We start from the raw sequence: 42,383 nt of genomic DNA on the forward strand, positions 1-42,383 counted from the left end.
GGCCACGCTGAGTATGCAAGGGGCTTCTCAACAGCCTGCTAGTCCTTGGGTTGCATTGACAGCGCATCAGCGCTGACAAATTGTAGCCCCAATAGTTCGCGTTCTATTCGCGTCTTGTGAGCCGCCTTGGGAAATACCCGGCATAAGGAGGTGCAAGATGCGACAGTTTCTATTGGTTCTGAAAACTCTCTGGCGACTTACATTGGCGACGGCAATGGTTGTTGCTCTCCCTGTCATTACTGAAGCAAAAGGTCCGCCGGCAGGCAAGGGCGGCGGTGGTGGCAGTACCACCACAACCTATAGTGGTGAAGCCACGGCGGTGGATATCACGCTCAATACTTTTCTGCTTGGTGAAACGAAGGTGGTGCTTAGCGATACCGGCCAGTTGAATGCGTCGGGCGGTATGATCGAAAAGGGTTTGAGTGAGACGGTGCAGACCGGGCTGGTGGATTTGGGCGTCAGCGTGCTATCCACTTCGGTTACCGGTAGCGGTGATCTTACCCATGCTAACGCCACAGTGGTGGGGTTGGAGCTATCAGTACTGGATGTGCTGACTATCTCCGCCTCGGTGTTGCAGGCCGATGCCTCCAGTCAGTGTCTCTCCGGAGATGCGGATACACAGGGTTCATCGCATATTGCCGAGCTGGCAATCAATGGTCAGGCGATCACTGTGTCGGGCCAGCCAAATCAGACGGTCAGTATTCCGGGCGTTGCCAGCATTGTTATCAATGAGCAGATCTTTTCCGGTAACAGCGTTGAAACCAATGCCCTGCATGTGACCTTGCTCGGTGATGATGATCCCTTGCTGGGTTTGATTGATCTTGGTCTGGACAGACTGCTGTCTGCGGATGTCATCATCAGTCACACCAAGGCGGGTATTACCTGTGGCGATACCTATGTCTGTCCGGTGAAGGATTTTGTGACCGGTGGAGGCCAGTTGGAAGTGGCGGGTGGAAAGCTGTCCTTTGGCATGGTGGGAGGCCTTAAACCCAATGGGCTCAGTGGTCACCTGAACCTGGTAGATCATCGCAGCGCAGGCCCCCACATCAAGGGTAGTAGCGTTTCCGAATACACGGTGCTGGATGAGGTGACCCGGAAACTGGTGTATGGCTGTTCGGGCACAGGTAACAGTACTTGCACAGTGACAGTCGCTGATCGCGGCGAGCCGGGAGTGAATGACAGCTTGTCGATCCTGTCAGGTGGCTATGCCGAAGCAGGGACCATTGCCCGTGGCAATATCCAGCTACACAAGCCCGGCCAGTGTGATGCTGGCAGTACAGATGGTGGCGACGGAGGAGGTAAGGGCAAAGGCAATGGCAAGAAAAAATAGGATAAAGTGAGGTGAGTACGCCCTGTCAGCACTGGCCTGACAGGGCGTACATTATTTCAGGCGGAGCGGGAAAGCTGCTGTCGAACCGCCTTGATCAGTTCAGCAAAATCCGGTTTGGCGATGATCGCGAGTACCAGGGTATAGATTCCGTTCAAGACCGCCAGTTGCATGTCGGCTTGCATCAGGCTCAATGCGACGACAATCATGGACACTGCATCCAGAATGCCAAGCAGCAGAAACATGCTGGCCTGCACTTTCCCTGCAGCATTGGCGTTTTCATCTTCGTTGGGAGAGAGCCCTTGTACCGGTCGAGCGGCGATCGCAGCGGGGGAAAGAAGCCAATTGCGCAAAGGACGTGCGCACAACAACATCAACGCCATGGCTCCCAGTGAGCCCATCCGCAGCTGATCTTCAGGGATTAATATCGCCGGAGCGGTATAGCCGCCCACGATCACCATTAGAACAACAGCAATGCCTATCAGCATGGGGGTACTAAGCACCACAAACCAGAGCAGGGTCATGCGCTTGTGGGCCGAGGTGATGTCAGACGTCATCCCTTTATCCTTTTTTGTTTACGGGCGGAAGGAAACTAGCAGACCCAGAGTGGATAAAAAAGTGCATTCTGTTTCTGTCATACAAGGACATTTTGCGTTTCGTTTTCTTGTCATTCTTCTCTTGCAGCGACATGTTATCTCCATCAGAACTTACCCGCTTTTGTCGGAATGCCGGCAAGGAGAGAGAGATGACTGCCATGCTGCAGAAATTACCGCTGGATCCGGCCAGTCTGAATCGTGTGGGTGATCCCGCGCGGCCAGGAATGAATAAAGTACGCGCTCTATTCAAGTGGATGCTGGATTCTGACCCGCAGCCGACTGAAGGGCAGATGAAAGTTATACGCGAATCTATGCTCTCTGGGGATCCGCTGGCCGATGCGGTTGTCGCCATGTATGGACAGCTGCCAGCGGGGAAGGGAAGGAAGCTGGTCGATCAGGCGTTAGAACAAGGGATTGATTCTTTACATAACCCACCGCAAGCGCTGCTCGCGTTATTCCGGCAGATAGATCATGAGCCGATTTGGCTGGACCGGGAGCTGTTGCGATTGGGCTGCGAAGTCTCTTATCGAGTGGGGATGTCTGGCGAGCTGGTGTTGCGAAATATGTCCCTCATGGGTGGCTATCTGGCTGGCGCAGCGGCCAAGCCGCTGGTCTTCACCGGGCAGCTGGATCGCATGGCGAACCGCCGTTTGATAGAAACCGGTAAATTCTGGATGGACGTGACAACGCCCGGTGGATTGGAGCGGGGTGAAGAGGGCTTCAAGAGTGCTGTGCGGGTGCGGCTGATGCATGCGCAAGTGCGTAGCATGTTACTGAAGTCTGATAGCTGGGATATGCGTTGGGGTTATCCGTTGAATCAGTGGGATTCCATGGGCACCATCCTGGAATTTTCTGTCATTTTTCTTACCGGGTTGCGTTCACTGGGTTACCTTTTCAGTCGCCGTGAGCGAGAAGCGGTAGTGCATCTTTGGCGCTACGTGGGTTACCTGATGGGCGTAGATGAACGCATCCTGCCTGCTAATGAAAAGGACAGTATGCGTGCGCTGTATCAAGTGATGGCGACCATCGGCGAGAGTGATGATGACACCCGCCGTTTGGGCGAGGCATTGGCCAATGCCTCATTGCAGAATCGTGATGGCGGGGTGCAGCAATATCTGGGCAGGTTAGAGTACACCCTGCGAGCAGGCTACAGTCGTTATATTCTGGGTGATGAAGCGGCTGACAAACTGGGCTTGCCCCGCACACTGACCAAATACTTCTGGCCTGCGCAGGCTCCGGTTCGTGTCGGGCTGGAGCTGGCGCGTATCGCTACCCCTGGTGCTAACAAGGCTCTTATGTGGTTAGGTGAAAAAGCGCGCAAGGGACAGTTCCCCAGGCAAGTGAAAAAGCTGAAAGCGGATACGACGTTTACACCGGTGAAAAAGCTGTTTCGGTAAAAATAAGCTACGAGAAGCGAGAAGCGAGTTTCGAAAATCAAAAAGATAACCTTTCCATTGTCGAAGGGTTTTGATCTTCGCTTTTCGAAACTCGAAACTCGAAACTCGAAACTCGAAACTCTGAAATTCGCACCTCAAGCGGTGCTCCTACAAAAACCGTAAGCCACAACGCAAGAGGCCGCGCCCGAATTCCGGGCGCGGCCTCTTGCGTTTCAGTGTCTACAGCGCTTCACTCGCGTTGTAGCTTGTAGCTGATGTTAGTCCCTGAAGTTATTGAACTGCAGAGGAATCTCCAGCTTGGAGGCTTTCAACAGCGCAATGGCTTCCTGAAGATCGTCACGTTTCTTGCCGTTGACGCGCACCTGTTCACCTTGGATGGAGGCCTGAACTTTCAGTTTGGCATCCTTGATCATTTTCACGATCTGCTTGGCGGTAGGCTGATCAAGACCTTGCTTGAAGGTCAGGGTTAGAGAGAAGGTTTTGCCGCTGTGCTCCGGCTTCTCCGGGCGGTCTGCGCCGGCGGCACTGATGCCTTGCTTGACGGCGGCTTTGGCGAAAATATCTTCCAGCTGCTGCACCTGAAAGTCGGACACCGTTTTCAGCGTCACGGTCAGACCTTTTTGCTCGATGCTGGCTTCCACGCCGCGAAAGTCAAAACGATTGCTCAGATCACGGTTGGCATTTTCCACCGCATGACGCAGGGCCACTTCATCAATCTCGGAAACAATATCAAAGGACGGCATGGTGTCGGCTCCCCTCGCAGGGTCAAAGGTTGCCAAGTATACCTGTTGAGGAGGGAGGAGGGCAGGCTGCAACGGATGTCACATTCCTGAAAATTGGTACTTTTGAAGCATATTAGTGAATCGTCCTCGGGTTTATGTTGCCTGTGCTGCACAGGAGTGTGAGCACTAACAACAAGCCAGGAGGCAATATCATGTCACTCAAGGAACGGCTGTCACCGGACAGTCTGTTGGAATCCCTGCCTGTTTCCCGCGATCTGTTGACCCGTCTGGGTCTGCTCGGTGCCCAGGTGTCCCGCAAGATCGCCATCGATCAGGTCAGCGTTGATAGCGGCACCCTCAATAATCTCAAAGTGGAAAGGGTCAATCTGGGTAGTGCCAGCATTGGCAGCCTGACGGTGCAGAACGGTTCGGCCAGCGTCAACAATGCCAATGCGGTGCTGAATCAGGTACGCAGCATTGTGGAGCTGGAATTCCATCTGGACTGGGAAATCGATTTGGGCTGGATTGGCAGCTGGGATGGCAGTGAGAACATGGGTAGTCTCGATATCCCGGTGGACCTGGGCACGATTACGGTCCCGGATCTGGGCGATATCGACTTGCAGATTCCCAGTATTGATATCCCCGGCCTGGTGGCCGAGATGAAGCCCATTGACCAGTTGGATCTGGGCAATCTGGATATCAGCGGTGTGCGGCTGGACAAGCTGAGTCTGCCCAGTGCCGGACTATCCATCACCGGAATGGGGGTGGGTGATCTGACGCTCAGTTCCGTCACTGTGCCATCGGCAGACGGTGAGGCCATGCGTGTCAATCGTGCAGCGCCTACCCAGCACCTCAACCTGCCCGGTGCCAGCCTGGAGAATGTGGCGATCCCGGCGGTGAATATGCCGTCTGCCACCAGCGGTTCCTTTACCGCTGACGCCACGGCTTCGGACAAATCAGTGGGCGTTGATATCGGTATCCTCAAGGTCAGTGTCCGGGTGACCCCCACTGTACATCTCAACGTGGGCAGCATGACGCTTAGTGATGCGCAGCTGGCGGCGGATCTGGGCAAGGTATCCATCAACGACATCAGTCTGCCGGTGTCCCTGGAAGGGATTACCGGTGGTGAGCTGGGGTTGAACAGTATCAGCGTTAACAAGCTGACATTCTGAACAAGGAGAGAGAGATGTCACTAAATCACAAGGATTTTGAAAAGCGCTGGGAACAGGCGCACCGCAAGCAACGCCCGCAGATGAAAAAGGCTTCCATTGCGCCGGTGGTACACCTGTCGGTGATCTCCGTACTGGATAACTACATGACCCAGCTGCACAAGGCGGTAGAGGGTCATGCACTGAGCAAGGAAGAATGCGATGAGGTTTGCAAAAAAATCGCAGAATTGAAACCGTTGGCGAAAAAGGCAGACAGCAAGGCCGCCAAGTACCTGCGGGTGTAACGCTTTCCCGTAGGGTGAGCGCAGCGAATAATCTGCCTGCAGGCGATCCGGGCTTAAGCGAGGAAACAAAAACAGTTTCGAGTTACGAGAAGCGAGTTTCGAAAGGCAGAACCTGAAGCATGGAAAGAAGCTTGGGTTTTGATCTTCGGAACTCGGTACTCGAGACGCGCTTCTGGAATCCTTGCCTCGCCTGGGCTTGGATCGCTCAGGCGAGGTGGGCTCCTGCTCGGGGTATAGCGGATGTGGTACTGATGAAAAAAGCCCGCCCGGTAACGGGCGGGCTTTTTTGCATCGGGCGTCCGGCACGTAAAGCGTGCTGCGTCTCTTAAAACGCCAACACCATGTCCGTGGTAAAGGCCCAGCCGTTGCCTCCCAACTGGAAGGGCACGCTGCTGTAGCCCACCGGCGAATCCTTCAGATACAACCCTTGCACATTGAAACGGAACTCCTTGCGCTTGAACGGGAACCAGTTGAAGCCGACGCTAAGGTCATGAGGCGTACCGTATTCGCCCTGAATTTCTGAATAGGCAACGTAGGGTTGCAGCACTTTCGGGATGGCCATCATGGAAGCTTGTACCTGGTAGCCTTTGTCATCCAGTTCGTCCACCGGCAACGGGCCTGTGGCATCAAACTTGTCCACCCAACGATGGTAGAACTCAGCTTCCAGGAACCAGCCGCGGTACTTCAGGCCGGCATTGGCGGCAGCCATCTGGTAAGTGGCCTGGTCGATGGTGGAGCCATTGGCAAACGGGTCTTGTTGGAAGATCAAGGTGCCGTCTGAGAGGCGAATCTGGGAGTTCTCGAACGAGTTGGTGCCTGGCTGTGCCTGAGCATCCTCCCGGCTGTGGGTGAAGTGAATGCCAAAGCGGGTGGCCAGTTGTTCGTGGAACTCGTAATCACCAAATCCTTCACCGGGGCCGAATTCACCGGTGGTGGGCATCCACCACAATGAACCGGACACAGTATTGAGACCGTCATCCAGCTGATTGCCGCTGACGCCCAGCTGACTGAGGTTGTTACCGAGCATGGCGCGGTACATCAGCCCCTCGGCGATTTGACCTTCTGCCCAGATGCCAGTGGTGTAGGAACCCCGGAAGAATTCATCGGCGATGGTGCGGTGGTCGTTCTTCAGCCAGTTCGGGAAGGTGTAGTTGGTGGAACGGGTAGAGGGCAGTGCACCGATACCGGCATACAGTTTGAATGCGGGATTGAAGTGATAGCCTAGGTTCCCGGCCACTACCACCTGGGCCGGGTCGCCCTGGCTGGTGTTGGAGGTCCAGGTGTAGAACAGGTATTTCAACTTGGGATCAAAGATCCAGCCCTTGAAACTGATATTCACCTTCTGGAACTGGAAATCGTTACGCGGATCGATGCTGATGGTGTTGCCAAAACTGTCTGTATAGGTGCGATCAAAATCTTTCTGGTTCAGGTAGCGGGTATAGCTGAATACGCCGAAATTCACCTCGCCCATGTCCGAGCTGAACAGGTTGAAGCCCCGGCCAGGCCGATAACCCAGACTGGTGCCGGGCTGGGGAGCATTGCTCGGTGCCGCTGTGCTTTCTCCATAAAGTTCGGTTTCCAGCTTCTGGATCCGTTGATCAAATTGCTGGCTTTGTTGTTCCAGATTTTGCCTCAGGGTTTTTAACTCCTGAAGTTGCTGTTCCACCGCTTTTGAGTCGGTTTCTGCAACAGCGTTTGGTGCAAGCATGGCAGCGCAAAGCGCCGCCGAAAGAGTGGTTGATTTACGCATTCCCGAGTCCCTTCTTCTTGATTAACTATTGGTGTCTGCAGAGCAAACGTTGGGGGCGTGGTAATCCAGATTCATCAAGCGGAAGTAGTTGGCACCCAGGGCAATGTTCCGGAAAGCCTCGTCATCCAGCGCACGCAGTACCCGGCTGGTCACTTCCAGCTCCTTGCCATACTGGTCGTCTGCCTTGTAGCCGGCGGCAACAAAGTCGGTGCCGGGAAGAATGCGGGTGGAGTATTCATTCAGGAATGGCACATAAATGTCACCCCATTGATGGTATTCGTTGTAAAGCACGTCCCAGGAGACATCCAGCATCAGGTGAGGGTAGGTATCGAGCAGGCCACTGAGAATGTCCACATGACGTGCCGGATCCATATTGCCCAGCTCTTTGGAAAGTCCCATGTGTGCCCAGACGATTTTGTTATCCGGATAGGTTTCCAGGATGTGTTTCATCAAGGGAAGAAACTCAGTGGGATTGGCGTCGTTACCCAGATCGGAATGGAAGGTCACCGGAATGCCACGTTCACGCAGCACTGCCATGAAAGGCCCCCACTGGTTGATAGATTCGATCGTAGCCGGCTCATGGTTGTTTTTCAGGAGCGCCTGTTTCATCACATTCAGTTCGCCACTCCAGCTGAACATGCCGGGGAATTCGCGATCGTAGAGTTCGATCATATCGGCAATGTCGTCAGGGTGAGCCAGATCCATGAAGGTCATGGAAAGCGTGATGTGCAGATTGTCACTGGGGTAATGCACGGTTTCCAGACCGTTGGCAAAATCATTCTTGATGCTGGGCACGGCAGTCACACCCGGGCAATCCAGGTAATAGCTACAACCGGAGTCCAGTTCCAGAATCTGGCCGATGCCAAAGTAGTTCACGAATCGGACGCCCTGGGCTTCCAGCATGGCATGCAGTTTTTCTGCCTTGATGGGTGGGCCGCCAAAGGGACGGGGATGAAAGTGAGCGTCCACTAGCGGGGTGTAAGGTTCCTTCTCCCGGTCATAACAGGCCTGTTGATTACTGGGCTCGCTTAATGATGCCAGGGTGCGAGGGTTGTCTTTGCGGGTGTCGGTGCTGCTGAAGGAGTCCAGTGTGGCACAACCGCTGATAATGGCGGCCATCGGAACGGCCAGGAGCGGTGTACGGAGTCGGCGGGCGAAGCCGGTAAACGAGAGAAAGTCCATATCCTGTCATCCATGTGCTGCCGTTTGAAAGTGCGCTGGCGGGTAAACAACCGGCCAGAGTCTGTTTGATAGTAAGTGAATTGAAATCATTCGGCCATGGGGCCTAGCTGCCAGGATACAGAAGTGTGCGCTGCTTACGTTGCCGGTTGATGAGGGTGCTGAAAATGACACAGGAATATACATAGTGACATGCACTGTTTCTTTCTGATGGCTCTCATCAAGATCATGGTGTTTTTGGTCAGTTGCGAGAAACAAATCTCATGGTGTCGTTTCGACGCCCATGAAACACTCAGTCTCCAATCGCAGTGGTTGCAGGCATATCAAGGAGGCAAATCATGGGTGCGGTACTCGACGACAATAATATCAATCAGTCCCAGGACTGGGCAGCCGAGGCGGTTGCCAAGCAGCGCCGTTATTTCGAATCCGGAGCCACCCGGAGCTATGCATTCCGTATCCAGCAGCTAAAGAAGCTCAAGGCCGCTCTGGTGAAATACCAGACCGAAATTCAGGAAGCCCTGAAAGCGGACATTGGACGTCCGGAGTTCGAAGCCTATGTCGAAATCAGCACCGCCTACGAAGATCTGAAACACACTATCAAGCATCTGAAACACTGGATGAAACCCAAGCGAGTGGGCACTACTCTGTGGGCACAGCCGGGTCGTAGCCGCATCGAGTCTGTTCCTCAGGGCGTGACTTTCCTGATGGGGCCTTATAACTATCCCTTCCTGCTGTTGGTTCAGCCTTTGATTGGTGCTATCGCTGCTGGTAACACCGCTGTACTGAAGCCCTCCTCACTGAATCCCACTGTGGCCAATGTGGTGGAGAAAATGATGAAAGAGTGTTTCAGCGACGAATTGGTGACGACCTTTAAAGGCAGCACCGAAGTGACCAATGTGCTGCTGGAGCAGCGTTTTGATCACATCTTCTTTACCGGCAGCCCGCGTGTGGGCCGCATCGTGATGGCTGCAGCTGCCAAGCATCTGACCAAGGTCACTCTGGAACTTGGCGGCAAGAGCCCGACCATCATCCACAAGGATGCCAACCTGAAAGTGGCGGTGCGGCGTACCCTGGCAGGAAAGATGATGAATGCGGGCCAGACCTGTGTGGCGCCGGATCACATCCATGTCCATGCAGATATCAAGGACGCCTTTGAAAAGGAAATGGTTGCCACCCTCAAGGAGTGGTACGGCGATAACCCGGCTCAGAGCCCTGACCTGGGGCGCATGATCAATGATCGTCACTTCGAGCGTGTGGCAGGCCTGATCGACAAGAGCAAACTGCTGGCGGGTGGTCAGACGGATGCCGGCCAGCGCTTTATCGCCCCGACCTTGCTCAAGGATGTGAGCATGGATGACGCGGTGATGCAGGAAGAAATCTTTGGCCCGGTGCTGCCCATGCTGACCTACTCCACTCTGGAAGAGCTGATCGCCAATCTGAAGAAGCTGCCGGAGCATCCGCTGGCGCTGTACCTGTTCACCGAGAGCAAAGATGTGGAGCAGCATGTGCTGGCCAACACCCAGTTCGGTGGTGGTTGCATCAACAACACGGTAATGCATGTGGCCAACCCGAACCTGCCGTTTGGTGGTGTGGGCGAGAGTGGCATGGGGGCCTACCATGGGCAGAACTCATTTGATGCGTTCTCCCACAAGCGAGGCATCCTCAAGGCTACGACCCTGTTTGATATCAAGCTGCGTTATGCGCCATATCTGGACAAGGTGAACATGATCAAGAAGATGATCAAGTAACGCGTCTTCCTCCATAAAAAAGCCCGGCAAAACGCCGGGCTTTTTTATGGTTCATCGCAGGTTGGCGGGAGGGCAGGTTCCTCCGTTGCGCTACGTTCCTGCAGCGGCTTCGTAGTGAGGTCGGAACTAGCTTGCTGGTCGCCATCAGACAAAGCAAAATCCTGAAAACTCGAAACTCGAAACTCGAAACTCGAAACTCGAAACTCGAAACTCGAAACTCGAAACTCGAAACTCGAAACTCGAAACTCGAAACTCGAAACTCGAAACTCGAAACTCGAAACTCGAAACTCGAAACTCGAAACTCGAAACTCGAAACTCGAAACTCGAAACTCGAAACTCGAAACTCGAAACTCGAAACTCGAAACTCGAAACTCGAAACTCGAAACTCGAAACTCGAAACTCGAAACTCGAAACTCGAAACTCGAAACTCGAAACTCGAAACTCGAAACTCGAAACTCGAAACTCGAAACTCGAAACTCGAAACTCGAAACTCGAAACTCGAAACTCGAAACTCGAAACTCGAAACTCGTCTAGTCCTGATTCCGGCTGCGGGGCAGTCGCATGTTGTACTGCCCCGCCGCGTTCACTTCAGTAATTTTTGCTTCAGGGTTTCCCGGGTGCTCTGCACGATGGCATAGAACGCCGGAATCATCGGGGTGCCGATCAACAATGCTGCCAGCATGCCCCACATCACTGTGTGCCCCAATGACAGCTGGCTGAACATGCCGGCGCCACTGGCAAAGGCCAGTGGCAGGATGCCCAGCACGAAGGACAGAGCGGTCATGCACACGGCGCGGAAGCGCAGGCGACCGGCTTCGGCAGCGGCCTCAAGAATCGACAGGCCTTCCTGCTCGCGCCGTTCGCGGGCGAATTCCACGATCAGAATGGCGTTCTTGGCGGCGAGTCCGATCAGCAGCACCAGCCCGACCTGGGCGAACAGATCCAGCGCTCCCAATTGCGGGATACCGATCTGGCCTACCATCAGCAATCCACCGATAGCCCCCGCCACAGCGATGGGTACCACCAGGATGATGGCGGCTGGCACCGACCAGCTTTCATACTGGGCCACCAGAAACAGGTAAATGAACACCATGGCCAGGATAAAGGCGACGCCAATCTGGTTGCCGGCTTTCTTTTCCTGATAACTCTGGCCGGTCCATTCCACCTGGTAGCCCTGTGGCAGCACCCTGTCGGCAATGCCTTCGAGCGCCTGCATGGCATCGCCGCTGGAGACGCCGGTGACTGGTGAGGCTCGCAGGATGGCGGAACGGTAGAGGTTATAGCGGTTGCTGATGTCTGCGCCGAGCACCGGGCTCACAGTGAGCAGGGTGGACAGTGGCACCATGTCGCCCTTGCTGCTGCGGGCATACAGTTGCTCAATGTCTTTCAGGTCGGAGCGGTAGTCCGGGTCGGCCTGCATCATCACCCGGAAGGTGCGGCCGAACAGGGAGAAGTCATTGATGTAGCTGGAGCCCAGCTGGCTTTGCAATACGGTGAACACATTGGTCAGCGGTACCTGCAAGGTCTTGGCCTTGTTGCGATCAATGTCGATTCGGTACATGGGGACATTGGCACGGAAGCTGGAATAGGCACTGCTGAACAGCGGTGACTCATTAGCGGCGGCTACCAGTAATTGCATGGCACCCGCCAGTTCCGCATGGCTGCGGCCAAGGGTGTCTTCCAGTACCAGTTCCAGGCCGCCAACGGCACCCATGCCGGGTACGGACGGCGGTGGGAAAGACTGGATCTGGGCTTCCGGAATGGTCTTGTAGGCTTGCTGGGTAAGACGCGCAGACACGGCCAGCGAGATGTCCTTGAAGTCCGGGCGATCATCCCAGTGTTTAAGCACCACGAAGCCGGTGCCGCCGTTGCTCTGCACGCCGCCGGTGAGCATGGAGAAACCGGCGATCATGGTGGCGGATTCCACGGCCGGGTCGGCAGTCAGCATTTTCTGTACTTCCTCCACCACCGCTTCGGTGCGGTTAATGGAGGCGGCATCCGGTAGCTGCACGTTCACCAGCAACAGGCCCTTGTCTTCCATGGGAACAAAGCCGGTGGGTACCGCGCGGGCGCCGAAGAACAGACCGATCATGATCAGCGCGTACAGCACCAGCGTCAGCCCACGACGGCCCAGCAGGCCGCCGACAATATGGGAGTAGCCGCCGGTGACTTTGGCAAAGCCCTTGTTGAACAGCTTGTACCAGCCGGCCTCCTCCTTGCCATGGCGCAGCACCAAGCTGGCCACGGCAGGGCTCAGGCTCAGTGCGCATACCGATGACAGCACCACTGCCACACAGATGGTGACGGCAAACTGGTTGTACATGATGCCGGTGATGCCGGGCATCAGTGCCACGGGCACAAACACGGCCAGCAATACCAGAGTGGTGGCAATGATCGGACCGGTCACTTCTTCCATGGTGCGGGTTACCGCATCGCGGGTAGAAATGTTGGGATCTTCGCTGAGATGGCGGTCGGTGTTTTCCACCACCAGGATGGCGTCGTCCACCACAATCCCGATGGCGAGAATCAGACCAAACAGGGTAATGGTATTGATGGTCATGCCGGCCACCAGCATCACTGCCAGGGTGCCGATCAGCGAGACCGGAATCACCACAGTAGGAACCAGGGTAGGTCGCCAGTCGCCCAGGAAGATAAAGGTGATCAGAATCACCAGCCCCACCGCCATCAGCAGGGAGCTGGTGACCTGGCGAATGGCCACTTCCACATAGCGGGTGGTGTCATAGCCGATGGCGTAATCGAGGCCATCCGGGAACGTCTGGCTGAGGTCTTCCAGTGCCTGCTTGAGGGCATCCCCGGTGGCCAGCGCATTGGCGCCGGGCGACAGGTAAGCGGCCATCACCGTGGTGGGATGATTCTGATAATTGGCGGCGATGCTGTAGGAGAGCTGGCCCAGTTCGATGCGGGTCACATCACCCAGACGCACCATGCCGCCGTTTTCATCTGCACGCAGAATGATGTTTTCGAATTCTTTCACATCCTTGAGGCGACCCTCCATTTGCAGGGCGTATTCGGTGCTGAGCTTGCCGTCAAACGGCGGTGCGCCGATCTTGCCCGCCGGGGTCTGCACGTTCTGTTCGCGCAGGGCGTTGCCAATATCGTCCGGGGTAATGCCCAGCGCGGTCATCTTTGGCGGGTCCATCCACAGGCGCATGGAATAGTCCGCGGCGCTGAACACGCTCACGTCGGCAATGCCGTCCACCCGCTTGAGCGGGTTCTGCACATTGAGCAGGCTGTAGTTGGCAATGAACAGCTCGTCCAGGGAGCCGTCCGGGGAATACAGGTTGATGGTAAAGAGGATGTCCGGCGAGCGCTTGTCGATGGTCAGGCCCTGGGCACGGACTTCCGCAGGCAGGGAAGGCTCGGCCAGCTTGACCCGGTTCTGCACCCGTACCAGAGCCATGTCCGGGTCTTCGCCCACTTCGAAGGTAATGGCGAGACTGTAGCTACCGTTGTTGGAAGAGCTGGATGACATGTAGTCCATGCCTTCCACCCCGTTGACCACATCCTCGATCACTTGCCCAACGGACTCTTCCATGATGGCGGCAGAGGCGCCGGGCCAGCTGGCGCTTACCGAAATCTGCGGTGGTGCCACTTCCGGGTATTCGGAAATGGGCAGCAGTTTCATGGCCAGCAAACCGGTGAAGGTAATCACCAGGCCGACCACCATGGCCAGCTTGGGTCGCTGAATAAAAACGCCACTGATCACGGGGCATCACTCCCGTGGCTGGTCTCGGTGACTTCCTCGTTTTCCGGTTCGGCCGGCGGCATTTCAGGCTCGCTGCCTGCGTGGGCCTGGGTGGCCGGTTTGTAGTCCGACACCACCACTTCACTGCCAGGGCGCACTTTCTGGATGCCTTGCAGAATGACTTTGGCTCCTGCCTGCATGCCTTCGGTGACCAATACGTTTTCTCCGAAGCGCTCACCGGTTTGCAGGTTGGTGCGCAGCACCCGGTTGTTCTCATTTACGGTGAATACATAGGTGCCTTGCTGATCCACCTGCAGTGCCGCCTGCGGAATCATCAAGCCACTCAAACTTTCCTTGAGGCGAACCTGAGCCTGTACATACATGCCGGGGCGTAGCAGGTCTCTCGGGTCGGGCATGGCAGCGCGCACTTCCACGGTGCCGGTGTTGGTGTTCACCCGGTTGGAGACATAGACAATGTTGCCGGTGTAGGGGTACTCACTGCCGTTGGGCATGATCAGGCCGACTTCGATGTCTGACGGTTTGGGCTGGTTTTCACTCATGGCCGCGTCGGTGAGCAGCCGCTCCGGGATCTGGAATACCGCCTGCATGTCGTTGCCGCCCACCAGAGTGGTGAGCGTGCCATAACCAGGGCTGACCACATCGCCCACGGAGGCGATCGAGCGGCCGACGCGGCCAGCCTGCGGTGCGGAAATATGCGTGTAGGAGAGATCTACCTGGGCGCTTTCCAGTGCGGCGCGGGCAGATTGTTTTGCCGCTTCCGCTTCCAGCTTGCGGGTCTTGAGGGTGTCGTACTCGGAGTCCGAGATGTAGCCCTTTTCGATCAGCTTGTGGGCGCGATTCAGGTTGTTTTTGGCATCGGCCAAGGTGGCGCGCGCGCGTTCCTGCTCTGCGCGGGCACGATCCAGGGCCGCCTGGTACGGGGCAGGATCGATATCAAATAGCGGCGCACCGGCTTCCACATTATCCCCTTCGCGGAAGTGCACGGCGGTGAGCTTGCCGGTGACCTGGGCAGTGATGTTCACGTCGCTGCGTGAATCGATGCGGGCGGTAAAGGTGCGCTCGGGTTGGTAGGACTGCTCGCTGGCGGTGACCACAAAGACTTCCGGTGGCGGTGCTGCCGGTGGCGGTGCGTCGTCGCAGGCGCCAAGTAAAAGGGTGGTCAGCGGCAGGCCCAGTTTGATCCAGCGCATGGCAGATTCTCTCCGTGTTTTCGTCGGTGTGGATCACCGAATCCTTTATTTCAGGCTCACTCTAGCATGAAGCCTGTGACAGGGAAGGGAGAGGAGGGTAATTACAGGGAGACACGACGGCGTGCCACTTTGGCACGCCGACGCGAAATGGTTTTCAGATCAATCCGTGTTCAGTGCCGACATGGCCTCATGAAGCTGGTTTGCCCAGCTATCAATTTCACGGGACAGGGCACTGGTCATGCCTTCATGAATCGCCTGATGAAAGCGTTGTGCCGGTTCGCTGGCCAGGAAGTCCTGGTAGCGATCCAGACTTTCCGCATCCAGATTGCGGTAGGCATACAGGAAGGCGAGATCGACCCGTTTTTCGATTTGCGCACGCAGGACGGTCGGGTCCGGGGCGGCCGGTTTTGCACCAGCGTCATTGCCGGGTATGGCTTTGGCAACGGCGGTTGCTGAGTACGTGTGCAAGGCAAGGGCATTGTCGGTAGTGCCAGTGAGTTCATCCAGCTGCCGCATGCGGGCGACTTTATCCGTGTCCGCCTGCAGCTGTTTTGCCTGTTGCTGCATTTCCAGCAACCCGTGTTTGGTGGCGGCCTGCACTTCTTCCTGGGTAATACGTTTACCCAGCGCAGATTGATACCACTGGGAGATGGCTTCCAGATCCGCAGCGGACAAGGTTTTTTCCATGTGTTCCTGAACACTGGTTTGTAGTTCAGAGACCAGCGTATCGCTGTCAGCACGCGTCAGGATCAGATCCAGATTGTCGTCGGTGATTTCTCCATGCTGGCGAATCTCTGCACGAACCATGTCTGGCCAGCTCTGCACCTGTTCGGTGAAACCGGATTGGTCTAGCAGGTTTTTAACCTTGGCCGTATCGGCGGCGAACAGCAACGAAGGAGTGAGTAGCAGCACCAGCAGGGTGCGTGCTGTCAAAGACAGCCAGGCAAGCAGGGAGAGTGACATCGGTGCTCCGTGGAGATCGCTATTGTTGTTTTGATGGCTTACAGATTGTGCATTCTAGCAAGAAAATCCGCCGCGGCGATTATTGCCAGGGATGGCTGTCTGAGTCGATCCGTTTTCGTCCCAGAAGCCGCAGCAACCCATGACGCAGTGTTCTCATCAGCGGGTAAAGAGATCGTGCTATGCGTCGTGAACGGAACAGACGTGCACTCAGTCTGTTGCGAAGGCCCACGCCATTACTGAGTCGGGCAATCTGCTGCAGGGCCGCTACGCCATGGTAATAGTGCCCCTGGTAGATCAATACCATCCCTTCATCCAATGGCATCTCGCGCTGCCGCAAATATTGCACCCAATCGGGTGCTTCCCTGGCGTTGATCAGCCTCAGGGTCCCCGCCGCATCACGCAATCTCACAAAACTCGCATAGTGGCGGCAGGCCGGACAGTCGCCGTCGTAAATCAGACAGGTGTCAGTGGTAGCGGGTTTCATGGTGCCTCGCAGACAAGTGTGGCGAATGCCATTCGAATGACACCTTGTGGCAGGGGGTTAAAAACCTATCCCAAAGTATTAATCGAGACCGAGGGGAGACCAAAAAAGTGAACGATCAGTAACTTTATGTCAACGCTTGGTGAATCATTGGTACTTTATGCGGATTTTCTCTCATTCCTGGATCGAGTGAAATTGCGCCGCACTTATTTGCACTCAATTTGGGGGATATATGAACGGACGCGCGCTAGTCCCTTTCCTTTCGTGTTGTTGTCTTTTTAGCAGCATCCCGGCCTATGCCGGGAGCAGCAGTGAATCACCGGGCACCCGGCAATATGTCAGCCCCATGGCCAGCTATCTGGAACTGGATGAAGACCGAAATCTGGGTAGTAAAGGCCTGGGTGGTGCCCTGGCCTATGGCCGTGAGTTGTCAGACCACTGGTGGTGGGAATCCGAGTTTGCCGCCTATGGGTTGGATACCGGAGAAGAGTTCTCCACGGACTTTTACCAGGGATCGCTCACCACCGGGTTGCTATACGCCTTTGGTGACCGGATGTCCTTCACCCCGTTTGTGGTAGCCGCCGTGGGCGTCATCCGCAACGACGTGGTGCCGGATGAGGATGATGACTACAACTTCCACGCCAATGTGGGCCTTGGGGCGGTGTCCAATCCGCTGCTCGACAACGGCCTCAAGTTACGCGTGGAAGGCCGGTACCTGTACGACGATTTCGAGGGCACCAGTCACAACGGCACCCTCGGTGAGGGTGGCTTCAACGACTGGCGATTCTCTATTGGCCTGGAATTCCCGTTGGGCTTCAGCCGGGTGGAAGAAAAGGTGGTCGAGAAAGTCGTCTACGAAACCCGGGAAGTCGAGGTCATGGTGAAAGAGCCCGATAGCGACGGAGATGGCATACCGGACAGCCGTGATGAGTGTCCGAATACGCTCAAAGGGGGCGAGGTCGATGGTAAGGGCTGTCTGCTGACCAACCAGACCATCACCTTCCACAACATCGGTTTTGAATTGAACTCCGACCAGGTCACGGCTTCCACCCGGCCAGTGTTGGAGCGGGTCGCCCAGGCCCTGAATGCCCAGACCAATTTCAGTATCGAAATCAGTGGCCACACCGACAGCGTGGGCTCGGCGGAATACAACGAGCAGTTGTCGCTGGGAAGGGCGGAATCAGTTCGGCGTTTGTTGATTGAAAACGGTGTGGCAGCGGAACGGTTGACCGCCCGTGGCTATGGAGAGCTGGACCCGGTGGCCAGCAATGAAACCGCATCCGGCAGGGCCATGAACCGCCGTGTCGAATTCAGGGTGATGGAGGTGAAAAAATGAGAGCCAGTCAAATCAAGGTAATGTTGTTGGCGACGTTGGCGGTCATGTTGCTGGCGGGCTGTGAAGCCGACGGCAGCAGCGACAGTGGCCGCAAGAAAGCGGCAGCTCCGCAAACGCGCAGCGTGGATCAGGATGGCGATGGTGTCTCTGACGTTCTGGATAATTGTCCGGACATGGCCAACGCCATGCAGGAAGATGCCGACGCTGACGGTGTGGGCGATGTGTGTGACGAGGATCGTGACGGCGATGGCGTGGACAACGGCGAGGATAACTGCCCTCTGATTGCCAACACGGACCAGGCTGATGGCGACAGCGATGGCCTCGGTGATGTCTGCGATATGGATGCCGATACTGACAATGATGGTGTTGATGATGGCATAGACAACTGTCCCTTCCTGTTCAACCCGGATCAGGGGGATGTGGACGGCGACGGTGTTGGCGATCTCTGCGATGGCGACGCCGATAACGATGGCGTTGATAACATCAATGACAACTGCCAGTTCACCGCCAATGTGGACCAGGCGGATGAAGACCTGAACGGCGTAGGTGATGCCTGTGAAGGAGACCGTGATGGTGACGGCGTGGACGACAGCCAGGATAACTGCCTGACGCTACCCAATCCGAACCAGGATGACGCAGATCTGGATGGTCTGGGGGATGTCTGCGATGCGGATCTGGATGGTGATGCCCATGATAATGATCAGGATAACTGTCCGCTGATTGCCAATGGCGATCAGCAGGATTCCGATGGTGATGGCATTGGTGATCTGTGTGATGGTGGTAGCGGCTCCATGGAAGACACCGATAACGATGGTGAGCCGGATGTGTCCGATAACTGTCCGCTGGTGCCCAACGGTAATCAGACAGACAGCGATGGTGATGGCTTGGGTGATGTCTGCGACGACGATGGTTTTACCTGCGCCAATCATGCGACCTATAGCCCGCTGACCAGCGCAACCCATAACGCCAAGGGCGGTAGCCTGGGCGGGTTGGGCGAGCCGGGCATCTGTCTTGGCTGCAGCGTGGATAATCCGGAGCGCATGATCGATAACAACGTGGATACCTTTGCGCAGATGAACATCGGTACCGCGCTGGTCTATGGCGGTGCCTATGTGCGAGCCAATGCCAAGGACAACAGCCAGAATGTGGCCGCCAGCCATGTCGGCTTTGTGGTCACGGACACTACCTCACCGCTGCTGAACATTGAGGTGCTGGGTAACTTCATCACCATTCGTTTCTATGACAACGGCAACAAGGTGGCGGAGCGGGTGGTTGATGGCAGTCTGCTGGATATTGATCTGCTGGGTATTGGGGCCAACACCAATCAGCGTTTCCTGGTAACCAAGGCGCCGGGCAGCTTTGATTCGGTGAGCCTGTCCTATGCGGGGGCCTTCAATGTGAACAAGGCCTTCCGTGTGCACGATGTGTGCTACCAGCCGAAGCCCTGATCAAGCAGTAACGGGGTAATAAAAAACGGGCCTCCCTGAGGCCCGTTTTTTGTCTGGCTGCGGGTCGTGTAGAAAGCGGATCTTTTTGGGATATCCAGCTTGCTGAACGAACGCCGTGCCTAGGTTGGGGGCATGGCCTGGCCGGCCAGCTGACCCGGCCCCCGCGTTGTAGCGTGTTGCTATTGCGCAGAAACAAAAAAGGCGCCACAAGGGCGCCTTTTTCACTGGAACAGTTGCTTACAGAGCAACGATGTTCTCAGCCTGCGGGCCTTTCGGGCCCTGAGTCACGGTGAACTCAACAGCCTGACCTTCGGCCAGAGTTTTGAAGCCAGAGCCTTGAATGGCGCTGAAGTGAGCGAAAACGTCAGGGCCGTTTTCCTGCTCCAGGAAACCAAAACCTTTTGCTTCGTTGAACCACTTAACGGTGCCTTTAACAGTAGACATAACACTATCCTGAAAAAAATGAAGTTTTGCCCCAGGGGGCGGGTGTAGCTGAAAAACGGGAACTTGGACTTCAGAACTGCAGGACGAGTTATACAACACCGAAATGGAGTACGTGATTCAAGCGCGATCTTTTAGCTAACGCGCAAGGTATAGGTAATTCACCAGTCTGTCCATCGAAATTCGCATTATCGGATCGTCGGTCGATGCGGGCGGGGGGATGGATGGGGGAATAACCGCTATTGCGGCCCGTCTTTCCTTGGTTATCCTCAGAGGATAGCCCTCAATTTGGAATAGCTATGTCTGACGAGAAAGACCCCCGGGTCCTGTTCGCGGCCGAGCGGACATTGCTGGCCTGGAACCGCACCAGCATTGCGCTGATTGCCTTTGGCTTTGTGATAGAACGCTCCGGGATGCTGATCCGGCTGCTTTCCAGCGAGCCCACCGAGAAGAGCGCCCATCTGGTGACAGTGATTATCGGGTTGATGTTTATCCTGATCGGTGCGGGTGTAGCGGTATTTTCGTCCCGGCAATATGCCCGGTTGCTGGCGTCACTGAAGCCCTCTGACTTTCCCGATGGCTATGCAGCCCGCTGGGGCATTGCTGTCAATCTGGGTGTTGCCGTGCTGGGGCTGTTGCTGGCGGCGGCGCTGTTCGTGAGCCATTAACCCATGGTGATGCGTACCTGGCTGAAAAAGGCGCGGCCCCGGAAGTTGCCCTTTCGCCGTCATGTTACCCGTGCTGCCGTGGCATTGATCTATCGTGATGAGCCGGGCAGTGAGGCGCTGTTCTTTATTCAGAGAGCCCGGCGCGATGGCGACCCCTGGTCCGGCGATATGGCTTTCCCGGGTGGGCGTTTGCAGCCAGGAGACCGCTCCAGCCGTGACACCGCCATGCGCGAGACCGGAGAAGAAACCGGTCTGAACCTCTATCGGGAGGGGCTGTATCGCGGGCGCTTGTCGGATCTGCTCACCCGCCATCACAGTCGCTGGCGTCCCATGGTGGTGACCCCGCATGTGTTTCGTTGGCAAGGCGACACCGCATTCCAGCTTAACCATGAGGCGCGTCAGGGCGTCTGGATTCCGCTGGCGTATCTCGCAGACCCTGCCAATCAATCCCGGTTACCTATCAACACCCCGTTGGGCACGCTGACCTTTCCCTGTTGCCGTTATCAGGACTACTGCATTTGGGGGCTGAGTTACAGCATGATGCGGGAGTATCTCGACAAGCACGGTGTTTCATAACAGATCGCTGGCCAGGTGATTCGGCAGCAGTTTCGCTCAATGCGTTACGGTGTCGGTATCGGTACACTGCGCCTTTGTCGCTTATGGGGGAGCTATGGACTCATCACATCACCATTCTGGACGCAGGCCACTGGCACAGATCATTGCTCAGGGGCTGCTGCGCATGACCGGCTGGAAGGCTGGCCCTTTCCCGGATATCGATCGGGCGGTAATCGCCGGCGGGCCTCACACCTCCAACTGGGATGGTGTCATTGCCCTGGTCAGTCGTTCCGCGCTGCAGAAAGACGTGAACATCATGATCAAGCACAGCCTGTTCAAGGGGCCGCTGGGCTGGTTGCTGCACAAGTTGGGCGCGATTCCCATTGAGCGCGGCCGCGCGGGGGGCGTGGTGACCCAGACCGTCGCGCAATTTCAAAAACGCGACAGGCTGTTGATTGCTGTCACCCCGGAAGGCACCCGCAGTAATGCGGAAGAATGGAAGCTGGGTTTCTATCACATTGCCAAGCGTGCCAATGTGCCGATTATCCTCGCCCTGGCGGATTACCAGAAAAAGACCTTTTCCTTTCCTGTGGTGATTCATCCCTCAGACGACATGGAAGCGGATTTGCAGGCAATCTATCAGCACTTCGCTACCGCGACCCCGCGTCACCCGGACAAGCTGTCGGTGCCGGTAAAGGCGTTTTACGGACAATGATCCTGCCAGCAGGATGGTTGCGTTGGGCGACTCGCGATAAGCTGATAGCGGTTATGGCGGGGAACCTGTACATGCCTCATGCGCCTCTCCCTGGTCAGGGCGGTTTGATGCCGTTAGCGGGTGCCGGCCCATGGGACAGGGGTGGATGTAACCCACATGAAAAATCCCTTCTGGATGGTCTCACTCTCGAGCGGGAAATAGGGTATAAGTGGCCCCATGAAAACCCCAAAACGCCTCCAGCCCCTGGTCGATGATGGTCTTGTCGACGAAGTCCTCAGCCGCCTGATGAGCGGCAAGGAGGCGGATGTCTTTGTGGTGCGCTGTGGTGACGAGGTGCGTTGCGCCAAGGTCTACAAAGAAGCCATGCAGCGTAGCTTCAAGAAAGCGGCCCAGTACCAGGAAGGCCGCAAGGTCAGAAACTCCCGCCGCGCCCGGGCCATGGAAAAGGGTTCCAAATTCGGTCGTGAGCAGCAGGAGAAAGTCTGGCAAAGCGCAGAAGTGGATGCCTTGCGTCGCCTGGCCGATGCCGGTGTGCGGGTGCCGCGCACCTACGGCATGCTGGAGGGGGTCCTGCTGATGGAGCTGGTCACCGATGAAGCCGGCGATGTGGCTCCGCGCCTCGGTGAAGTGGTGATGGACGCCGACCAGGCCCGCGAAGATCACCGGCTGATGATTCGCTATATCGTGCGCATGCTTTGTGCCGGTCTGATTCACGGTGACTTGTCAGAGTTCAATGTGCTGGTCGATGAAGACGGCCCCGTCATCATCGACCTGCCTCAAGCTGTCGACGCCGCTGCCAACAACAATGCCCGCGCCATGCTCGAACGTGACGTCAACAACATGCGCCGCTACTACTCCCTGTTTGCTCCCGAGCTGGCCGAGACCAACTACGCCAGGGAAATCTGGGATCTCTATGAAGGTGGGGAGCTGCACCCCCATGTGGAGCTTAGTGGAGATGCCGAAGAAGACACCCACGAAGCGGATGTGGACGAGGTGTTGGCAGAGATCAAGGCGGCCTTTGAAGAAGAAGAGGCCAGAAAGTTGCGCGCCAAAGGCGCGGATTCGCTGGACTGACACCCGAAATAACCGAATCCCCCCTCCGCTACTTCCTTCGTTTACGGCGTTCCCGGCAGACAATCGTCTGGTGTTATCCCGTGACCCACTCTGGGCAGCACAACAGAATGACAAAAACCGGACAAGCGGCCAGTGAGTGGGGCGGTGTTTATCAAGTTGTTGTGTTTACTGACAATCCCGGTGCCTGATAAACGGTTGGTAGTGCATGAAATCCCTGAGGCGAATCCAGATTCCTACATCCTGTAGGAAATGGCGTACAACGAAAAACCGAAAGATTGACTAGGATGTTTTGACGAACAGGAAAGGCAGCAAGGGGGAAATTTCATCCGACGCTGCAGACTGGTCGCAAGGGACTTCAGCATATTCAGGATGAGAGAAAGCACAGGGGGTGCGTATGAACAGGTTAATCGTGGTTGCAGTGGTCGGGGTGATGTCGTTGGGCGGGGCCGCCCATGGTGAGAATGTGGCAATGAAGAAAGCCGTGGATAGCTGTATTGCCGAAACCATGAGTTATCAGCCTGATAGTTTGAACGATAGCGAACGGCAAGTTTTGAGGGTGCGTGTGCAGCAGGAATGCACGCTGATCGTCCAGCGCGAGTGCAGCAATAGGGAGAGTCCGCTCTGTCAGCATTTTTCAGGCAGACAATTGGCAGACCTTGAGCAGGAAGTTTCCCGGAACTCGATCCGGACGGCTTTCGGTCCTTGAGCGGGAGACGCTCGACGCCGGCCTGGTCACCTCTGCCTTCAAAGGGGCTGTAGGAGCGGCGCTTGAGCCGCGAACCGGCGTCGGAGTTTCCTCGCCAAGGCCCGGATTCGCCTCTCAAGCGAGGCTCCCACAGAAGCCCCGATCTTAAGTGAACCGCCTTACTGCCTGGCAGCCCTTTCTGTTTTTGAATTGATCTTTATGCCTCCTGCCGGGAGGCAGATATCGGCGGCTGCTTGGGGGCAGGACTTTCTTCCGGTCGTTGCCATTCCGGTGTCGCCCAAAGATGTTTCAATCGCAGCCACAGCGGCCCCGGCTTGGCCATATCCTTAAACATTGCAATGAACTCATGCAGTGTCAGGGTGATCGGGTTGTAGCTGTGGATCTGGCGGGTAATGCCATACTCCGGCGGCAGGTCGTCGCGCTCTTCGACAAAGGTACCAAACAGACGGTCCCAGATAATGAAAGTGCCGCCGAAGTTACGGTCGATGTATTCCGGGTTGCGACCGTGATGTACACGGTGATGCGACGGCGTATTGAAAATGAACTCGATCGGGCGCGGCAGTTTCTTCACCCACTGGGTGTGAATGAACCACTGGTAAGACAGGTTCAGGGCAAGCGCAAACAGTCCCCAGGCGGGCTCAAAACCCAACAGCACCGGCGGCAGGAAAAACAGGAACAAACCGCTGAACGCATACAGGGTGCTCTGCCGGCCGGCGGTGGTGAAGTTCATGTGCTCGGAAGCGTGGTGCACCACATGGGTGGCCCAGAACCAGCGCACCTTGTGGGCGGTGACGTGGTAGACATAAAACAGGAAATCCACCAGCACAAACAGCAACGCGAAAGTCCATGGCGTAATGGCAATATCCATCAGTCGGAAGCTGTACACCCAGTCCATAAAGGCGAACACGAACAGGGCATTTACGACGACTTCCAATAGCACGTAGCTGGCCCCCAGGGTCATGCTGGCGGCGGAATCCTTGAGGCTGTAGATGTCAGTGCCACGAAAGCGCCAGGCCTCGATCAACGCGCTGAGACCAAACAGCGGCAGCATGCCGACCAGCAGCAGTTGTTTGAAGTCCGCGTTCTGGTAGGCGGTAACCGCAAAATCAATGGGGTTCATGTCATGGCTCCCTGAAATAATGGGGCAAAGCTCTGTCAGCTCTGATGAAGTCATGGTAGAAAAGGGCGGGCTTATCGGATTGACGGATCATGCCAAGCTATTATCTAATCGTGCCATGACGCCAAATTATCCTGATCCCTCTGCCATCCGCGTCAACGGCTCCTATGTACGCGTGTTGTTGGACTGGCTGGACCAGTACCAGTTGAGCGCACCTACCCTGCGGGCCGCAGTATCACGGTTGGCACCGGGGGAGCAGGTGCCGCTGATCCAGTGGCTGGAACTGCTGCGGCGGGCTTATGCGGTCAGCCCCGGTGACGGGCGCGGTCTGGAGATTGGTGCCTGTATCGGCCCGGGTCATGTGGGCGTGCTGGGTTATCTGGTGCAGGCCAGTGATAACCTGGGGCAAGCCTTGTATGCCTACCAGCGCTTCGAGTCCCTTTTCTATGGCATCCGCATGGCGGAAGTGGTGATTCGCGGGGATGAAGCGGAGATCGGCTGGCCTGTGTACGGTGGTTTGAGTCTCGGGTTGTTGGTAGATGAAACCGCCATCTCGGCGCTGATCAGCTTCCTGCGCAAGATCGTCCCCAACGCCCCCAACCCGGCAGAAGTCACCTTCTCCTCGCCGGCTCCGGATAACCCGGCGGTGTATGAAGCCTTCTTTGGTTGCCCGGTGCGCTTTGGCGCGCCCTATGTGGCGGTGCGCTTCCCGGCGGATTACCTCAGCATCCCCCTGCCCACCGCCAACCCGGCCCTGCGCCAGATTCTTGATCGCCAGTCTGTGGCCTTGTCCAACGCCTTGCCGGGCAATGATCCCTTCGCCTTTCAGGTGCAGCAGGTGTTTCTGCGCCTGTTGCCCGATGCGCGGGTATCCCTGAAAGACGTGGCCAACGAAATGGCCATCTCCGTTCGTACCCTGCAACGCCGTCTCACACAAAGCGGCCAGACTTTCCAGGGGTTGCTGGATCGCACCCGCCAGGAACTGGCACAAAGCTACCTGCGCGACCCGTCGCTATCGCTTTTCGAAATCACCATGCTGCTGGGCTTTGCCGAGCAGAGCTCGTTTAACCGGGCGTTTAAACAGTGGGTGGGGGTGTCGCCGGGGGCGTGGCGGGGGGACAATTAAGTGACACAATTAGGTAACTAACCGGACACCGTGAGCCATGGAAAAGGACTGGAAGCTGGATATCGTTTTTTCCGATAGCGTGGCCATCTTTCGGGGGCACGTGGGGCCGAACAATCCGCACAGTCACTGGGCGGCGCAGCTCACCATTGCCCTGGAAGGCGAGCTGGAATTTGAAGCCGGGCAATCCGGTCGGCGCCATGCCCGGGCGATGTTCCTGTCGTCCAAGGTGAAGCACCAGCTATTCTCCGGTTATGTCTGTTCCATTTACTTCGATCCGTTAACCGTTTCCCCGCTCAAGGCGCTGGGTGAGGCCAGCGGTGAGGATTGGGTAGTGCTGGAAGAGGACGACCTGCCTGTGCTGCTACGCGAATTGTCGGCGAGCAGTGATCTGCGTGTCCTGCTGGGCTCGGATCTGCTCACCGGCACGGAGCCGGGCACCGCGATGGATGCCCGTTTTCGGGAGGTGGTCGCGGCCATCACGGCGCAGCTCCGTGCCGGTGACGATCCTGACCGCGATGCCCTTGCGCAACAGGTGAACCTCTCACCCAGCCGATTCTCCCACTGGTTTGTGGAACAGGCGGGCATTCCGCTGCGCAGCTACAAGAAGTGGCTCAAACTGCGGATGGCCATGGATGCACTGCTGGACGGCGTGAACCCCATGGACGCTGCCATGCAGGCCGGTTTCAGTGATTTGCCGCACATGAGCCGGGCCTTCGCGGAATCCTTTGGCCTCACCTACATGGATGCCCTGCACGCCTGGCAGCAGGCTCAGCAATCTTAGAGAACCTCTGAATCACTCCTCGCATGCTCAGCGTGGCCTGAAGCGTGTAGCTGTTTCGTTCAATACGCCTGCCGCCTTCCTCGCTACGCTTGTTCCCTCCCACATGACAAGGATCAGGAGCGCGTATGGAGGTAACAGAACGGTTTGTGGATATCGAAGGCCACCGTCTGGCCTGTCTGGCCGTCAATGAGCACCTGGCGCAGCCCGGTGAGCCCGCGGTGGTGTTCATTCATGGGGTGCTGGCGTCGGTGAATTTCTGGCGCGATGCCCTGCCGGCGGCGTATCGCGACAATCGCCCCTGGTACGCCCTGAGCTTGCCCGCCCATCCTCCTTCCACTGTACCGGCAGACTTTCAGGCGGAGCAGGTGGACGATGCCTGGTTCTACCGGATCATCAACGGGGCCCTGAAGCAGCTGCTAAAGGGGCGCAAGGCCATTGTGGTGGGGCATTCCACCGGTGGCTTCGCGGCCCTGAATCTGGCCGTCCATCATTCGCCCCTGTTGGCCGGGGTGGTGAGCGTCGCCGGGTTCCACAGTGGTCAGTGGGGCGGGGTAGAAGGCCTGTTGGTGAAACTGGCCGGCCTGGGGCGGTGGGGGCGGCCGCTGTTTGCCGCCAATATCGCCATTGCCCGGCGGAGCCGTTTTGTGCAGAAAACCTTTGCCAGCCTGCTGGCCCGGGATCGCCGTGCCTTCCTGCGTCATCCGCTGAGTCAGGCCATGCTCGATAACCTTCGCGCCGATACTGGGGCACAGGATGCCGGGGCGCTGTACTGTCTGTTCAATGGCATCAGCAGGCTGGAAATCGGCCAACAGCTCGACGCAATTCAGGTGCCTTGCCATCTGTTTGTGGGCAGCCACGACCCGGTGGTGCCCACCGCCCAATCGCTATTGCTGGCGGACCGGGTGCCTGACGCGCACACGGAGGTGTTCTGGAATGTGGGCCATATGCCTTTCATGGAAAGCCCGGAGCAATTCGGTCATGCCCTGACACAAGCTCTCAGCAGCATTACCCAACATCACAAGGCGGCGGTCGCCGCTGCCTGACCCGAGGAGAGACAGGATGAATTACCCCGAATACCAGGCTGACCTGCAGCGTATCCATGAATCCGAAGTGTATGGGCTGGCGGTATTTGATACCGCCGCCCGCCTCACCCGCAAGCCGGAGCGCAAGGCAAAATGGCTGGCACTCAAGGCGCTGGAAGCGCAAACCCTGCAGCGCTACCTGGACCACATGGCACAAACCGGCCAGACCGTCATCGAACCCAAAGGTTGGGCCTTGAAAGGTCGGGCGGAAGGGGCGGCGTTGGGTGTCATGCCCTGGCGGCTGGCCATGAAACTGGTCCGTGACGCCACTCAACCCTTCCAGGAAAAATTCCTGCGCCTGAAAGAGCATTCCGACGATGACACGCAGGGATTCTTTGCCTACGTGTACGCCCATGAAAAAGCCATCGAGGCCTTTGCCAACAAAGAACTGGCCCGGGAAGCGGGAAGCCTGAAGGCGGTGGAAAGTCTGCTGGGTGCCTCGGTGACTTGAAGAGAGAAAGCCATCAAGGGGCGCCGTGGGTCACACCTCCCCTGGTCACAGTAATCACACGAAACGGTTGGGCCAGTCCGTTAGCACTTTCTGATAAGGTAAAAGCCACTACCCGGAAGGCATGAATCGCGCCGGTCACAGCGGCAGAAAACCCGGCATCAGGAGGACGCATGGCGAATGGCATCAAGGCACTGTTTCGTATGGCGCCCAAGGACGATGGTGAGGGTGGCTTCACGCCTTCCCCCGTGGCGCTGAAGCTGGCTACCAAAAGCAAGACCGATTACGACCATGCCGAGTACCCGGATGCCCTTCAGGGCGGCACGGCCAAGGTGCTGATGGTCTGTACCGAAGAACGCTACATGACCATGGCAAACGGCGTGAAGTTTTCCACCGGCAATCACCCGGTGGAAATGATGGTGCCACTGCTGCACCTGGAAAAAGCCGGCTTCCAGATCGAGGTCTGCACGCCTACCGGGGCACCGGTGAAGATTGAAAGGTGGGCGGTGCCGGAGAAGGACGACGCGGTTACTGATGCCCTGCAACGCTACCAGCCGCAATTTGAACAGCCTCAATCCCTGAAGGCCCTGGTCGCCTCAGGACTGGAAGATCACGCCGACTACGTGGCGGTGTTTATCCCCGGCGGCCACGGCGCTATGTTGGGCCTGCCGGACAGTGAAGACCTGCAAACCCTGATCCGCTGGGTCAACGCCAACGACAAACACATGCTCACGATCTGCCACGGCCCTGCGGCCTTGCTGGCGGAAAACCGTGGCGGCGATCCCGGGGACTTCGCCTATCACGGTTACAAGATGGCGGTCTTCCCGGACAGCCTCGACAAGCTCACCCCCAAGTTCGGCTACCTGCCCGGCCCCATGCCCTGGTACTTCGGCGACCGGCTTCGCGAGCAGGGCGTGGAAATCATCAACAAGAAAGCCAATGGCAGCTGCTGCGAAGACCGGAAGCTGATCACCGGCGACAGCCCGGATGCGGCCAATGAGTTTGGCAAGCTGGCGGCGAGGGCGTTGCTGGCAGAGGTGAACGGGGCGGGGTAGGCATTAAGGCGGGAATCGACTCCGATTCCCGCCTAGTTTTCTGCTCTTGTTACGGGAATCAGATCAGCGCAAACGCCAGATACAGCATCAGTGCCACCTGTGTCAGGAACAGGCTGGCGCGGATGAAGACCAGCGGGAAGCTGGTGCCGATCAGATGCACCAGGCTTTGGCCGATGCGGGCGGCTACGATGATGCCGGCGACGTCATTCACGGCAACGATCTGGTCAGTGGCCGCACCGATCAGCACCAGGGCGGCGAACAGCGGCAGGTTTTCCAGGCAATTCAGGTGCGCGGCCTTGGCGCGAACCAGAATGGCCGGATCATCAACGGGCTTGCCCCGCTCCCAGTGGTTGGCGGATTTCTTGCCGGTGAGTACAAGCGGCAGCCGGTAGGTGGCGTAGCTGAGCGCCAGAATCAGCGTCCAGACGATATAAATTAGTAGTGCAGTCATGCCGGTCATGGGGTGGCCCTTTTTCGCGTAAACTGCCAGCGTGGTCAGGTGTGGGGCAAGATCACGTGAAGTGGGTGAGAGTCCTCTGTTTACTTTTGATGGATAGACAATGATTAACACCAAGTTATACAAAGCCGTTTACAGCCTGGCTGAGAAGCTGATGGAAGCGGACCGAAAAGGTAACAAGGCGGAATTTGCTGCGCTGTATGGCCAGCTCAAGGGTATCTGCACGGATAACGAAAACACGGATAAAGACCATCCCGAGCAATGGGAAACGCTGGGTGACTTCACTGAGGATTTCGATGCGGCGCTGGCGCTGTATGAAAAAGCCATGGGTAAGGCGCAGGTCATCAATGCCAAGGATCATCTTTCCTCCATCGGTCTGTCCATGGCCAGGCTGCAGGCAGAACTGGGGCAAACCCAGGCGGCGATCAGCAGTCTTGAGGCGGCAAAGGTGAACGCGAACAAGCTGGAAGATAAAGAGCTGAAAGCGGAAATCGATACGTTGCTTGAGCAGTTGGTGGAGAGACCGTAAACAGATCATCGTTTGGGTAAGGTGTCGTCGATGTCCACGGTGCGCCGATCATAGAAAAAGTGCACGTTGGGTTGGCAGCTTTCCGGCAGAGTGTCGTGGTGGTTTTTCCGGTACAGCCATTGCGAAACGATCTTCCAGCCCATGGCATTGGTGTTGTAGAGCACCTCACCACAGTGCTGGCAGAAGGCGCGGGTCATATTGCTGGTGGGGGACTGGAATACGGTGAGTGCGTCACTGCCCTTGCTGACACTGACCTGGTTGCCGTCCCAGGCCAGCACGGAATGGTAGGGCACCTGTAGCAGGTTGCGGCAATCTTCGCAGTGGCAGTGGGCGTGCACTCTGGGGCTGCCGTTGAGGGTGATGACCACCTCACCACAATCACAATGCACCTGATGCTGTTCTGTCATGGTGTGCTCCTTTTCGTTGCGACGATGGCGGGCCTGATGGCCCGCCTGCCGGTATTCGAGTTCAGGGCTTCGCTTCCACAATAATGGCCATCACCGGCTCGCTGCCCGTGTTGGTCACCTAGTGCGTCCAGGCCTCGTGCCACATCACATGGCCATCGGGTACGGTCACGTCCATGGCCTCGCCGCCGGCCAGGCTGATGCGCAGGGAGCCCCCTTGCTGGAAATACACGGTTTCATCGCGGTGGTCATGGAGGCGGTCGGATTCACCCGGCTCCAGCACCATCTCCAGTACCAGCACCTGATCGTTCTCCAGCAGTACCCGGTACTGGTCGGGTGAGGTCACATGGGCAGGGCGGTGATCCTGCTGGTTGGCGGTGGCACAGGCGCTCAGGTTCAGGGCCATGCCCAGTAGCACAATGGCAATCGCAGAGGTCTTCATCAGGGGCACTCCTTCAGGCGGCCGGGAACTGGGTGTCGAGATGCTGCTGGAAACGCACAAAGTCGTTCTCCACCTGGGCATTCTTCATCACGTCGAAGCAGGCGAAGGTGTCCAGGGGTGTCATGCCGAAGAAGCGGAAGTTCATGTGCATGGGGAACAGCAGGTCGTCCACGCCCTTGCCCTGGAACAGGTATTCCTGCGGGTCATCAAAGGCTTCTTCGGGGGCGTTGAAGGTCAGCGAGAGCATGTAGCGCTTGCCGTTCAACGTGCCGCCGGCACCGTAGTTGGCCTTGGGCGCGGCTTCAGTGCGGCCATCGCCATTACACAGCGCCCCGCCCATGCCGGCGGTGTACACCTCGTCCATGTATTTCTTGAACACCCACGGCACCCCCATCCAGTTCACCGGGGTCTGCAACAGGATCACATCGGCCCACTGGTGGTGGGCCAGTTCCTGCTCCACGTCCCAGCCCTTGTCCACCTCCACAATGCGGGTCTGGTGGCCATTGGCCTGGAGCTGTTCGCTGGCCCGTTGCACCAGCGAGGCGTTGAGCCTGCCCTCGGCAAAGGGGTAGGGATGGTGGGCGTTGATAATCAGGATGTTGCTCATCAGGGTCTCCATGAAACAGTAAAGGGCAGCGGCTGCTGGTTACCAATCTATTTCAGGTATACTATTTATACCTAAAGGCGCGGATCAATTAGTATCCTTTTGGAAACCTGGTGAAAACGGCGGTGAGAAAATGAAAAGTCGCATCGAAACAGACGGTTATGGCCGAAAAAAAGTCATCGATGCCTGCATGGAGCCCTGCGCCATCGAGCGGGGGATGCGCATTATCGGCGGCAAGTGGACTGGTTCGCTGATCTACCACCTCAAGGATGGCCCGGTACGCTTCAATGATCTGAACCGCATGCTGGGCGGCGCCACCAAGAAGATGATCGACCAGCGCCTCAAGGAACTGGAAGCCCGTGGCATGGTGCTCCGCACCGTCATCAACGACCGCCCCATCGCCGTGACCTATGAACTCACCGAGCTGGGGCGCAGTGCGCTGGATATTTTGGAGGATCTGCGGTTGTGGTCGGAGAAGTATAATATTCGGTAGGGTGGGATGAGTGCGTGTCCCCCTAATTCACCCCTAATTCATCCGGTTCCCGACCCCTTGGTCTCCTTTCGATCACCGGATACCTTATTTGGGTGATGGTTTCCTTGTAAGTATCAAGGAGAATGGGAGGGGTGCTTTGATAGTGCTTCATGCCCAGAGATAAGACTCCAAAGGGCAGTATGGCACTGCTGTGGGTACGAATGCAGAAAGGTGATCAATGGCTATTTTACTGTGCGGCATGCGCAGCTAAATCACTGATCAATATTGCCCTGTTTGGGGCGACTGACAAATGGAGTTTCCATGATCAATAAAGTGTTGTCTGGGCTTTTGCTCATGGCCGTGATAGCGCCGCCGTCATATGCACAGCCTGCCGAGGATGTAGAGGCATGTGTGGAAAGTAAAAGGGCACAGTATCCAGGCGATACGCTCAATAACATGCGCCAGCGCTGTTTTCCGATTGCAGCGACGTGCTGGGGGTGGGGCGCTGGTGAAAATGCGGTTTATGAATACTGCGGCGCCGATGCCCTTAGAGATCGTGGTGTAGATTCACTGGCCAAGGATCAAGACAGAAAAAGTGACTGGGAATAAGAAAGGCCCCCGGTTTTCTTGTCTTGAGAACGTGTGAGCTGGCGGGTGTCTGGGCACCCGCTTCTTTATCTTCATATTTCCCGGTAAGGAGATGCGTAGGTGTTCGCGTGCTGGCGTGAAGCGTGTGGCATGTCTTCGTTTCTCAATGCGCCTCCTCCCAATTCTCCCCAATCCCCGCATCCACAATCAACGGCACCTTCAACTCCGCCGCTGACTCCATACGCCCCTTCACTTCCTTGACCAAATCCTCCACCTGATCCTCCGCCACTTCAAACACCAGTTCATCGTGCACCTGCATGATCATCTTGGCATCGAAGTCGGTTGTGTCCAGCCAGTCGTGGACCTTGATCATGGCCATCTTGATGATGTCTGCCGCGGTGCCCTGCATGGGGGCGTTGATGGCGGTGCGTTCGGCGGCCTGGCGGCGTTGGCCGTTGCTGCTGCGGATTTCCGGCAGGTAGAGGCGGCGGCCGAACAGGGTTTCCACGTAGCCTTGTTCCGAGGCCTGGGCGCGGGTTTCTTCCATGTAGCGTTTTACGCCCGGGTAGCGTTCGAAGTACAGGTCGATGTAGTCCTGGGCTTCCTTGCGCGGCAGGCCCAGTTGCTTGGCCAGGCCGAAGGAGCTCATGCCGTAGATCAGGCCGAAGTTGATGGCCTTGGCGTTGCGGCGGTCGTTGTCGCTCACTTCGTCGAGGGTTTTGCCCCACACTTCCGCGGCGGTGGCGCGGTGGATATCCAGGCCTTTTTCGAAGGCGTCGGTGAGGCCCTTGTCGCCACTCAGGTGCGCCATGATGCGCAGTTCGATCTGGGAGTAATCGCAGGCGACAATCTTTTTCCCTTTGGGGGCCAGGAACGCCTGACGAATCTTGCGGCCTTCTTCACTGCGCACCGGAATGTTCTGCAGGTTGGGATCACTGGAGGACAGGCGCCCGGTGGCGGCCACCGCCTGGTGGTAGGAGGTGTGCACGCGGCCGGTGCGTTGGTTGATCAGCTCCGGCAGTTTATCGGTGTAGGTGTTCTTCAGTTTGGCCACGCCACGGTAATCCATGATCACCTGGGGCAGGGGGTATTCCAGGGCCAGTTCCTGCAGCACCGGTTCGGCGGTGGAGGGCGCGCCTTTTGGCGTCTTCTTGATGACCGGAATTTCCAGCTTTTCGTAGAGGATTTCACCCAGCTGTTTGGGGCTGGCCAGGTTGAATTCCTGCCCGGCGATCTCGAAGGCTTTTTCCTGCAGTTCCGCCATGCGCTTGGCCAGGAACTGGCTCTGGTGCTTGAGCAGGGTGGCGTCTACGTAGGTGCCGTTGCGCTCTATGCGGCTGAGTACCGTCACCAGCGGTAGTTCGATGTCGCGGAATACGTCTGGCAGGCGGCCTTCCTTTTCCAGTTTGGGCCACAGGGTCTGGTGCAGGCGCAGGGTCACGTCTGCGTCTTCGGCGGCGTAGCGGCTGGCTTCGTGCAGGCCCACCTGGTTGAAGGTGAGCTGCTTGGCGCCCTTGCCGGCGATTTCTTCAAAGCTGATGGTCTTGCGGCCCAGGTATTTCAGGGCCAGGGAGTCCATGTCGTGGCGGGTGGCCACGGAATCCAGCACGTAGGATTCCAGCATGGTGTCGTAGGCCACGCCGCGCAGGGTGATGCCCACGTCCTCGGCCAGCACGCTCATGTCGTACTTCAGGTTCTGGCCGATTTTCTTGATCGTGTCGTCTTCCAGCAGCGGTTTGAAGGCATCCATGACGAGCTGCTTGTCGAGCTGGTCCGGGGCGCCGGGGTAGTTGTGGCCGAAGGGGATGTAGGCCGCCTTGTCATCCACTGCCACGCAGAAGCCCACCAGTTCAGCGTTCATGTAGTTGAGGCTGGTGGTCTCGGTGTCGAAGGAAAATTCCCCGGCACTTTTTAGCTTGTCGATCCACTTGTCCAGCTGTACCTGGGTGTAGACGATGTCGTAGGCGTCGCGGCCGAAGGCGGGGGCCGGGGGAGTATCGTCTTCAGCCTCCATCTCCACGTCTTTGCCGGCGTCTTCTGCCATTGGGTCCTTGCCGCCCAGCAGTTCCTTGAGCCAGCCCTTGAATTCCAGGCTGCGGTAATACTCGGCCAGTTTTTCCGCGTCCGGGGCCTGCAGTTTCAGGTCGTCCTGGTCTTCGCTGAGTTCGCAGTCCAGCTTGATGGTGGCCAGCTGGTAGGAGAGGAAGGCCATCTCCTTGTGTTCTTCCAGCTTCTTGCCCAGGGTCTTGGCGCCGCGGAAGCTGAGCCCGGCCACCTTGTCCAGGTTCTGGTAGATGGTTTCCAGGGAGCCCAGGCCCTGCAGCAGGCCGAGGGCGGTCTTCTCGCCCACGCCGGGCACGCCGGGAATGTTGTCCACCTTGTCGCCCATCAGGGCGAGGAAGTCGATGATCAGCTCTGGGCCCACACCGAACTTCTTGATCACGCCGTCGATGTCGTAGAGGGCGTCGTTCATGGTGTTGATCAGGGTGACCTTGTCGTTGACCAGCTGGGCCATGTCCTTGTCGCCGGTGGAGATCAGCACGGGTTTGCCCTGCTCGCCGAAGATGCGCGCGAAGGTGCCGATCACGTCGTCCGCTTCCACGCCTTCTTCAATGATCAGCGGCAGGCCCATGGCGCGGATCAGGTCGTGAAGGGGCTGCACCTGGGCGCGCAGGTCGTCGGGCATGGGCGGGCGGTTGGATTTGTATTCCTCGAACAGTTCATCGCGGAAGGTCTTGCCCTTGGCGTCGAAGATCACCGCCATGTATTCCGGCTCGTAGTCTTTCATCAGCTTGCGCAGCATGGCCGCCACCCCGCGCACCGCCCCGGTGGGCTGGCCGCTGGAGGTGGTGAGCGGCGGCAGGGCGTGAAAGGCGCGGTACAGGTAGGAGGAGCCATCGACGAGGATGATGGGTTTTTCGGCTGCGGACATGGTGCTCGGCTTCTGCTGATGAGTGAGTGGGGAGAGTGTAGCGGAAATGGCGGGATTCGGCAGGCGAGGAGGAGCGAGTGACGAGTTTCGAGTTGCGAAAAACAGAGAGGATATACCCTCATGAGTTGATTCTTGGTGGCGTTGTTCTTCGGCCGCCAGAATCGCTATGCAAGCATGAGCTCCTGCAAAGGCCAGGCCTGCGCGGGATATCCCGGGTTTTCGCAACTCGAAACTCGTATCTCGCTTCTGGCCCGGCACGGTGCCCCCGTGGCATACTCAGTGCTCCTTTCCATTAATACGGATGCCATGACCGCTTCTCTGGTCCAGACTTGTTGCATCACCCTGTCCCAGTGCCCGCGCCGGGGACGGCGTCCGTATTTTCCTGATCCGCCGTTGTCATTGTTTTTCTAGCCTTCTCTCGTCAAGCTATCGGGCGGGTTGCCGCCTGTTTAAACGAAGAATCCGCTTCCGGGAAGCGGGATTCATGACAACGGATTGATCTATGAACCTTGCCTTTGTGGTGATGCTCCCGTTTCTGGGGGCGTGCCTGCCACCGTTGGTGGAGAGGGTGTCGGCCAACCGCACCCTGATGGCGTTTGCGGCGGCGTTGATGCCGGCCACGGCGCTGGCGTTGCTGGTGAGCCCGGCCATGCAGGTGTTTGCCGGGGAAACCCTGCACAGCACTCTGCCCTGGATTCCCTCGCTGGATTTGTCGCTGGCCTTCCGTCTGGACGGGCTGGCGTTGCTGTTTGCCCTGCTGGTGCTGGGCATCGGCCTGCTGGTGATTCTCTACGCCCGCTATTACCTCTCCGCCAAGGAGAAAGCCGGGCGCTTCTATGCTTACCTGCTGCTCTTTATGGGTGCCATGCTTGGGGTGGTCACCAGTGACAACCTGTTGTTGCTGGTGGTGTTCTGGGAGCTGACCAGCCTCAGTTCTTTCTTGCTGATTGGTTTCTGGGGCCACCAGACCGGCGCGCGCAAGGGTGCGCGCATGGCCATGACGGTCACCGGCATGGGCGGCCTGGCGCTGCTGGCCGGGGTGCTGCTGATCGGTGATGTGGTAGGCACATTCAATCTGCAGACGGTGCTGGAAAGCGGCGATGTGATCCGCAGTAATCCCTGGTACCCGGTGATCCTGTGTCTGGTGCTGCTGGGTGTGTTCACCAAGAGTGCCCAGTTCCCGTTCCATTTCTGGCTGCCCCACGCCATGGCTGCACCCACGCCGGTAAGTGCTTACCTGCATTCCGCCACCATGGTGAAGGCGGGGGTATTCCTGCTGGCGCGGCTCTACCCGGCGTTGGCGGGCACCGACCTGTGGTTCATGCTGGTGTCCATGGCGGGCATGCTGACGTTGCTGTGGGCGGCCTTTGTGGCCCTGTTCCAGCATGACCTGAAGGGCCTGCTGGCCTATTCCACTATCAGTCATCTGGGCCTGATTACCCTGTTGTTCGGGTTGAACCGCGAAATGGCCGCGGTGGCGGCGGTGTTCCATATCATCAACCACGCCACCTTCAAGGCCAGCCTGTTCATGGCGGCGGGGATTATTGATCACGAAACCGGTACCCGCGACATGCGTCGCATTAACGGCCTGTGGAAGTACATGCCTTATACGGCGGTGCTGGCCATGGTGGCGTCGGCGGCCATGGCCGGGGTGCCGTTGCTGAACGGCTTCCTGTCCAAGGAAATGTTCTTTGCCGAGACGCTGGGATCCCATCAGCTGGGTGCCCTGAGCTGGATCCTGCCGGTGGGTGCCACCCTGGGCGGGGTGTTCTCGGTGGCCTATTCGGCACGCTTTATTCATGACGTGTTCTTCAACGGCGAGCCGGTGAACCTGCCCAAGTACCCGCCCCATGAACCACCGCGCTACATGAAGGTGCCGGTGGAGATTCTGGTGGCGTTGTGTGTGGCGGTGGGTGTGTTCCCTGCCATCACTGTGGCCGGCCTGCTGGCGGTGGCGGCTTCGGCCACGTTGGGCGGCACTCTGCCGGAGTATCACCTGTCTATCTGGCATGGTTTCAACCTGCCGTTGGTGATGAGTTTTGTGGCGACGATTGGCGGGGTGTTGGCGTATACCCAGCGCCGCCGTCTGTTTGATGTATGGGCGCGCCTGCCGCAGCTGGATGCCAAGCTGGTGTTCGAAGGCCGGGTGCAGCAGATCGGTCGTTGGGCGGCAGCCCTCACCGGGCGTTTCCAGAACGGTTCCTTGCAGAGCTATGTGGCCTGGCTGGTTACGCTGGTGGCGGTGATCATGCTGACCCAGCTGGCGCCGTTGTCCGGTCTGGACCTGAGTCAGTATTCACTGCCCATGGATGGTGTGGCGATCCTGTGTACTGCCATGCTGGTGGCGGCAGCATTGCTGACCACGGTGCTGCATCGTCACCGGATGACCTCGATCATGTCCCTGAGCGTGGTGGGCCTGATGGTGTCGCTGCTGTTTGTGCGTTTTTCGGCACCGGATCTGGCGTTGACCCAGCTGTCGGTGGAAGTGGTGACCATGCTGTTGCTGATGCTGGCCATGTACTTCCTGCCGGTGCGCACCAAGGTGGAGTCGTCCTCCATCCGGGTGATTCGTGACATTCTGCTGGCGGTGATCTGTGGTGCCGGGGTGGCGACCCTGGCGTTCCTGGTGATGACCGGCGAAACCAGCACCATCAGCCAGTTCTTCATGGATAACAGCAAGCCCGGCGGCGGTGGCACCAATGTGGTGAACGTGATCCTGGTGGATTTCCGGGGCTTTGACACCTTTGGCGAGATTACCGTGCTGGGTGTGGCGGCCATGGGCATCTACGCCTTGCTCAAGGATCTGGAGCTGCGCTCCGCCAAGTACGATTCCCTGGGCCGGCCCTGGGCCCGGGATGCTCACCCGCTGATTCTGGTGACCATTTCCCGGCCGCTGCTGCCGCTGGCCCTGCTGATTGCGGTGTACATCTTCCTGCGTGGCCACAACCTGCCCGGCGGCGGTTTCGTGGCGGGCCTGATCACCTCGGTGGCGCTGGTGCTGCAGTACGTGGCGTCCGGGGTGGGCTGGGTGCACAGCCGCATGCCGGGGGATTACCACCCGGTGGTAGCGCTGGGTGTGTTGCTGGCGGGGCTGACCGGCGTGGGTAGTTGGGCGTTTGGCTATCCGTTCCTGACCAGTGATTTCACCTACATCTACTGGCCTGTGGTGGGCAAGTTCGAGCTGGCTACCGCCATGCTGTTTGATACCGGGGTGTTCCTCACGGTAGTGGGGGCGACGCTGTTGATGCTGGCCAATCTGGGCAAGCTGTCGCTGCTGGATGACAAGAGGGAGGACGCCTGATGGAACTCTTGGTTGCACTGATTATTGGTGTGCTGGTGTCCACCGGGGTGTACCTGTGCCTGCGCGCACGGACCTTCCCGGTGGTCATGGGCCTGACCCTGCTCAGCTATGGGGTGAACGTGTTCCTGTTCTCCATGGGTGGGCTGAAAATCAATGAAGTGGCTGTGGTGGGTATGAGCGAGAACCCCACCGATCCGCTGCCGCAGGCACTGGTGCTGACGGCCATCGTGATCGGCTTTGCCATGACCGCCTTCCTGGTCGTGCTGGCCCTGCGTAGCCAGGGCGAGCACTACACGGATCATGTGGATGGTAGTGATGGCGAAGATCAAGGGGGGGCGCAATGAGCCACTGGATTATTGCTCCCGTCCTGATCCCGGCGTTGGCCGGGCTGTTCCTGTTGATGGAGGTGCGCGAACGTCATCGTATGCGTCGCTGGACCGGGCTGCTGGCTTGTGTGGCGTCACTGGTGGTGGCGGTGCTATTGGTGCAGCAGGCCTGGGATGGCACTCACACTGTGTACAAGCTGGGTAACTGGGAGGCGCCATTCGGGATTGTGCTGGTGCTGGACCGGTTGAGTGCCCTGATGGTGCTGTTGACGTCCGTGCTGGCGTTCCCGGCGCTGATTTACGCCAGCTGTGGCGATGACCGCAAAGGTGCCAACTTCCATGGTCTGTTCCAGTTCCAGTTGATGGGTATCAACGGGGCTTTCCTGACCGGGGATTTGTTCAACCTGTTCGTGTTCTTCGAAGTGCTGCTGATTGCCTCCTATGGTCTGGCTCTGCATGGCCGTGGGCCGGAGCGGGTGAAGGCTGGGTTGCACTATGTGGTGCTGAACCTGGTTGGTTCGGGGCTGTTCCTGATTGCGCTGGGTCTGATCTATGGCAGCACCGGCACCTTGAATATGGCAGATTTCGCGGTGAAGGCGCAGGCGCTGACAGGCACCGATGCTACCTTGCTGCGAGTGGCTGTGCTGTTGCTGTGGGTGGTGTTTGGCCTCAAGGCGGCCTTGTTTCCGTTGTACTTCTGGTTGCCTGCGGCTTATGCCGGTGCCACTGCGGGGGTGGCCGCGCTGTTTGCGATCATGACCAAGGTGGGCATCTACGCGATTTTGCGGGTGACGGCGCTGGCCTTTGCGGCTGGTCCCTTTGCTGGCCTGGGCCATGAGGCATTGTGGTGGCTGGCGTTGATTACGCTTGCCATGGCCTGTGTCGGGGTGCTGGGTGCCAAGCGGTTGGCGACGGCGGTGGCCTATCTGGTGGTGATGTCGGTGGGGACGATCGTGGCGACCCTTGCAGTAGGGCAGGCCGAGGCTTTGGGGCCGGCGCTCTACTATCTGGTTCATTCCACCCTGATATGCGCTGCTCTGTTCCTGCTGGCGGATCTGGTCGCCCGTGGTCGAGGTGATGTGGGCGACAGGCTGGTGGCAGGCCCGGCGATTCTGGGTGGTGGTCGTCTGTCCCTGTTGTTCTTCGTTGCTGCCATCGCGGTAGTCGGGTTGCCGCCGTTGTCCGGGTTTGTTGGCAAGGTAGGCCTGCTGCGTACGGTGCCGGACCCGCTCTACTGGGCCCTGTTGCTGATTGCCGGTTTGTGCGGACTGGTTGCCATGAGTCGGGCCGGTTCCACCTTGTTCTGGCGCACCACGGGGGAAAGTGCTGGCCTGCGTCCGTCCCGTCGCCGGTTACTGGCGGTGCTGTTGCTGCTGGGGCTGAGCCCGGTGATGACGATCTGGGCTGAACCCATGCTGCAGTGGACGGCGGCGGTGGCGGATCAGTTGCTGACCCCGCAAGCCTATATTCAGGCCGTATTGGGAGGTGCTGCATGAAGACCTTCATGGATCGTGTTCTGCCGTTTCCCAGCCTGAGCTTGATACTGTGGCTGGCGTGGTTGCTGCTGAACGGTTTTAGTGCCGGGCATGCGTTGCTGGGCGCGGTGCTGGCGGTGGTGCTGCCGCTGACGACCAGGCCGTTCTGGCCCAATGTCCCTCGGGTTCGCAATTTGCCGAGGATGTTCAGTTTTGTGGTGGTGGTGCTCTACGACATTGTGGTGGCCAATGTGTCGGTGGCGATCAAGGTGCTGGGGCCATTGAAATCCCTGCGTCCGGGCTTTGTGGAATTCCCGCTGGAGCTGGATGACGACTTCGCCATCGCGCTGTTGGCCAGCACCATTTCCCTGACCCCGGGTACCGTATCGGCAGATGTGAGCCTGGATCGCACTACCCTGTTGATCCATGCCCTGGATGTGGATGATCCGGCGGCCCTGGTGGCCGAGATCAAGCAGCGTTACGAGCGTCCGCTGAAGGAGATCTTCGAATGTTGAGCACGGCGTTATCGATTGCCATTGGCCTGTTTGTGCTGGCCTGGGTGCTGAATCTGGGGCGGCTGATCTTTGGTCCCAGCTTGCCAGACCGGGTGCTGGCGCTGGATACCATGTACATCAACAGCATTGCCTTGATCGTGCTGTACGGCATTCAGCAAAGCAGCAAGCTGTATTTCGAAGCAGCAATGCTGATCGCCCTGATCGGCTTTGTGAGTACCGTGGCAGTGGCCAAGTACGTCACCCGCGGGGATATTATTGAATAAGCCGGAGGCTGGACGCCCGAAGCCGGACGCTGAGGTTGCGTCAGGTATTGAGCGTCAGGCACCAGGCGCGGAGCGATTATGGATTCTCTGATTGAATGGGCTGTGTCGATCTTTGTGATCATCGGTGGTGTGTTTGCGTTGGTGGGTTCCATCGGGCTGACCCGACTGCCGGATTTCTATACCCGCCTGCATGGCCCGACCAAGGCCACCACGTTAGGCGTGGGCGGGGCGATTATGGGCTCGTTGATCTACTTTTCCTGGCAGGAGCATGCGCTGCAGTTGCATGAAGTGCTGATTACCCTGTTCCTGTTTATTACCGCTCCGGTCTCGGCACACATGCTGGCGAAAGCGGCCATGCATCGGGATCTCAAGCGCATGAGGGAAACCCGCGGCGAGCCGTGGAAGCAGTAAACTACAGGGCTGCCGCAGGAGCTCAGCTCGCCTGAGCGATCCGAGTCTGGGCGAGGCAAGGATTCCAGCAGCGAGTGACGAGTAACGAGTTTCGAAAATCAAAAGAGCGTCTCACTGACGCGAGGTTTGGGGTTTTGCCTTTCGAAACTCGCTTCTCGCGACTCGACACTCTGGGGTTCGGCCAACAAATTGGCTTATTCGCTTCGCTGACCCCTTCGGGGCCGCGCTTCGCGCGGTTCGTCCCTCGAGCGGAACTCCTACAGCATTTACCTGGCTCCGTCCGTGTTCAGGCCTCGACTGGTTTTCCTCGGTGATCTCTGTGGTAAAGCAGTCTTTTGATTACAGGAATCGCGACGTGGAGGGTGGGGTTGAGGCGCGTTGTTGCGTGCGGCCTGAAGCGCGTTGCAAAGAAAATTGTAAAATGTACGGCGGGTTGGAACTAATGGAAAATCGAAGCGGTCATAACGAATAGCTACGGATTGGCACCCCCCGATCCCCCAGTACCCTCAGCCGGTTCGTAGCTTATTTGGACTCCCTGATCTCTCCCCCGAGATTAGGGCGGCAAGCCTCCCTGGCAGC

The 42,383-nt window shown here is 57.8% G+C and carries 41 protein-coding genes; 26 read left to right on the plus strand and 15 right to left on the minus strand.

Going from position 1 to position 42,383, the window contains the following annotated elements; translation table 11 throughout:
- Positions 1-214 precede the first annotated feature (214 nt).
- Positions 215-1,330 (plus strand): choice-of-anchor P family protein, encoded by a 1,116-nt coding sequence (locus tag Y5S_RS18280; protein WP_197055181.1) that lies wholly within the window; start codon positions 215-217, stop codon positions 1,328-1,330.
- Positions 1,331-1,386: 56 nt separating this feature from the next.
- On the opposite strand, the gene Y5S_RS18285 is transcribed toward Y5S_RS18280, so the two are convergent.
- Complete coding sequence (locus tag Y5S_RS18285; RefSeq protein ID WP_035235135.1) at positions 1,387-1,884, minus strand: hypothetical protein; 498 nt, start codon at positions 1,882-1,884, stop codon at positions 1,387-1,389.
- Positions 1,885-2,072: 188 nt separating this feature from the next.
- Between Y5S_RS18285 and Y5S_RS18290 the strand changes: the two genes are divergently transcribed.
- Positions 2,073-3,320, plus strand: a complete 1,248-nt coding sequence (locus tag Y5S_RS18290; protein WP_052041711.1) for an oxygenase MpaB family protein — start codon at positions 2,073-2,075, stop codon at positions 3,318-3,320.
- 257 nt (positions 3,321-3,577) lie between these two features.
- Here the strand turns inward: Y5S_RS18290 and Y5S_RS18295 are convergent, their stop codons facing one another.
- Entirely contained in the window at positions 3,578-4,063 is a 486-nt protein-coding gene (locus Y5S_RS18295) for a YajQ family cyclic di-GMP-binding protein (protein WP_035235136.1), read from the minus strand.
- Positions 4,064-4,254: 191 nt separating this feature from the next.
- Here Y5S_RS18295 and Y5S_RS18300 point away from each other — a divergent pair, with 191 nt between their 5' ends.
- On the plus strand, positions 4,255-5,214 hold the full coding sequence (locus Y5S_RS18300) for a hypothetical protein (protein ID WP_035235139.1): 960 nt from the start codon (positions 4,255-4,257) through the stop codon (positions 5,212-5,214).
- A 14-nt stretch (positions 5,215-5,228) separates the two neighbouring features.
- Positions 5,229-5,495 (plus strand): hypothetical protein, encoded by a 267-nt coding sequence (locus Y5S_RS18305; protein WP_035235141.1) that lies wholly within the window; start codon positions 5,229-5,231, stop codon positions 5,493-5,495.
- A 325-nt stretch (positions 5,496-5,820) separates the two neighbouring features.
- Here the strand turns inward: Y5S_RS18305 and Y5S_RS18310 are convergent, their stop codons facing one another.
- Positions 5,821-7,245, minus strand: a complete 1,425-nt coding sequence (locus Y5S_RS18310; RefSeq protein ID WP_035235142.1) for a carbohydrate porin — start codon at positions 7,243-7,245, stop codon at positions 5,821-5,823.
- A gap of 21 nt (positions 7,246-7,266) precedes the next feature.
- Positions 7,267-8,427 carry an amidohydrolase family protein gene (locus tag Y5S_RS18315; protein WP_052041712.1) on the minus strand — a complete coding sequence of 387 codons (1,161 nt, stop codon included), beginning with the start codon at positions 8,425-8,427 and terminating at the stop codon, positions 7,267-7,269.
- 335 nt (positions 8,428-8,762) lie between these two features.
- Between Y5S_RS18315 and Y5S_RS18320 the strand changes: the two genes are divergently transcribed.
- Positions 8,763-10,172 (plus strand): aldehyde dehydrogenase, encoded by a 1,410-nt coding sequence (locus Y5S_RS18320; RefSeq protein ID WP_035235144.1) that lies wholly within the window; start codon positions 8,763-8,765, stop codon positions 10,170-10,172.
- Between the two features lie 583 nt (positions 10,173-10,755).
- Here Y5S_RS18320 and Y5S_RS18325 read toward each other — a convergent pair.
- From Y5S_RS18325 to Y5S_RS18340, 4 genes are all read right to left on the minus strand, one after another.
- Positions 10,756-13,899 (minus strand): efflux RND transporter permease subunit, encoded by a 3,144-nt coding sequence (locus Y5S_RS18325; RefSeq protein ID WP_035235146.1) that lies wholly within the window; start codon positions 13,897-13,899, stop codon positions 10,756-10,758.
- Positions 13,896-15,089, minus strand: a complete 1,194-nt coding sequence (locus Y5S_RS18330; RefSeq protein ID WP_035235150.1) for an efflux RND transporter periplasmic adaptor subunit — start codon at positions 15,087-15,089, stop codon at positions 13,896-13,898. Before Y5S_RS18330 ends, Y5S_RS18325 begins: the two co-directional genes overlap by 4 nt.
- A 159-nt stretch (positions 15,090-15,248) precedes the next feature.
- Complete coding sequence (locus tag Y5S_RS18335; RefSeq protein ID WP_035235152.1) at positions 15,249-16,052, minus strand: DUF2059 domain-containing protein; 804 nt, start codon at positions 16,050-16,052, stop codon at positions 15,249-15,251.
- Between the two features lie 79 nt (positions 16,053-16,131).
- Positions 16,132-16,536: a thiol-disulfide oxidoreductase DCC family protein gene (locus Y5S_RS18340; protein ID WP_035235153.1), complete on the minus strand. Its 405-nt coding sequence runs from the start codon at positions 16,534-16,536 to the stop codon at positions 16,132-16,134.
- A 343-nt stretch (positions 16,537-16,879) separates the two neighbouring features.
- Here Y5S_RS18340 and Y5S_RS18345 point away from each other — a divergent pair, with 343 nt between their 5' ends.
- Entirely contained in the window at positions 16,880-17,869 is a 990-nt protein-coding gene (locus Y5S_RS18345) for an OmpA family protein (protein ID WP_035235155.1), read from the plus strand.
- Entirely contained in the window at positions 17,866-19,317 is a 1,452-nt protein-coding gene (locus Y5S_RS18350) for a thrombospondin type 3 repeat-containing protein (RefSeq protein WP_035235157.1), read from the plus strand. The genes Y5S_RS18345 and Y5S_RS18350 overlap by 4 nt, the downstream gene beginning before the upstream one ends.
- 237 nt (positions 19,318-19,554) lie before the next feature.
- Here Y5S_RS18350 and Y5S_RS18355 read toward each other — a convergent pair whose 3' ends face one another.
- Positions 19,555-19,761 carry a cold-shock protein gene (locus Y5S_RS18355; RefSeq protein ID WP_035235160.1) on the minus strand — a complete coding sequence of 69 codons (207 nt, stop codon included), beginning with the start codon at positions 19,759-19,761 and terminating at the stop codon, positions 19,555-19,557.
- Positions 19,762-20,057: 296 nt separating this feature from the next.
- On the opposite strand from Y5S_RS18355, the gene Y5S_RS18360 reads away from it, so the two are divergent.
- The 5 genes from Y5S_RS18360 to Y5S_RS18380 all read left to right on the plus strand — a co-directional run bounded on the left by Y5S_RS18360 (position 20,058) and on the right by Y5S_RS18380 (position 23,476).
- A complete protein-coding gene (locus tag Y5S_RS18360; RefSeq protein ID WP_035235162.1) occupies positions 20,058-20,426 on the plus strand; it encodes a YidH family protein in 369 nt (122 codons plus the stop codon).
- Between the two features lie 3 nt (positions 20,427-20,429).
- Positions 20,430-21,002 (plus strand): NUDIX hydrolase, encoded by a 573-nt coding sequence (locus tag Y5S_RS18365; RefSeq protein WP_035235165.1) that lies wholly within the window; start codon positions 20,430-20,432, stop codon positions 21,000-21,002.
- Between the two features lie 94 nt (positions 21,003-21,096).
- Entirely contained in the window at positions 21,097-21,696 is a 600-nt protein-coding gene (locus Y5S_RS18370; protein ID WP_035235168.1) for a lysophospholipid acyltransferase family protein, read from the plus strand.
- Positions 21,697-21,912: 216 nt separating this feature from the next.
- Positions 21,913-22,770 carry a PA4780 family RIO1-like protein kinase gene (locus Y5S_RS18375; protein ID WP_035235171.1) on the plus strand — a complete coding sequence of 286 codons (858 nt, stop codon included), beginning with the start codon at positions 21,913-21,915 and terminating at the stop codon, positions 22,768-22,770.
- A gap of 394 nt (positions 22,771-23,164) precedes the next feature.
- Positions 23,165-23,476, plus strand: a complete 312-nt coding sequence (locus tag Y5S_RS18380; protein ID WP_035235174.1) for a hypothetical protein — start codon at positions 23,165-23,167, stop codon at positions 23,474-23,476.
- 196 nt (positions 23,477-23,672) lie between these two features.
- On the opposite strand, the gene Y5S_RS18385 is transcribed toward Y5S_RS18380, so the two are convergent.
- Positions 23,673-24,596, minus strand: a complete 924-nt coding sequence (locus tag Y5S_RS18385) for a sterol desaturase family protein (RefSeq protein ID WP_052041714.1) — start codon at positions 24,594-24,596, stop codon at positions 23,673-23,675.
- Here Y5S_RS18385 and Y5S_RS18390 point away from each other — a divergent pair.
- The 5 genes from Y5S_RS18390 to hchA all read left to right on the plus strand — a co-directional run bounded on the left by Y5S_RS18390 (position 24,595) and on the right by hchA (position 29,085).
- Positions 24,595-25,719: an AraC family transcriptional regulator gene (locus Y5S_RS18390; RefSeq protein WP_231552746.1), complete on the plus strand. Its 1,125-nt coding sequence runs from the start codon at positions 24,595-24,597 to the stop codon at positions 25,717-25,719. The two genes, Y5S_RS18385 and Y5S_RS18390, sit on opposite strands and share 2 nt — an antisense overlap.
- A gap of 37 nt (positions 25,720-25,756) precedes the next feature.
- A complete protein-coding gene (locus Y5S_RS18395) occupies positions 25,757-26,500 on the plus strand; it encodes a helix-turn-helix transcriptional regulator (RefSeq protein WP_052041715.1) in 744 nt (247 codons plus the stop codon).
- A gap of 125 nt (positions 26,501-26,625) precedes the next feature.
- Positions 26,626-27,543, plus strand: coding sequence for an alpha/beta fold hydrolase (locus tag Y5S_RS18400; protein ID WP_035235177.1), 918 nt, complete (start codon positions 26,626-26,628; stop codon positions 27,541-27,543).
- 16 nt (positions 27,544-27,559) lie between these two features.
- Positions 27,560-28,033, plus strand: coding sequence for a hypothetical protein (locus Y5S_RS18405; RefSeq protein WP_035235179.1), 474 nt, complete (start codon positions 27,560-27,562; stop codon positions 28,031-28,033).
- 170 nt (positions 28,034-28,203) lie between these two features.
- Positions 28,204-29,085: a glyoxalase III HchA gene (hchA, locus tag Y5S_RS18410; protein ID WP_081939833.1), complete on the plus strand. Its 882-nt coding sequence runs from the start codon at positions 28,204-28,206 to the stop codon at positions 29,083-29,085.
- Between the two features lie 58 nt (positions 29,086-29,143).
- Here hchA and Y5S_RS18415 read toward each other — a convergent pair whose 3' ends face one another.
- Positions 29,144-29,545, minus strand: coding sequence for an MAPEG family protein (locus Y5S_RS18415; protein ID WP_035235182.1), 402 nt, complete (start codon positions 29,543-29,545; stop codon positions 29,144-29,146).
- Positions 29,546-29,645: 100 nt separating this feature from the next.
- On the opposite strand from Y5S_RS18415, the gene Y5S_RS18420 reads away from it, so the two are divergent.
- Positions 29,646-30,071, plus strand: coding sequence for a hypothetical protein (locus Y5S_RS18420; protein ID WP_035235185.1), 426 nt, complete (start codon positions 29,646-29,648; stop codon positions 30,069-30,071).
- 5 nt (positions 30,072-30,076) lie between these two features.
- On the opposite strand, the gene Y5S_RS18425 is transcribed toward Y5S_RS18420, so the two are convergent.
- From Y5S_RS18425 to Y5S_RS18435, 3 genes are all read right to left on the minus strand, one after another.
- Complete coding sequence (locus Y5S_RS18425; RefSeq protein ID WP_035235187.1) at positions 30,077-30,478, minus strand: GFA family protein; 402 nt, start codon at positions 30,476-30,478, stop codon at positions 30,077-30,079.
- 118 nt (positions 30,479-30,596) lie between these two features.
- Positions 30,597-30,917, minus strand: a complete 321-nt coding sequence (locus tag Y5S_RS18430) for a cupin domain-containing protein (protein ID WP_052041716.1) — start codon at positions 30,915-30,917, stop codon at positions 30,597-30,599.
- 13 nt (positions 30,918-30,930) lie between these two features.
- A complete protein-coding gene (locus tag Y5S_RS18435) occupies positions 30,931-31,524 on the minus strand; it encodes an NAD(P)H-dependent oxidoreductase (RefSeq protein ID WP_081939834.1) in 594 nt (197 codons plus the stop codon).
- Between the two features lie 130 nt (positions 31,525-31,654).
- Between Y5S_RS18435 and Y5S_RS18440 the strand changes: the two genes are divergently transcribed.
- Positions 31,655-32,014, plus strand: coding sequence for a winged helix-turn-helix transcriptional regulator (locus tag Y5S_RS18440; protein ID WP_035235193.1), 360 nt, complete (start codon positions 31,655-31,657; stop codon positions 32,012-32,014).
- A gap of 300 nt (positions 32,015-32,314) precedes the next feature.
- Positions 32,315-32,602: a hypothetical protein gene (locus Y5S_RS18445; RefSeq protein WP_035235196.1), complete on the plus strand. Its 288-nt coding sequence runs from the start codon at positions 32,315-32,317 to the stop codon at positions 32,600-32,602.
- Positions 32,603-32,744: 142 nt separating this feature from the next.
- On the opposite strand, the gene polA is transcribed toward Y5S_RS18445, so the two are convergent.
- On the minus strand, positions 32,745-35,513 hold the full coding sequence (gene polA / locus Y5S_RS18450) for a DNA polymerase I (protein ID WP_035235198.1): 2,769 nt from the start codon (positions 35,511-35,513) through the stop codon (positions 32,745-32,747).
- Positions 35,514-36,015: 502 nt separating this feature from the next.
- On the opposite strand from polA, the gene Y5S_RS18455 reads away from it, so the two are divergent.
- The 6 genes from Y5S_RS18455 (at position 36,016) to Y5S_RS18480 (ending at position 41,804) form a co-directional block, all read left to right on the plus strand.
- Positions 36,016-38,814 carry a monovalent cation/H+ antiporter subunit A gene (locus Y5S_RS18455; RefSeq protein ID WP_035235201.1) on the plus strand — a complete coding sequence of 933 codons (2,799 nt, stop codon included), beginning with the start codon at positions 36,016-36,018 and terminating at the stop codon, positions 38,812-38,814.
- Positions 38,814-39,158, plus strand: a complete 345-nt coding sequence (locus tag Y5S_RS18460; RefSeq protein WP_035235203.1) for a Na+/H+ antiporter subunit C — start codon at positions 38,814-38,816, stop codon at positions 39,156-39,158. Before Y5S_RS18455 ends, Y5S_RS18460 begins: the two co-directional genes overlap by 1 nt.
- Complete coding sequence (locus Y5S_RS18465) at positions 39,155-40,636, plus strand: monovalent cation/H+ antiporter subunit D (protein WP_035235206.1); 1,482 nt, start codon at positions 39,155-39,157, stop codon at positions 40,634-40,636. The genes Y5S_RS18460 and Y5S_RS18465 overlap by 4 nt, the downstream gene beginning before the upstream one ends.
- Positions 40,633-41,130 (plus strand): Na+/H+ antiporter subunit E, encoded by a 498-nt coding sequence (locus Y5S_RS18470; RefSeq protein ID WP_035235209.1) that lies wholly within the window; start codon positions 40,633-40,635, stop codon positions 41,128-41,130. The genes Y5S_RS18465 and Y5S_RS18470 overlap by 4 nt, the downstream gene beginning before the upstream one ends.
- Entirely contained in the window at positions 41,124-41,393 is a 270-nt protein-coding gene (locus Y5S_RS18475; protein WP_035235212.1) for a K+/H+ antiporter subunit F, read from the plus strand. Before Y5S_RS18470 ends, Y5S_RS18475 begins: the two co-directional genes overlap by 7 nt.
- Positions 41,394-41,471: 78 nt before the next feature.
- A complete protein-coding gene (locus Y5S_RS18480) occupies positions 41,472-41,804 on the plus strand; it encodes a Na+/H+ antiporter subunit G (RefSeq protein ID WP_035235215.1) in 333 nt (110 codons plus the stop codon).
- Positions 41,805-42,383 lie beyond the last annotated feature (579 nt).

Source organism: Alcanivorax nanhaiticus, from assembly GCF_000756665.1.
Classification (GTDB): domain Bacteria; phylum Pseudomonadota; class Gammaproteobacteria; order Pseudomonadales; family Alcanivoracaceae; genus Alcanivorax; species Alcanivorax nanhaiticus.

Bases quoted from the DNA above. Each gene is read 5' to 3' on its own strand.
- hchA (WP_081939833.1), top strand. From the start codon at position 28,204: ATGGCGAATGGCATCAAGGCACTGTTTCGTATGGCGCCCAAGGACGAT.
- Y5S_RS18475 (WP_035235212.1), top strand. From the start codon at position 41,124: ATGTTGAGCACGGCGTTATCGATTGCCATTGGCCTGTTTGTGCTGGCC.
- Y5S_RS18465 (WP_035235206.1), top strand. From the start codon at position 39,155: ATGAGCCACTGGATTATTGCTCCCGTCCTGATCCCGGCGTTGGCCGGG.
- Y5S_RS18380 (WP_035235174.1), top strand. From the start codon at position 23,165: ATGAACAGGTTAATCGTGGTTGCAGTGGTCGGGGTGATGTCGTTGGGC.
- Y5S_RS18440 (WP_035235193.1), top strand. From the start codon at position 31,655: ATGAAAAGTCGCATCGAAACAGACGGTTATGGCCGAAAAAAAGTCATC.
- Y5S_RS18295 (WP_035235136.1), bottom strand. From the start codon at position 4,063: ATGCCGTCCTTTGATATTGTTTCCGAGATTGATGAAGTGGCCCTGCGT.
- Y5S_RS18460 (WP_035235203.1), top strand. From the start codon at position 38,814: ATGGAACTCTTGGTTGCACTGATTATTGGTGTGCTGGTGTCCACCGGG.
- Y5S_RS18430 (WP_052041716.1), bottom strand. From the start codon at position 30,917: ATGAAGACCTCTGCGATTGCCATTGTGCTACTGGGCATGGCCCTGAAC.
- Y5S_RS18395 (WP_052041715.1), top strand. From the start codon at position 25,757: ATGGAAAAGGACTGGAAGCTGGATATCGTTTTTTCCGATAGCGTGGCC.
- Y5S_RS18300 (WP_035235139.1), top strand. From the start codon at position 4,255: ATGTCACTCAAGGAACGGCTGTCACCGGACAGTCTGTTGGAATCCCTG.
- Y5S_RS18470 (WP_035235209.1), top strand. From the start codon at position 40,633: ATGAAGACCTTCATGGATCGTGTTCTGCCGTTTCCCAGCCTGAGCTTG.
- Y5S_RS18285 (WP_035235135.1), bottom strand. From the start codon at position 1,884: ATGACGTCTGACATCACCTCGGCCCACAAGCGCATGACCCTGCTCTGG.
- Y5S_RS18290 (WP_052041711.1), top strand. From the start codon at position 2,073: ATGACTGCCATGCTGCAGAAATTACCGCTGGATCCGGCCAGTCTGAAT.
- Y5S_RS18405 (WP_035235179.1), top strand. From the start codon at position 27,560: ATGAATTACCCCGAATACCAGGCTGACCTGCAGCGTATCCATGAATCC.
- Y5S_RS18420 (WP_035235185.1), top strand. From the start codon at position 29,646: ATGATTAACACCAAGTTATACAAAGCCGTTTACAGCCTGGCTGAGAAG.
- Y5S_RS18365 (WP_035235165.1), top strand. From the start codon at position 20,430: ATGGTGATGCGTACCTGGCTGAAAAAGGCGCGGCCCCGGAAGTTGCCC.
- Y5S_RS18305 (WP_035235141.1), top strand. From the start codon at position 5,229: ATGTCACTAAATCACAAGGATTTTGAAAAGCGCTGGGAACAGGCGCAC.
- Y5S_RS18455 (WP_035235201.1), top strand. From the start codon at position 36,016: ATGAACCTTGCCTTTGTGGTGATGCTCCCGTTTCTGGGGGCGTGCCTG.
- Y5S_RS18335 (WP_035235152.1), bottom strand. From the start codon at position 16,052: ATGTCACTCTCCCTGCTTGCCTGGCTGTCTTTGACAGCACGCACCCTG.
- Y5S_RS18330 (WP_035235150.1), bottom strand. From the start codon at position 15,089: ATGCGCTGGATCAAACTGGGCCTGCCGCTGACCACCCTTTTACTTGGC.
- Y5S_RS18435 (WP_081939834.1), bottom strand. From the start codon at position 31,524: ATGAGCAACATCCTGATTATCAACGCCCACCATCCCTACCCCTTTGCC.
- Y5S_RS18360 (WP_035235162.1), top strand. From the start codon at position 20,058: ATGTCTGACGAGAAAGACCCCCGGGTCCTGTTCGCGGCCGAGCGGACA.
- Y5S_RS18385 (WP_052041714.1), bottom strand. From the start codon at position 24,596: ATGAACCCCATTGATTTTGCGGTTACCGCCTACCAGAACGCGGACTTC.
- Y5S_RS18480 (WP_035235215.1), top strand. From the start codon at position 41,472: ATGGATTCTCTGATTGAATGGGCTGTGTCGATCTTTGTGATCATCGGT.
- Y5S_RS18375 (WP_035235171.1), top strand. From the start codon at position 21,913: ATGAAAACCCCAAAACGCCTCCAGCCCCTGGTCGATGATGGTCTTGTC.
- Y5S_RS18310 (WP_035235142.1), bottom strand. From the start codon at position 7,245: ATGCGTAAATCAACCACTCTTTCGGCGGCGCTTTGCGCTGCCATGCTT.
- Y5S_RS18445 (WP_035235196.1), top strand. From the start codon at position 32,315: ATGATCAATAAAGTGTTGTCTGGGCTTTTGCTCATGGCCGTGATAGCG.
- Y5S_RS18400 (WP_035235177.1), top strand. From the start codon at position 26,626: ATGGAGGTAACAGAACGGTTTGTGGATATCGAAGGCCACCGTCTGGCC.
- Y5S_RS18315 (WP_052041712.1), bottom strand. From the start codon at position 8,427: ATGGACTTTCTCTCGTTTACCGGCTTCGCCCGCCGACTCCGTACACCG.
- Y5S_RS18280 (WP_197055181.1), top strand. From the start codon at position 215: ATGGTTGTTGCTCTCCCTGTCATTACTGAAGCAAAAGGTCCGCCGGCA.
- polA (WP_035235198.1), bottom strand. From the start codon at position 35,513: ATGTCCGCAGCCGAAAAACCCATCATCCTCGTCGATGGCTCCTCCTAC.
- Y5S_RS18345 (WP_035235155.1), top strand. From the start codon at position 16,880: ATGGCCAGCTATCTGGAACTGGATGAAGACCGAAATCTGGGTAGTAAA.
- Y5S_RS18355 (WP_035235160.1), bottom strand. From the start codon at position 19,761: ATGTCTACTGTTAAAGGCACCGTTAAGTGGTTCAACGAAGCAAAAGGT.
- Y5S_RS18320 (WP_035235144.1), top strand. From the start codon at position 8,763: ATGGGTGCGGTACTCGACGACAATAATATCAATCAGTCCCAGGACTGG.
- Y5S_RS18350 (WP_035235157.1), top strand. From the start codon at position 17,866: ATGAGAGCCAGTCAAATCAAGGTAATGTTGTTGGCGACGTTGGCGGTC.
- Y5S_RS18415 (WP_035235182.1), bottom strand. From the start codon at position 29,545: ATGACCGGCATGACTGCACTACTAATTTATATCGTCTGGACGCTGATT.
- Y5S_RS18425 (WP_035235187.1), bottom strand. From the start codon at position 30,478: ATGACAGAACAGCATCAGGTGCATTGTGATTGTGGTGAGGTGGTCATC.
- Y5S_RS18370 (WP_035235168.1), top strand. From the start codon at position 21,097: ATGGACTCATCACATCACCATTCTGGACGCAGGCCACTGGCACAGATC.
- Y5S_RS18390 (WP_231552746.1), top strand. From the start codon at position 24,595: ATGTCATGGCTCCCTGAAATAATGGGGCAAAGCTCTGTCAGCTCTGAT.
- Y5S_RS18340 (WP_035235153.1), bottom strand. From the start codon at position 16,536: ATGAAACCCGCTACCACTGACACCTGTCTGATTTACGACGGCGACTGT.